General features: G+C 63.3%; 58 protein-coding genes and 1 riboswitch (2 of these 59 only partly in view). Of the genes, 28 read left to right on the forward strand and 30 right to left on the reverse strand.

The features are described 5' to 3' along the window. The 4 genes from ACYG9R_RS14465 to ACYG9R_RS14480 all read right to left on the reverse strand — a co-directional run. Positions 1-105 carry the start of a L,D-transpeptidase family protein gene (locus tag ACYG9R_RS14465; protein WP_023706316.1) on the reverse strand. Its footprint begins 1,191 nt before the window's first position, so only the first 105 of its 1,296 coding nucleotides appear in the window; the start codon lies at positions 103-105; its stop codon lies beyond the left edge, outside the window. A gap of 238 nt (positions 106-343) precedes the next feature. Continuing rightward, on the reverse strand, positions 344-1,294 hold the full coding sequence (locus tag ACYG9R_RS14470; RefSeq protein WP_023670665.1) for an acetyl-CoA carboxylase carboxyltransferase subunit alpha: 951 nt from the start codon (positions 1,292-1,294) through the stop codon (positions 344-346). Between the two features lie 88 nt (positions 1,295-1,382). Continuing rightward, on the reverse strand, positions 1,383-2,294 hold the full coding sequence (locus ACYG9R_RS14475) for a site-specific tyrosine recombinase XerD (RefSeq protein WP_286439652.1): 912 nt from the start codon (positions 2,292-2,294) through the stop codon (positions 1,383-1,385). Positions 2,295-2,314: 20 nt separating this feature from the next. Beyond that, a complete protein-coding gene (locus tag ACYG9R_RS14480; protein WP_023670666.1) occupies positions 2,315-2,467 on the reverse strand; it encodes a hypothetical protein in 153 nt (50 codons plus the stop codon). Between the two features lie 171 nt (positions 2,468-2,638). Between ACYG9R_RS14480 and ACYG9R_RS14485 the strand changes: the two genes are divergently transcribed. Genes ACYG9R_RS14485 through ACYG9R_RS14495 form a run of 3 tightly spaced genes read left to right on the forward strand, consistent with a single transcriptional unit; the run spans position 2,639 to position 5,273 of the window. Then, positions 2,639-3,250, forward strand: a complete 612-nt coding sequence (locus tag ACYG9R_RS14485) for a shikimate kinase (protein WP_023670667.1) — start codon at positions 2,639-2,641, stop codon at positions 3,248-3,250. Beyond that, positions 3,247-4,380 carry a 3-dehydroquinate synthase gene (gene aroB, locus ACYG9R_RS14490; RefSeq protein ID WP_023706317.1) on the forward strand — a complete coding sequence of 378 codons (1,134 nt, stop codon included), beginning with the start codon at positions 3,247-3,249 and terminating at the stop codon, positions 4,378-4,380. Before ACYG9R_RS14485 ends, aroB begins: the two co-directional genes overlap by 4 nt. Beyond that, positions 4,377-5,273, forward strand: a complete 897-nt coding sequence (locus ACYG9R_RS14495; protein WP_023670669.1) for an HlyC/CorC family transporter — start codon at positions 4,377-4,379, stop codon at positions 5,271-5,273. The genes aroB and ACYG9R_RS14495 overlap by 4 nt, the downstream gene beginning before the upstream one ends. A 41-nt stretch (positions 5,274-5,314) precedes the next feature. On the opposite strand, the gene ACYG9R_RS14500 is transcribed toward ACYG9R_RS14495, so the two are convergent. From ACYG9R_RS14500 to ACYG9R_RS14510, 3 genes are read right to left on the reverse strand one after another with little or no spacing between them, the layout of a single operon-like run. Next, on the reverse strand, positions 5,315-6,865 hold the full coding sequence (locus ACYG9R_RS14500; protein WP_023714987.1) for a SpoVR family protein: 1,551 nt from the start codon (positions 6,863-6,865) through the stop codon (positions 5,315-5,317). 9 nt (positions 6,866-6,874) lie between these two features. Next, complete coding sequence (locus tag ACYG9R_RS14505; protein ID WP_023686733.1) at positions 6,875-8,182, reverse strand: YeaH/YhbH family protein; 1,308 nt, start codon at positions 8,180-8,182, stop codon at positions 6,875-6,877. A 17-nt stretch (positions 8,183-8,199) separates the two neighbouring features. Further along, on the reverse strand, positions 8,200-10,149 hold the full coding sequence (locus tag ACYG9R_RS14510) for a PrkA family serine protein kinase (RefSeq protein ID WP_023714986.1): 1,950 nt from the start codon (positions 10,147-10,149) through the stop codon (positions 8,200-8,202). Positions 10,150-10,332: 183 nt separating this feature from the next. Here ACYG9R_RS14510 and ACYG9R_RS14515 point away from each other — a divergent pair, with 183 nt between their 5' ends. Together ACYG9R_RS14515 and ACYG9R_RS14520 are read left to right on the forward strand one after the other, a co-directional pair. Next, positions 10,333-10,461, forward strand: a complete 129-nt coding sequence (locus tag ACYG9R_RS14515) for a hypothetical protein (RefSeq protein WP_023670673.1) — start codon at positions 10,333-10,335, stop codon at positions 10,459-10,461. A gap of 224 nt (positions 10,462-10,685) precedes the next feature. Beyond that, positions 10,686-12,239 (forward strand): acetolactate synthase large subunit, encoded by a 1,554-nt coding sequence (locus tag ACYG9R_RS14520; RefSeq protein WP_023824978.1) that lies wholly within the window; start codon positions 10,686-10,688, stop codon positions 12,237-12,239. 11 nt (positions 12,240-12,250) lie between these two features. Here the strand turns inward: ACYG9R_RS14520 and ACYG9R_RS14525 are convergent, their stop codons facing one another. Then, on the reverse strand, positions 12,251-12,553 hold the full coding sequence (locus ACYG9R_RS14525; protein ID WP_023711704.1) for a BolA family protein: 303 nt from the start codon (positions 12,551-12,553) through the stop codon (positions 12,251-12,253). Between the two features lie 168 nt (positions 12,554-12,721). Between ACYG9R_RS14525 and ACYG9R_RS14530 the strand changes: the two genes are divergently transcribed. From ACYG9R_RS14530 to ACYG9R_RS14545, 4 genes are all read left to right on the forward strand, one after another. Then, entirely contained in the window at positions 12,722-13,351 is a 630-nt protein-coding gene (locus ACYG9R_RS14530; protein ID WP_032887126.1) for a J domain-containing protein, read from the forward strand. A 123-nt stretch (positions 13,352-13,474) separates the two neighbouring features. After that, positions 13,475-14,461: a cobaltochelatase subunit CobS gene (cobS, locus tag ACYG9R_RS14535; RefSeq protein WP_023670677.1), complete on the forward strand. Its 987-nt coding sequence runs from the start codon at positions 13,475-13,477 to the stop codon at positions 14,459-14,461. Positions 14,462-14,472: 11 nt separating this feature from the next. Then, positions 14,473-16,371: a cobaltochelatase subunit CobT gene (gene cobT / locus ACYG9R_RS14540; protein ID WP_023824977.1), complete on the forward strand. Its 1,899-nt coding sequence runs from the start codon at positions 14,473-14,475 to the stop codon at positions 16,369-16,371. Next, positions 16,368-17,393, forward strand: a complete 1,026-nt coding sequence (locus ACYG9R_RS14545; protein WP_023824976.1) for an esterase-like activity of phytase family protein — start codon at positions 16,368-16,370, stop codon at positions 17,391-17,393. The genes cobT and ACYG9R_RS14545 overlap by 4 nt, the downstream gene beginning before the upstream one ends. Positions 17,394-17,398: 5 nt before the next feature. Here ACYG9R_RS14545 and ACYG9R_RS14550 read toward each other — a convergent pair whose 3' ends face one another. The 3 genes from ACYG9R_RS14550 to rpmB all read right to left on the reverse strand — a co-directional run bounded on the left by ACYG9R_RS14550 (position 17,399) and on the right by rpmB (position 19,213). Continuing rightward, a complete protein-coding gene (locus ACYG9R_RS14550; RefSeq protein WP_023686729.1) occupies positions 17,399-18,070 on the reverse strand; it encodes a polyamine aminopropyltransferase in 672 nt (223 codons plus the stop codon). A 3-nt stretch (positions 18,071-18,073) separates the two neighbouring features. Beyond that, positions 18,074-18,754 (reverse strand): queuosine precursor transporter, encoded by a 681-nt coding sequence (locus tag ACYG9R_RS14555; RefSeq protein WP_023731082.1) that lies wholly within the window; start codon positions 18,752-18,754, stop codon positions 18,074-18,076. Between the two features lie 162 nt (positions 18,755-18,916). Further along, complete coding sequence (gene rpmB, locus ACYG9R_RS14560) at positions 18,917-19,213, reverse strand: 50S ribosomal protein L28 (RefSeq protein WP_023670682.1); 297 nt, start codon at positions 19,211-19,213, stop codon at positions 18,917-18,919. A 259-nt stretch (positions 19,214-19,472) separates the two neighbouring features. Here rpmB and ACYG9R_RS14565 point away from each other — a divergent pair, with 259 nt between their 5' ends. The 3 genes from ACYG9R_RS14565 to ACYG9R_RS14575 are packed head-to-tail and all read left to right on the forward strand — an operon-like array spanning position 19,473 to position 21,876. Then, positions 19,473-20,273, forward strand: coding sequence for a DUF3108 domain-containing protein (locus ACYG9R_RS14565; protein WP_023824975.1), 801 nt, complete (start codon positions 19,473-19,475; stop codon positions 20,271-20,273). Between the two features lie 44 nt (positions 20,274-20,317). After that, on the forward strand, positions 20,318-21,205 hold the full coding sequence (gene yddG / locus ACYG9R_RS14570; protein ID WP_023824974.1) for an aromatic amino acid exporter YddG: 888 nt from the start codon (positions 20,318-20,320) through the stop codon (positions 21,203-21,205). Beyond that, positions 21,202-21,876 carry a lysoplasmalogenase gene (locus ACYG9R_RS14575; protein ID WP_023824973.1) on the forward strand — a complete coding sequence of 225 codons (675 nt, stop codon included), beginning with the start codon at positions 21,202-21,204 and terminating at the stop codon, positions 21,874-21,876. Before yddG ends, ACYG9R_RS14575 begins: the two co-directional genes overlap by 4 nt. Here ACYG9R_RS14575 and ACYG9R_RS14580 read toward each other — a convergent pair. After that, complete coding sequence (locus tag ACYG9R_RS14580; RefSeq protein WP_023731081.1) at positions 21,873-22,304, reverse strand: cupin domain-containing protein; 432 nt, start codon at positions 22,302-22,304, stop codon at positions 21,873-21,875. The two genes, ACYG9R_RS14575 and ACYG9R_RS14580, sit on opposite strands and share 4 nt — an antisense overlap. A 20-nt stretch (positions 22,305-22,324) precedes the next feature. Next, positions 22,325-23,092: a hydroxyacylglutathione hydrolase gene (gloB, locus tag ACYG9R_RS14585; protein ID WP_023701385.1), complete on the reverse strand. Its 768-nt coding sequence runs from the start codon at positions 23,090-23,092 to the stop codon at positions 22,325-22,327. 118 nt (positions 23,093-23,210) lie between these two features. On the opposite strand from gloB, the gene ACYG9R_RS14590 reads away from it, so the two are divergent. The 3 genes from ACYG9R_RS14590 to ACYG9R_RS14600 all read left to right on the forward strand — a co-directional run bounded on the left by ACYG9R_RS14590 (position 23,211) and on the right by ACYG9R_RS14600 (position 26,804). Then, positions 23,211-23,993 carry a class I SAM-dependent methyltransferase gene (locus ACYG9R_RS14590; RefSeq protein WP_023670688.1) on the forward strand — a complete coding sequence of 261 codons (783 nt, stop codon included), beginning with the start codon at positions 23,211-23,213 and terminating at the stop codon, positions 23,991-23,993. A 137-nt stretch (positions 23,994-24,130) separates the two neighbouring features. Further along, complete coding sequence (locus ACYG9R_RS14595) at positions 24,131-25,951, forward strand: ABC transporter ATP-binding protein/permease (protein ID WP_023731080.1); 1,821 nt, start codon at positions 24,131-24,133, stop codon at positions 25,949-25,951. Positions 25,952-26,015: 64 nt separating this feature from the next. Then, the gene (locus tag ACYG9R_RS14600) at positions 26,016-26,804 is read left to right on the forward strand and encodes a DUF1194 domain-containing protein (RefSeq protein WP_023673296.1); all 789 of its coding nucleotides are present in this window, start codon (positions 26,016-26,018) and stop codon (positions 26,802-26,804) included. Positions 26,805-26,855: 51 nt separating this feature from the next. Here the strand turns inward: ACYG9R_RS14600 and ACYG9R_RS14605 are convergent, their stop codons facing one another. Then, positions 26,856-27,791, reverse strand: a complete 936-nt coding sequence (locus ACYG9R_RS14605; protein ID WP_023673297.1) for a glycosyltransferase family 2 protein — start codon at positions 27,789-27,791, stop codon at positions 26,856-26,858. A gap of 248 nt (positions 27,792-28,039) precedes the next feature. Here ACYG9R_RS14605 and ACYG9R_RS14610 point away from each other — a divergent pair, with 248 nt between their 5' ends. Then, on the forward strand, positions 28,040-28,405 hold the full coding sequence (locus tag ACYG9R_RS14610; protein WP_023824708.1) for a DUF1330 domain-containing protein: 366 nt from the start codon (positions 28,040-28,042) through the stop codon (positions 28,403-28,405). A gap of 7 nt (positions 28,406-28,412) precedes the next feature. Here the strand turns inward: ACYG9R_RS14610 and metW are convergent, their stop codons facing one another. Continuing rightward, positions 28,413-29,027, reverse strand: a complete 615-nt coding sequence (metW, locus tag ACYG9R_RS14615; RefSeq protein ID WP_023673299.1) for a methionine biosynthesis protein MetW — start codon at positions 29,025-29,027, stop codon at positions 28,413-28,415. Continuing rightward, a complete protein-coding gene (gene metX / locus ACYG9R_RS14620) occupies positions 29,024-30,193 on the reverse strand; it encodes a homoserine O-acetyltransferase MetX (RefSeq protein WP_023694040.1) in 1,170 nt (389 codons plus the stop codon). The genes metW and metX overlap by 4 nt, the downstream gene beginning before the upstream one ends. A 61-nt stretch (positions 30,194-30,254) precedes the next feature. After that, a riboswitch (SAM riboswitch) is annotated at positions 30,255-30,332 on the reverse strand. Positions 30,333-30,457: 125 nt separating this feature from the next. On the opposite strand from metX, the gene hisC reads away from it, so the two are divergent. Continuing rightward, on the forward strand, positions 30,458-31,567 hold the full coding sequence (gene hisC / locus ACYG9R_RS14625) for a histidinol-phosphate transaminase (RefSeq protein ID WP_023824707.1): 1,110 nt from the start codon (positions 30,458-30,460) through the stop codon (positions 31,565-31,567). Between the two features lie 4 nt (positions 31,568-31,571). Beyond that, entirely contained in the window at positions 31,572-32,507 is a 936-nt protein-coding gene (locus tag ACYG9R_RS14630) for a prephenate/arogenate dehydrogenase family protein (RefSeq protein WP_023731076.1), read from the forward strand. A 7-nt stretch (positions 32,508-32,514) separates the two neighbouring features. Here the strand turns inward: ACYG9R_RS14630 and ACYG9R_RS14635 are convergent, their stop codons facing one another. Together ACYG9R_RS14635 and ACYG9R_RS14640 are read right to left on the reverse strand one after the other, a co-directional pair. Then, the gene (locus ACYG9R_RS14635) at positions 32,515-33,438 is read right to left on the reverse strand and encodes a sugar kinase (protein WP_023731075.1); all 924 of its coding nucleotides are present in this window, start codon (positions 33,436-33,438) and stop codon (positions 32,515-32,517) included. Positions 33,439-33,562: 124 nt separating this feature from the next. Beyond that, positions 33,563-34,561, reverse strand: a complete 999-nt coding sequence (locus ACYG9R_RS14640; RefSeq protein WP_023824706.1) for a DUF2125 domain-containing protein — start codon at positions 34,559-34,561, stop codon at positions 33,563-33,565. A 124-nt stretch (positions 34,562-34,685) separates the two neighbouring features. Between ACYG9R_RS14640 and ACYG9R_RS14645 the strand changes: the two genes are divergently transcribed. From ACYG9R_RS14645 to ACYG9R_RS14655, 3 genes are all read left to right on the forward strand, one after another. Further along, positions 34,686-35,219: a gamma-glutamylcyclotransferase gene (locus ACYG9R_RS14645; protein WP_023673305.1), complete on the forward strand. Its 534-nt coding sequence runs from the start codon at positions 34,686-34,688 to the stop codon at positions 35,217-35,219. A gap of 164 nt (positions 35,220-35,383) precedes the next feature. After that, complete coding sequence (locus tag ACYG9R_RS14650) at positions 35,384-36,331, forward strand: aldo/keto reductase (RefSeq protein ID WP_023685347.1); 948 nt, start codon at positions 35,384-35,386, stop codon at positions 36,329-36,331. Positions 36,332-36,414: 83 nt separating this feature from the next. Further along, positions 36,415-37,041 (forward strand): LysE family translocator, encoded by a 627-nt coding sequence (locus tag ACYG9R_RS14655; RefSeq protein WP_023824705.1) that lies wholly within the window; start codon positions 36,415-36,417, stop codon positions 37,039-37,041. Positions 37,042-37,110: 69 nt separating this feature from the next. Here the strand turns inward: ACYG9R_RS14655 and ACYG9R_RS14660 are convergent, their stop codons facing one another. After that, positions 37,111-37,920 (reverse strand): lysophospholipid acyltransferase family protein, encoded by an 810-nt coding sequence (locus ACYG9R_RS14660; protein WP_023673308.1) that lies wholly within the window; start codon positions 37,918-37,920, stop codon positions 37,111-37,113. A 115-nt stretch (positions 37,921-38,035) separates the two neighbouring features. Continuing rightward, positions 38,036-38,941, reverse strand: a complete 906-nt coding sequence (locus ACYG9R_RS14665) for a LysR family transcriptional regulator (RefSeq protein ID WP_023673309.1) — start codon at positions 38,939-38,941, stop codon at positions 38,036-38,038. Positions 38,942-39,055: 114 nt separating this feature from the next. Between ACYG9R_RS14665 and ACYG9R_RS14670 the strand changes: the two genes are divergently transcribed. Then, positions 39,056-39,688: a pyridoxamine 5'-phosphate oxidase family protein gene (locus tag ACYG9R_RS14670; protein WP_023824704.1), complete on the forward strand. Its 633-nt coding sequence runs from the start codon at positions 39,056-39,058 to the stop codon at positions 39,686-39,688. A 92-nt stretch (positions 39,689-39,780) separates the two neighbouring features. Here the strand turns inward: ACYG9R_RS14670 and ACYG9R_RS14675 are convergent, their stop codons facing one another. From ACYG9R_RS14675 to ftsE, 3 genes are all read right to left on the reverse strand, one after another. Next, positions 39,781-40,500, reverse strand: a complete 720-nt coding sequence (locus ACYG9R_RS14675; protein WP_023824703.1) for a YdcF family protein — start codon at positions 40,498-40,500, stop codon at positions 39,781-39,783. A 133-nt stretch (positions 40,501-40,633) separates the two neighbouring features. Next, the gene (locus tag ACYG9R_RS14680; RefSeq protein WP_023824702.1) at positions 40,634-41,623 is read right to left on the reverse strand and encodes a cell division protein FtsX; all 990 of its coding nucleotides are present in this window, start codon (positions 41,621-41,623) and stop codon (positions 40,634-40,636) included. After that, positions 41,616-42,275 carry a cell division ATP-binding protein FtsE gene (ftsE, locus tag ACYG9R_RS14685; protein ID WP_023685344.1) on the reverse strand — a complete coding sequence of 220 codons (660 nt, stop codon included), beginning with the start codon at positions 42,273-42,275 and terminating at the stop codon, positions 41,616-41,618. Before ftsE ends, ACYG9R_RS14680 begins: the two co-directional genes overlap by 8 nt. A 174-nt stretch (positions 42,276-42,449) precedes the next feature. Between ftsE and ACYG9R_RS14690 the strand changes: the two genes are divergently transcribed. The 3 genes from ACYG9R_RS14690 to ACYG9R_RS14700 all read left to right on the forward strand — a co-directional run bounded on the left by ACYG9R_RS14690 (position 42,450) and on the right by ACYG9R_RS14700 (position 44,088). Then, positions 42,450-43,085 carry a hypothetical protein gene (locus tag ACYG9R_RS14690; RefSeq protein WP_352443949.1) on the forward strand — a complete coding sequence of 212 codons (636 nt, stop codon included), beginning with the start codon at positions 42,450-42,452 and terminating at the stop codon, positions 43,083-43,085. A gap of 24 nt (positions 43,086-43,109) precedes the next feature. Continuing rightward, positions 43,110-43,652, forward strand: coding sequence for a hypoxanthine phosphoribosyltransferase (gene hpt, locus ACYG9R_RS14695; protein WP_023673315.1), 543 nt, complete (start codon positions 43,110-43,112; stop codon positions 43,650-43,652). 64 nt (positions 43,653-43,716) lie between these two features. Continuing rightward, entirely contained in the window at positions 43,717-44,088 is a 372-nt protein-coding gene (locus ACYG9R_RS14700; protein WP_023673316.1) for a response regulator, read from the forward strand. A gap of 6 nt (positions 44,089-44,094) precedes the next feature. Here ACYG9R_RS14700 and ACYG9R_RS14705 read toward each other — a convergent pair whose 3' ends face one another. Then, the gene (locus ACYG9R_RS14705; protein WP_023824701.1) at positions 44,095-45,045 is read right to left on the reverse strand and encodes a DMT family transporter; all 951 of its coding nucleotides are present in this window, start codon (positions 45,043-45,045) and stop codon (positions 44,095-44,097) included. Positions 45,046-45,271: 226 nt separating this feature from the next. On the opposite strand from ACYG9R_RS14705, the gene ACYG9R_RS14710 reads away from it, so the two are divergent. Then, positions 45,272-46,135, forward strand: a complete 864-nt coding sequence (locus ACYG9R_RS14710; protein ID WP_023686706.1) for a LysR family transcriptional regulator — start codon at positions 45,272-45,274, stop codon at positions 46,133-46,135. Here the strand turns inward: ACYG9R_RS14710 and ACYG9R_RS14715 are convergent. From ACYG9R_RS14715 to ACYG9R_RS14725, 3 genes are all read right to left on the reverse strand, one after another. Then, complete coding sequence (locus tag ACYG9R_RS14715) at positions 46,132-46,503, reverse strand: glyoxalase superfamily protein (RefSeq protein WP_023685340.1); 372 nt, start codon at positions 46,501-46,503, stop codon at positions 46,132-46,134. The genes ACYG9R_RS14710 and ACYG9R_RS14715 overlap by 4 nt on opposite strands. A 41-nt stretch (positions 46,504-46,544) precedes the next feature. Then, positions 46,545-49,133 carry a TIGR02302 family protein gene (locus tag ACYG9R_RS14720; RefSeq protein WP_023824700.1) on the reverse strand — a complete coding sequence of 863 codons (2,589 nt, stop codon included), beginning with the start codon at positions 49,131-49,133 and terminating at the stop codon, positions 46,545-46,547. 136 nt (positions 49,134-49,269) lie between these two features. After that, on the reverse strand, positions 49,270-50,211 hold the full coding sequence (locus ACYG9R_RS14725) for a threonine/serine dehydratase (protein WP_023743994.1): 942 nt from the start codon (positions 50,209-50,211) through the stop codon (positions 49,270-49,272). A 50-nt stretch (positions 50,212-50,261) separates the two neighbouring features. Here ACYG9R_RS14725 and ACYG9R_RS14730 point away from each other — a divergent pair, with 50 nt between their 5' ends. Beyond that, entirely contained in the window at positions 50,262-50,564 is a 303-nt protein-coding gene (locus tag ACYG9R_RS14730) for an ArsR/SmtB family transcription factor (RefSeq protein ID WP_023824699.1), read from the forward strand. Between the two features lie 20 nt (positions 50,565-50,584). Here the strand turns inward: ACYG9R_RS14730 and lysA are convergent, their stop codons facing one another. The 3 genes from lysA to argH form a co-directional block, all read right to left on the reverse strand. Further along, complete coding sequence (gene lysA, locus ACYG9R_RS14735) at positions 50,585-51,853, reverse strand: diaminopimelate decarboxylase (protein WP_023824698.1); 1,269 nt, start codon at positions 51,851-51,853, stop codon at positions 50,585-50,587. Between the two features lie 80 nt (positions 51,854-51,933). Further along, on the reverse strand, positions 51,934-52,140 hold the full coding sequence (locus ACYG9R_RS14740) for a hypothetical protein (protein WP_023673325.1): 207 nt from the start codon (positions 52,138-52,140) through the stop codon (positions 51,934-51,936). A gap of 68 nt (positions 52,141-52,208) precedes the next feature. Continuing rightward, on the reverse strand, positions 52,209-53,609 hold the full coding sequence (argH, locus tag ACYG9R_RS14745; protein ID WP_023824697.1) for an argininosuccinate lyase: 1,401 nt from the start codon (positions 53,607-53,609) through the stop codon (positions 52,209-52,211). 34 nt (positions 53,610-53,643) lie between these two features. Here argH and tlpA point away from each other — a divergent pair, with 34 nt between their 5' ends. Beyond that, positions 53,644-54,070, forward strand: the 5' portion of a protein-coding gene (gene tlpA / locus ACYG9R_RS14750; RefSeq protein WP_023824696.1) for a thiol:disulfide interchange protein TlpA. The gene runs 266 nt beyond the window's last position; the window shows 427 of its 693 coding nt (coding positions 1-427); its start codon is at positions 53,644-53,646; its stop codon lies off the right edge, out of view.

Consider the following 54,070-nt stretch of genomic DNA (forward strand, 5'->3'; position numbering starts at 1 on the left):
CGGCTTGCTGGCTTCCGGCGCAAAATTCTTCATAGAGGAATCGTTGCAGCCGGCAACGCCAAGCGCGGCGATCAGAAGTGCGGTGCGGGCAAGCTTGGCAAACATGGATACGGCTATGTCTTTTTTCTCGCGTCACGGGCCGGATAGCGCCCGGTCCTGTATGCTGAACACTGACGGACACCCTAAGCCCGTTAACCTTGAAAATTCCTTACCGCAAGCGTCGGACGGCGTCCCCCACGGCAATTCGCCCGGTGTCACGGATTTTTTATTGAGCCGAATGCGGCGGCATTTTTATGGCGAAATTGCTCCTTGACGCCACATTGCGGTGCGTTGCCCGCCGAAATCAGAGGCTGCGGCCCATCGCCAGGTATTTTTCGCGGCGCTGCTCGCGAAAATCGGTATTGGCGCCGGCAAATTCCTTCATCGTCTTGGCAATGAGGTCGCCGGTGGCGGCGATCACCGTTTCGGGCGCGCGCTGGGCGCCGCCGAGCGGCTCGGCAATGATGGCGTCGATGATCTTCATTTCCAGAAGGTCCTGGGCGGTGATCTTCATGTTGGTCGCCGCATCCTTCGAGCGCGTGGTGTCGCGCCACAGGATCGAGGCAGCGCCTTCCGGCGAGATCACCGAATAGATGGCGTGTTCCAGCATGTAGACGCGGTTGGCGGTGGCGATCGCAATGGCGCCGCCCGAACCGCCTTCGCCGATGACGACCGAAATCGATGGCACTTTGAGGCCGAGGCAGGCCGAGGTTGAACGGGCGATGGCTTCAGCCTGGCCGCGTTCCTCGGCGCCAACGCCGGGGTAGGCGCCGGCGGTGTCGACCAGCGTCAGAAGTGGAATCTGGAAGCGGTCGGCAAGTTCCATCAGCCGCACGGCCTTACGGTAGCCTTCAGGGCGCACCGAGCCGAAATTGTGCTTGAGCCGGCTCGCCGTGTCGGAGCCCTTTTCCTGGCCGATGACGGCCACCGGTTCGCCGCGGAATCGGGCGAAGCCGCCGATGATCGCCTGGTCCTCGCCGAAATTGCGGTCGCCGGCGAGCGGCGTGAAATCGCTGAACAGACCCTTGATGTAGTCGAGGCAATGCGGCCTGTCGGTGTGGCGCGCGACCTGCACCTTCTGCCACGGCGTCAGCGCCTTGTAGATGTCGCGCAGCGCGTCGCGCACGCGCTTCTCGAGCCGGCTGATTTCGTCGCCGACATCGACCGCCTCGCCATTCTCGGCAAGCTTCTTCAGCTCGAGGATCTTGAGTTCAAGGTCCTGCACCGGCTTTTCGAAATCGAGGTAATTGTACATTCTTGAGCGGACCGATGCGTCGGAAGGCAAACATCGCGCAGATGTAGGCTCCGCGCGGGCACGTTGCCCTCACATAGCGATATGAGGCCTAGTCGGCAAGCGGATGATGATCGTTGACCAGCCGCACCAACCGCTCTTCCAGCACATGCGTGTAAATCTGCGTGGTCGAGATATCGGCGTGGCCGAGCAGCTGCTGCACCGCCCTGAGATCGGCGCCGTTCTGCAGGAGATGGCTGGCGAAAGCATGGCGCAGCACATGCGGCGAAATTTTCGCCGCCGATATGCCGGCCCGCGCGGCAAGGCCTTTGAGGTCGCGGGCAAAGACCTGCCGGGAGAGAAAGCCGCTGTCGCCGGCGGCCGGGAACAGAAACGGGCTGTCGGCGAAAGCCGGCACCGACGCCCGGGCCGTGAGCCATGCCCGCATCGCCATGCGGGCCTTGGCCGACAGCGGCACCATGCGCTCCTTGTCGCCCTTGCCGCGCACCATGAAGAAGCGGTCGTCGCGCTGCGCGACGGTCACCGGCAGGCCGACAAGTTCGGAGACGCGCAGGCCGGTGGCATAGAGCACCTCGACCAAAGCGTGCAGGCGCAGTGCCGCCACCCGGTCGCCATTGACGCCATCGCCTGTCTCAAGCGCCGCACGGTCGAGCAGCCGACCGGTATCGGCCTCGCTCATCGTCTTGGGCAGCGGCCGGCCCTTTTTCGGACTGTCCAGCGTGCCGGTCGGGTCGTCGCCGCGCAAGCCCTCGGCGTAGAGAAACTTGAAGAACTGGCGGATCGCCGACAGTTTGCGCGCCTGCGACGTCGACGCAAAGCCGCGCGCCGCGATATCGTCGAGATAGGCGCGGATGTCGGCTGCGGCGGCAGCGGCAAGCCCGCCGGCAATCTGCTGCGAAGCGTCTTCGAGATCACGGCGGTAGGAAGACAGCGTGTTTGCAGCGGCACCGCGTTCGGCGCTCATCATCTCGAGAAAGGCTTCGATGCGAGCCGCGCTGTTCATGTTCCAGGGGTCAGTTTGGGTCAGTTTTTCTTGGGGTTCAGCTTTTCCGGTGGGATGCGCACGGTGATTTCGGCTTTTTTCGGCTCGACGAACATCGCCAGCGCCACCATCGTACCATAGGCAATGCCGGCAAGAATCATCATCGTCACGACAAAGCGGAACAGTGTCGGCATCAATCTTCGCCCGTCTTCTTGCTCTGCGATTCCAAGCCCGTGTCCTTATGGGACGCTAATTCCGTCAATTCAAGGACGAAGGGCTCTGCGTGCGAAAGGCGCTATGCTTGACGCAAACGGGCTTTTGATGTCGATACGCCGGTAAAGACGGCTTAGAAACAGCATGGTCTCATGAACGCGTTACCAGCAAATCCTCCCGGCGATAGCCATGCCGCGCTGCTCGACAGGCTGGGCAGCCGCTCGATCGTCTTTGTCGGCCTGATGGGCGCCGGCAAGACGGCGATCGGCCGCAAGGTGGCGACGATGCTGTCGCTGCCCTTCGTCGACAGCGACCAGGAGATCGAAACCGTGTCGCGCATGACGGTGCCGGAACTGTTCGAACGTTATGGCGAGACCGAATTCCGGGCATTGGAGCAGCGCGTCATCCTGCGCGTGCTGGAGAGTGGGCCGCAGGTGCTGTCGACCGGCGGCGGCGCGTTCATGAATGCGCAGACGCGGGAAGCGATCGCCGGGCATGGCGTGTCGGTGTGGCTGAAGGCCGAGATCGACCTGTTGATGGAACGCGTGTCCAAGAAGCAGAACCGGCCGTTGCTCAAAAGCGCCGATCCGCGCGCCGTGCTCGAGCGGCTGATGGGCGAGCGCTACCCGGTCTATGCCACGTCCAACATCACGGTGCCGACACGCGACGACCGCAAGGAGGTCATTGCGACCGAGGTTGTCGACGCGCTGTGCGGGCATTTCGGCATTCCGGCTCCGACTGCGCCGGGCGAGGTGCGGCTGTGAGCGAACCGGTCACTGTCGAGGTCGGCCTTGGCGAGCGTGCCTATGACATCCTGATCGGCCCCGGCCTTTTGGCGCGCGCCGGCGCCGAGATTTCGCGCCGCCTGCCCGGCACGAGAGCGGCGGTGGTCACCGACGACAATGTCGCGGCGGCACATCTCGACGCGCTGAAGGCCGGTCTGGAAACAGGCGGCATCCAGCCTGCCGTCATCACTTTGCCGGCCGGCGAAAAGACCAAGAGCTTTGCCCATCTCGAAGAGGTGGTCGACGGCGTGCTCGCCGCCAAGCTGGAGCGCGGCGATGTCGTCATTGCGCTCGGCGGTGGCGTCATCGGCGACCTCACCGGCTTTGCCGCCGGCATCGTGCGCCGCGGCATGAATTTCGTCCAGATTCCAACCTCGCTGCTGGCGCAGGTCGATTCCTCGGTCGGCGGGAAAACCGGCATCAACAGTCCGCGCGGCAAGAATCTGGTCGGTGTCTTCCACCAGCCGAAACTGGTGCTGGCCGACACCGAAGTGCTCGACACGCTGCCGATCCGCGAATTTCGCGCCGGCTATGCCGAGCTTGCCAAATACGGGTTGATCGACCGACCGGCGTTTTTCGCCTGGCTGGAAGCGAACTGGGAAAAGGTGTTCGCTGGCGGACCGGAGCGGACCGAGGCCATTGCCGAGGCGTGCCGCGCCAAGGCCGATGTCGTCGCCCGCGACGAGTTCGAAACCGGCGACCGCGCACTGCTCAATCTTGGCCACACATTCGGCCATGCGCTGGAAGGCGCCACACAGTATGACGGCGCCCGCCTCGTCCATGGCGAAGGCGTCGCCATCGGCATGGCGCTGGCGCACCGCTTTTCCGCAAGGCTCAATCTGGCCAGCCCGGACGACGCGGCGCGGGTCGAGGCGCATCTTCGCGCCGTCGGTCTACCCTGGCGGATGGCCGACATCCCTGGTGAGTTGCCCGATGCCGAGGCGCTTCTTGGCTTCATCACCCAGGACAAGAAAGTGTCGCGCGGCGCGCTGACCTTCATCCTGACGCGCGGCGTTGGCCAGGCTTTTATTGCCAAGGATGTACCGGCGTCGGAAGTGCTTTCGTTCCTCAGCGAAAACCACCCGGGCCAGGAAGGCCGGCCGCGATGATCAACGAGCCCGGCTGGACCGTCGTCGCCGTCCTTGCCATCCTCATCCTGCTTGTCCTGGCCGTGCGCACGCGCCTGCTTGCCATGTTCGGCTATGAGTTGTCGCGCATCGAGCCGCAGCGCTCGACCCAGGACGAGTTGCGCGGCGCGGTCGACGATTTCCGCCGCGACGGCCAGATGGTGCGTGAGGACCGCGACCGTGTCGGCGGGCTGTTCGATCTCGCCGAGCTCGAAGTCTCCGACATCATGGTCCACCGCACCAATATGCGCTCGGTCAATGCCGACAATGGGCCGGAAGCCGTGGTGCGCGAGATCCTGCAGAGCCCGCACACCCGCATGCCGTTGTGGAAAGGCTCTCTCGACAACATTGTCGGCGTGCTGCACGCCAAGGACCTGCTGCGAGCGCTGAACGAGGTCGGCAACGACTTTTCCCGGATCGACGTGATGAAGATCGCGTCGAAGCCTTGGTTCGTGCCCGACACCACCACGCTGCAGGAACAGCTCAACGCCTTCCTGCGTGCCAAGGCGCATTTCGCTATCGTCGTCGACGAATATGGCGAGGTCGAAGGGCTGGTGACGCTGGAGGACATTATCGAGGAGATCGTTGGCGAGATCGCCGACGAGCACGATGTCGACATTCAGGGCGTCAAGCAGGAGGCGGACGGTTCCGTGGTCGTCGACGGCACCGTGCCGATCCGCGATCTCAACCGGGCGCTCGACTGGAACCTGCCTGACGAGGAAGCGACCACCATTGCCGGCCTGGTCATCCACGAGACGCAGTCGATCCCCGAGGAAAAGCAGGCTTTCACCTTCCACGGCAAGCGCTTCGTGGTGATGAAGCGCGACAAAAACCGGATCGCCAGAATCAGGATCAGGCCGGCGGGCGAATCTTAAAGGTACCGAGCAGGCCCGCCACATGACGCTCTTTGCCGAGCTTATGCCGCGATCTGGCTCGTAGACCGTTCGTGGATGGTCGCACCGGTTTGAGCGTCAACTGCGACCAGGCTGACCTCGTAGCCCCAGAGGCTGCGGACATGGCGCAGCGTCGCGTCACGGCTGGCCCCTTCGAGCACAACACCATCCTTTACCCTGTGTTGCAGCCGCAACTGCCGGTCGCCGAGCAGGTCGACATCAATCACCTGGATGTCCGGCCGATTCGCTCCAAGGTCGTAACTGTGGGCTAGCTGGGCGCGTATCTTGTGATAGCCACGTTCGTTGTGGATCGACGCGACTTCGAAATGCGGTTTGTCGGCTCCATCGCCAAGCACGAAGAACCGCCATTTTCGGATCAAGCTCGGGCTGAGGTACTGGCGGATAAAGGATTCGTCGCGGTGGTTGGCCCAGGCCTCAAGCAGGACCTCGCGCCAGTTGCCATGTCCTGCAATGTCCGGGAACCAGTCGCGGTCCTCCGCCGTCGGCTCGGTCGAAATGCGCTGTATGTCCTGCATCATGTCGAGGCCGAGGGCATAGGGATTGATGCCTGAAAACCGGGGATCGTCAAAGGCCGGCTGGAAGATCACGTTCGAATGGTTGCGCAGGATTTCGAGCATGGCACCTTCGCCGATCCGGCCACGATCGAATAGCATGTTCATGAGGGTATAATGCACGAAGGTGGCGCAGCCTTCATTCATGACTTGAGTCTGTCGCTGCGGGTAGAAATATTGCGCGATGACGCGGACGATCCTGATGATCTCGCGCTGCCAGGGTTCCAGGATCAGGCTGTTCTTCTCGAGGAAATAAAGGAGGTTTTCCTCGGGAAGGTTGAGCGATCTCTTGCGCTCCGCCATCCCTTGATCCTCATTGCCGGACTTGTTTTTGTTCTGCGACGGCGGCAGCGTGCGCCACAGATCGTTGTAGGAGCGCTCTTCGTATTCGAGGCGCTCGCGAAGCCCTTCGCGCTGTCGCTCCGACGAGAGCTTTGGCGGCCGGTGGTAGCGGAACACCCCTTGTTCCATCAGCGCATGGGCGGAATCGAGAATGGCCTCCACTGCTGCAAGGCCGTGCCGCTCCTCGCACCGGGCGATGTAGCCCTTGGCGAAGTCCAGATAACCCAGGATTGCCCCGGCGTCGGTCCATTGCTGAAACAGATGATTGTTCTTGAAGAAATGATTGTGGCCAAGCGCCGCGTGGGCCGTCACAAGGGCCTGCAACGCCATGGTGTTTTCCTCCATGAGGTAGACGATGCAGGGATTGGAGTTGATGACCAGTTCATAGGCCAGCCCCCGACCACCCTTACGGTAAAGAAGCTCCTGGTGAAGGAAATGTTTGCCGAACGACCAATGCCGATACATCAGTGGCATGCCGATAGATGAGTAGGCGTCGAGCATCTGCTGGGAGGAGATTATCTCCATCTGGACCGGGTAAGTATCGAGATACAACTCGTCGACCGCGATCGCCTCGATCTCTTCAAAAGCCCGCGATAATTTCTCGAAATTCCAGTCAGAACCGGAAAACAACAAATTCGTTTCGTTGGCTCGCCTGACCATCTCTCTCTCTCAAGCGCTCTTGATGGCCGCCGGCTGCCTGGCGAAGAGCCGGTGGAAGACCGGGTAAATATCCGCGGGAGCAGCGATGCGGCTCATCTGGAAGTTGGGCCATTTCAGCTCGATCGTACTGTAGGCGCGCCAAAGCGACGTCCCGTTTTCGGTAGCACCGAATATGTGGCTCTCGCGTTCGTCGATGATCTCGACATAGGCGAAATACTGGCACAGGCGCATGAGCTTGCCGTTCATGAGCTCTATGCATCGCTCGGAATCGGTGGTGAAATTGTCCCCGTCAGAGGCCTGCGCGGCGTAAATGTTCCACTCGCTGGCAGGATAGCGCTGGCCGATAATGCGGTGCATTTCGTCGAGCGCGGTGGAGACGATCGTACCGCCGCTCTGCGTGTTGTAGAAGAACGTGTCCTCATCCACTTCGTGCGCCTCATGGGTATGGCGGATGAAGACGATCTCCGTGCGTTCGTAGCGCCGTTTCAAGAACAGGTGCAGCAGCACGAAGAAGCGTTTGGCCAAGTCCTTTTCGCGTTGGCCCATCGATCCGGACACGTCCATAAGGCAGAACATGACGGCATTGGCATTCGGCACCGGCCGGGCGTCGAAGCGGTTGAATCGGATATCGACCGGATCGACAAAGGCAATTCGCCTGCGCCGTCGCTCCAGCCGGTCAAGCTCGTCGCGTAATTCCGCGATGCGCTGGCGCACCGCCGCGCCGGCCGGGGCCGACTCAAGCGTGACGATTTCCCGGAGGATCGCCTCCAGTTCCTGCTGCGTGGGGCGCCTCAGCGCAATGCGCCGGCCTAGGCTGTTGCGCATGGTGCGGCCGGCATTGATGTTGGTCGGGGAACCGGTTGCCGCGAAGCCGGCCCGGCGCGGCTTGAAGGCAAGGATTTCCTTGAGATTGAGCTTAACCAGGTCGGGCAGTTCGAGATCCTCAAAAAAGAGTTCGAGCACCTCCTCGCGTGACAGCACGAAACGAAAATCGTCTTCCGACGCCGTGTTTCCTGGCGACGACGCCGCGCCGCCCCCATGCGGCTTCGGGAGCAGGTCTCCAGGGGAAAAATGCCTGTTGCCCGGAAGGATGTGTCGGCGCCGTCCGCTGGCCCTGTCATCGTTGAAGCTCGGCTCGGCCGTTTTCCTTTCAGGCATGGGCACGGCGTGCTCGGTATCCACGTCGGCGATCCTGCCAGTGCGGATTTGATCGCGAATGCTCCGCTTCAACTCCTCGCGAGCACGCCTGAGGAAGCGCTGTCGATTGCCAAGGCTCTTGTCCTTGGGGTTCAGGCGACGGTCGATGAAGATCGGCATGGAACCATCCGGCTCTGTCAACCCGCCTTGTTCACCCGCATGTACCAGTCCACCAGCCGGCGTACCTGCCGTTCTGTGTAGCCACGCTCGATCATGCGCTGCACGAATTCGTTGTGGCGCTTTTCCGTAACGCTGTCTTGCTTGGAGCCGAAGCTGATCACCGGCAAGAGGTCCTCGACCTGTCCGAACATCCGCTTCTCGATGACCTCGCGCAGTTTTTCATAGCTGGTCCATGACGGGTTGCGGCCGTGGTTTCTTGCGCGAGCGCGCAGAGTGAACTTCACCACCTCGTTACGGAAGTCCTTGGGATTGGCGATGCCTGCCGGTTTCTCGACCTGCGAAAGTTCGTTGTCCAGGATCTCCCGGTTGAGGATCTGGCCGGTGTCGGGGTCCTTGTAGTCCTGGTCCTCAATCCAGGCATCCGCATAGGCGATGTAGCGGTCGAAGAGGTTCTGGCCGTATTCGCTATAGGACTCCAGATAGGCCTTCTGGATTTCGTGGCCGATGAACTCGGCGTAGCGCGCCGCAAGCTCCGACTTGATGAATTCAAGATAGGCCGCTTCCGTTTCCTTCGGGAACTGCTCCCGCTTGATCGCCTCCTCCAGAATGTACATCAGATGCACAGGATCGGCGGCCACCTCCTCATTATCGAAGTTGAATGTCTGCGAAAGGATCTTAAAGGCAAAGCGCGTGCTGACGCCCGTCATGCCTTCATCGACGCCGGCGGCGTCGCGATATTCTTGGACCGACTTTGCCCTGGGATCGACTTCCTTCAGATTTTCGCCGTCATAGGCGCGCATCTTGGTGTAGAGCGGCGAGTTGTCGTGCTCGGCCAAGCGCGTCGAAACTGCAAAGCGGCTGAGGATGTCCAAAACTTCAGGGGCACAGGGGCTGGCGGCCAACTCGCTCTCACGCAGCAATTTCTCATAGATCTGCCTCTCTTCGGTGATCCGCAGGCAATAGGGTACCTTGACCACCAGGATGCGATCGAGAAACGCCTCGTTGTTCTTGTTGCTCTTGAACTGTTGCCATTCCGACTCGTTGGAATGGGCGACGATGATCCCCTGGTAGGGAAAGGCGCCGAAATTTTCAGTGCCGTTGTAGCTGCCTTCCTGTGTCGCGGTCAGCAGCGGATGCAGAACCTTGATGGGTGCCTTGAACATCTCGACGAATTCAAGCAGACCTTGCGTGGTCCGGTTCAGGCCACCGCTATAGGAATAGGCATCGGGGTCGGACTGGCTAAAATTTTCCAATTGCCTGATGTCGACCTTGCCGACCAGGGCCGAGACATCCTGATTGTTCTCATCGCCAGGTTCGGTCTTGGCAATGCCGATCTGGCGCAGCCGCGAAGGCATCAGCTTGACGACGCTGAATTTGGAGATGTCGCCAGACAATTCGTCGAGGCGCTTGGCCGCCCATGGCGAAATCAATCCGTTCAGCCGGCGCCGGGCTATGCCGTATTTATCCTCCAGCAGATCACCCATGTGATCGGGATGGAACAGCCCAAGCGGCGACTCGAAAACCGGGCTGATCTGGTTGCCGACCTTCAGCGTGTAGATCGGGCGCTGCTCCATCAGTTTCTTCAGGCGCTCGGCCAGAGAGGATTTGCCGCCGCCGACCGGGCCGAGGAGATAGAGGATCTGCTTGCGTTCTTCGAGACCCTGCGAGGCATAGCGGAAATACCCGGCTATGCGCTCGATCGTATCCTCCATTCCATAGAAGTCGGAAAAATGAGGGTAGACCTTGAGGGTCCGATTCGAGAAAATGCGGCCGAGCCGCTCGTCTTTGCTGGTGTCAACCAGTTTTGGTTCGCCGATTGCGTCGACCATCCTTTCGGGAGCCGAAGCGTACATCGATTTGTCTTCCCGACAGGCAAGAAGATACTGTTGGATGCTGACCTCTTCGTCCGCCGCATTGGCATAAATTTCCGAAAAAAGATCGAAGACGTCGGATTGGGTTGCACGCATGATGTTCTGCCCTCGGAGCCGATCTGGATTCCAATCGCCTCATCACCTTCAACTGTCGGAAAGCATTGTTGGTTCCCTTCACATGAAGGAGAGTGGCTGCAATCCGGGTAGAAGGCTTGGGAGGAAACATTCGGAGTGGCTGGAATGGCGGGTTGCCCGGTGCTGCGGCGCTGATGGGCGGCGTTGTCGCCGGCCAGCTATCTCGATGGACACAAGCATCCGCCGACCTTCATCGCCTATTCGCGCGCCGAAGGCCGCGACGACCAATCGAAGGCTTTGCCAAACGCCTGCGCGCCATCGGCACTGAAGTGACGCTGTTCGACGGCAACGCCTACACGCATATGTCGATCAATCACGACTTCGGCGAGGACGGCGACGCGTTGACCGCCGCGATGCTGGCCTTCCTGAATGGACCGTCGGTTGATCCCCGATCCCCGCGAGGCGTCCTGGATCAGACCAAAAGCCCCGGCGGGACATTGCCGACCCGGCGGCTACAGGTGCAATTGTTCCTGAGTTGTCGATTGGGAAAGAAAATCATGAATGGCGCCGATCTGCTGTGCGACGTGCTCCTGGCCAATGACGTCACGGTCTGCTTCGCCAATCCTGGCACATCCGAAATGCATTTCGTTGCCGCACTGGACCGCAAACCTCAGATGCGCTGCGTGCTCGGCCTGTTCGAGGGCGTGGTGACCGGCGCCGCCGACGGCTATGCGCGCATGACCGACCGCCCGGCAGCAACGTTGCTGCATACCGGACCGGGTCTCGCCAACGGTTTGGCCAACATGCACAACGCAAGGCGTGCGCGCAGCCCGATGATCAACATTGTCGGCGACCATGCTTCCTACCATCTGCCGCTCGATGCCCCGCTGACCAGCGACATTGAAGGCCTGGCGTCGCCGATGTCGAACTGGGTTGGCCGCGTCAAGGGGCCGGCCGATATTGTGCCGGCCGCAGAGGCGGCTTTCCGCGCCTCACTCACGCCGCCTGGCGTCACGACCTTGATCCTGCCTGCGGATGCCGCCTGGGGCGAAGTTGCTGCGATTTCGCCTGGCAAGGTGAAGCTGGAGCCGCCGCCCGCCGTCGACATGGCTGTTGTGCGCACGATCGCCGAAGCAATCCGCGCCGCGCCGGGCCGTGTCGGCATGGTGGTGCGTGGGCAGGCGGCGCGCGCCGATGGACTTGAAATCGCAGGGAGAATCTCATCGGGAAGCGATGTCAGGCTGTTCAGTGAGGTTCTGATCGCCCGCATGCAGCGCGGCCGCGGGCGGTTCGCCCCGACCCGCATTCCCTATCCGGTCGATGCGGCGACGGCCACGCTCCGGGATATCGATTTGCTGGTGCTGGTCGGCGCCAAGGAGCCGGTTGCCTTCTTCGCTTATCCCGGCAAGCCCGGGCGGCTGGTTCGGGACGATTGCAAGGTGCTTTCGCTGGCGGCGCATGGCCAGGATCTGAAAGCGGCGCTGGAGGCGCTGGCCGACGAGCTCGGCATCAAGCCGACGCAGCAATTCGCCGCCGCAACCGCCTTTCCAGACGAACCGACGCTGAGCGGCAGACTGACGGACGATGCCATCGCGCTGTCGGTGGCGCGCAAACTTCCGGCCAATGCCATCGTCTGCGACGAAGCGGTCACCTCGGCGAGACGGTTCTTCACGCTATCCGCCTTTGCGGCGCCGCACGACTACATGATGGGTACGGGCGGATCGATCGGCGGCGGCATTCCCATGGCTACCGGCGCGGCGATCGCCTGCCCGGACCGCAAGGTGATCAATCTCGAAGCCGACGGCAGTGGCATGTACACGGTGCAGGGACTGTGGACCCAGGCCAGGGAAAAGCTTGACGTCGTGACCATCATCTTTTCCAACCGGACCTACGCCATCCTGCATGGCGAAATGAAGAATGTCGGGGTCAATGAGATCGGCGAGAACGCCAGGCGCATGCTCGATCTCGACCATCCGGCGCTGGACTGGGTTGCGCTGGCCAAAGGCATGGGCGTCGAGGCGGCCCGCGCCGACACGTGCGAGCGGTTCGACGCGCTGCTCGACAGTGCCCTGTCGCGTCCGGGACCGTTTCTCATTGAAGCGGTGATCTGAGGCGGAGAGACTTACCAACGGGTCTTTTCGCCGGGTGCAGCCGGTTCGATTGCCAGCGCATGGACGCCGGCTTGCAGCTCCGCTGCGAGCAATTCGTTGACGGCGCGGTGGCGGTCGATGCGGCTCATGCCGGCAAAGACGGATGAGACGATGCGGACGCGAAAATGCGTCTCGCCAGTGCCGTCATAGGCAGCGTGATGGTCGGAGCCGTGGTGGTGATGACCGGCATGGAGATGGCTTTCATTGACGATCGCCAGGCGCTCCGGCGAAAACGCCTTGTTCAGCTTGTCTTCCATCGTCGCCTGTATGGACATCGCCATCTCCCTTCACCATATCTGCAAGGCGTGATCGGGAAATCGGGATCGATCCCGCCGGGCCGCCTCAAAAATCGCCATTCGCCCTGCTTTATGCCGCGATTCAGCGGTTAGGGCGATGATCGCGAAAATGTCAATTCTTGTTTCGCACGTGCGAACAGCCCATAAATGGGTGAGATGAAACCGTACCCCAAATATTTCGAGAAAATTCGGGTCCGTCCCGACAAGGATGCGGAGCTGAAGTCGCACTCGCCGATCTGCCAGTGGGACGGCTGCAAGGAGGCCGGTACCCACCGGGCGCCGGTCGGACGCATGAAGGAAGGCGAGTATTTTCAGTTCTGCTTCGATCATGTGCGCGAATACAACAAGGGTTTCAACTACTTCTCCGGCGTGCCGGACACCGAGATAGCCCGCTTCCAGAAGGAAGCGATGACCGGCCACCGGCCGACATGGAAGATGGGCGTCGCCGGCGCCTCGACGCGCTCCTCGCCCGATTTCGCCCAGCAGCGTTCCGGTCGCGCCGGCTATTACAACCGCATGCGCGATCCTTTCGACCTGTTCAAAGGGCCGAAGGACCCGCGCGAGGCGCGCGAACGCAAGGCCAAGCCGCTTGAGGCCAAGGCGCTGGAAACGCTTGGCCTTGATACAAAGGCGACTGGCAAGGACATCAAGGCGCGCTATAAGGAACTTGTGAAGCGCCACCATCCGGATGCGAATGGCGGCGATAGAGGTTCGGAAGACCGGTTCCGCGATGTGCTGCAGGCCTATCGCGTGCTCAAGCAGGCGGGTTTGTGCTGAGCGACCTAACGGTTCGTGTCGTTTTCCAACTTTCATAAGGGTGGAAAAGGCTCTAAGACCGCCCCCGGACAAAATCGATTGCCGGCGAAATCAGGCATTTCGCCCGTGGAGACTTGGATAGAGATGAACAAGGTCGATCGCGACATCGCCAATTTGCCCGACACGACGGTGTCGGTGAAAGACAAATTCGGCTTCGAGTCCAAGATGGTGGTGCCGGCCTATTCGGTGACCTCGGAACATGTGCCGGACATCGATCCGGATTATCTGTTCGACAAGGCGACGACGCTGGCGATCCTTGCCGGCTTTGCGTACAACCGCCGCGTCATGGTGTCTGGCTATCACGGCACCGGCAAATCGACCCACATCGAACAGGTCGCCGCCCGCCTTAACTGGCCCTGCGTGCGCGTCAACCTCGACAGCCATGTCAGCCGTATCGACCTCGTCGGCAAGGACGCCATCGTCGTCAAGGATGGCCTGCAGATCACCGAATTCCGCGACGGCATCCTGCCCTGGGCCTACCAGCACAATGTCGCGCTCTGCTTTGACGAGTACGATGCCGGCCGTCCGGACGTGATGTTCGTCATCCAGCGCGTGCTGGAATCGTCGGGCCGCCTGACGCTACTCGACCAGAGCCGGGTCATCCGCCCGCATCCGGCGTTCCGCTTGTTTTCGACCGCCAACACCGTTGGCCTCGGCGACACCACCGGCCTCTATCACGGCACGCAGCAGATCAACCAGGCGCAGATGGATCGCTGGTCGATCGTCACCACGCTGAACTACCTGCCGCACGACAATGAGGTGAACATCGTGCTGGCCAAGGCCAAGCACTATCGCGACGGCAAGGGCAAGGACATCGTCAACAAGATGGTGCGCGTCGCCGACATGACGCGCTCGGCCTTCATCAATGGCGATCTGTCGACCGTGATGAGCCCGCGTACCGTCATCACCTGGGCCGAAAATGCCGAGATCTTCGGCAATATCGGCATGGCGTTCCGGCTGACCTTCCTCAACAAATGCGACGAGCTGGAGCGTTCGGTGGTGGCCGAGTTCTACCAGCGCGCCTTCGGCGAGGATTTGCCCGAGAGCGCCGCCAACGTGGTGCTGGGCTGAGCAGAGCCTCGATGGCGGGTCCGGGCGACAACACGCGCAACAAGTCGAAGACGGGGTCTGAAGCCGACAGCTTCAAGCGTGCCGTCACCGTCTGCATGCGCGCCATCGCCGGCGACAAGGAGCTCGAAGTCGGTTTCGCCAAGGACCGCCCGGCGCTCGCCGGCAGCCGCGCCCGACTGCCCGAACTGCCGAAGAAAGCGTCCAAGACAGATATCGCGATTACTCGTGGCCTGGGCGATTCCATGGCGCTGAAGCGCGCCTGCCACGATCAGCGCATCCACACCAAACTGGCGCCGGAAGGCAAGCTGGCGCGCTCGATCTATGACGCCGTGGAACAGGCCCGCGTCGAGGCGATCGGCAGCCGCGCCATGCAGGGCGTCGCCGACAATATCGGCTCGATGCTGGAGGACAAATACGCCAAGGCCAACCTTGTCGACGTCAAGGACAAGGCCGACGCGCCGATCGAGGAGGCGCTGGCGCTTATGGTGCGCGAAAAGCTGACCGGACGGCCGATCCCGAAGAGCGGCGAACGGCTGGTCGACCTCTGGCGGCCCTGGGTCGAGGAAAAAGCCAAGGCCGATCTCGACGGACTGTCGGCCAAGCTTGGCGACCAGCAGGCCTTTGCCCGCGTCGTGCGCGAGATGCTTGCGTCCATGGAGATGGCCGAGGAACTCGGCGACGACCAGGAAACCGAAGACTCCGAGGACAATGACGACAACCAGCCGCAAGGCGAGGAGCAGAGCGAGGAGGGCGGTGAAGACGATTCCGGCTCCGAGCAGTCGCAGTCCGAGGATGCCGAGGCCTCGGCCGACGACGAACAGTCGTCCGAGACTGAGGCCTCCGACGCCACTGCCGACGATCTTTCCGACGATGACGATGCGGACGCCGAAACGCCGGGCGAGGCGCGCCGTAACGACAACCCCTTCGCCAACCTGCCGAAAGAGATCGACTACAAGGTTTTCACCACCGCCTTCGACGAGACGGTCGGTGCGGAAGAGCTGTGCGAGGAAGAAGAACTCGACCGGCTGCGCGCCTTCCTCGACAAGCAGTTGGCCAATCTCTCCGGCGTCGTCGGCCGGCTCGCCAACCGGCTGCAGCGCCGCCTGATGGCGCAGCAGAACCGTTCCTGGGATTTCGACCTCGAAGAGGGTTATCTCGATCCGGCACGCCTGGTTCGTGTCGTCATCGACCCGATGCAGCCGTTGTCGTTCAAGCAGGAGCGCGACACCAAATTCCGCGACACGGTGGTGACGCTGGTGCTCGACAATTCGGGCTCGATGCGCGGTCGGCCGATCACGGTTGCCGCCACCTGTGCCGACATTCTGGCGCGCACGCTGGAGCGCTGCGGCGTCTCGGTCGAGATCCTCGGCTTCACCACGCGGGCGTGGAAGGGCGGACAGGCTCGCGAGAAGTGGCTGAAGGACGGCAAGCCGCCGAACCCCGGCCGGCTCAACGATCTGCGCCACATCATCTACAAATCCGCCGATGATCCGTGGCGCCGCGCCCGGCGCAATCTCGGCCTGATGATGCGCGAGGGCCTGCTCAAGGAAAACATCGACGGCGAGGCGTTGTTATGGGCGCACAACCGGCTGATCGCCCGGCCCGAACAGCGCAAGATCCTGATGATGATCTCGGACGGCGCGCCGGTGGACGATTCGACGCTGTCGGTCAATCCTGGCAACTATCTCGAGCGGCACCTGCGCGCCGTCATCGAGCTGATCGAGACGCGCTCGCCGGTCGAGCTGCTGGCCATCGGCATCGGCCACGACGTTACCCGCTATTACAGGCGCGCCGTCACCATCGTCGATGCCGAGGAACTGGCCGGCGCCATGACCGAGCAGCTGGCCTCGCTGTTTGCCGAGGAAAACGTGCGCGATACACGCCGCGGCGGCTACCGGCGCGCTGGATGATTTTTTTGCGCGGCGGGTTTCGGCAGATGCTCTTCGCGGTCACTGCCTTGTTCGGCATGGCGTTTGCGCCGGCCATCGCCGCCGGCCCAAGCGCGGTCGAGCCGGTCGAAGTCTCGGCGCGGCCGATCACCACCTTCAATATCGGCAGCGCCGACAAGCAGTTTGGGCTGCTGGAATTCGTCGGCGGTCTTGAGATGAACTCGACGACGCGCGATTTCGGCGCGCTGTCGGCATTTCGGTTCGTCAAACCCGGCAGCGATTTCATCGGCGTCGCCGATACGGGCTTCTGGTTCTTCGGCTCGATCACCCATGATGCCGACAAGCGGCCGTCCGGCATCCAGAATTTCCGCATGCAGCAGATGGTCGATGAAAAGGGCCGGCCGATCGACAGGAAATGGGAAGTCGATGCCGAGGGCCTTGCAGTCAAGGACGGCATCGCCACCGTCGGCTTCGAGCGCGATCACCGCGTCGCCCAGTTCAAGATTGACCCCAGCAACATGACGGCCCCGTTCAAGCAACTGAACTTTCTGGTTCCAGCCCGCGAACTGCGACAGAACCGCGGTTTCGAGACCGTCACCCACGCCAATCCCAACGGCCAGCACGAGGGCGGCCTCGTCGTGGTCTCGGAAAAGAGCTTGGACAAGGCTGGCAACATCTATGCCGCCATCATCGAAGGGCCGCACAAGGGCGTCTTCACGGTCAAGCGCAACGGTGATTTCGACATCACTGACGGCGCCTTCCTGCCGGATGGCGACCTGCTGCTTTTGGAGCGCAGTTTCTCGATGGCCGGCGGTGTCAGGATGCGGCTAAGGCGCATCTATGGCGAAAGAGTCGAGAAGGGCGCGGTTGCCGACGGGCCGGTGCTGATGGAAGCCGACATGGGCTACCAGATCGACAATATGGAAGGACTCGACGTCTGGACCCGCGATGACAGAGCGCTGATGGTGTCGCTGATCTCGGACGACAACCATTCGATCCTGCAGCGCAACCTCTATCTGGAATTCATCCTGCACCAGGATTGAGAGCCCTAAGGCTTGGTGGCGATCCAGATGACGTGGCGCGCGCCGCGCTTGCCATTGGCGCGCGTCTTCACCTCGTCCACGACAAAGCCCGCCTGCTTGAGCCTAAGTGTGAAGCCGGCATCGGGGCCTTGCGACCAAACAGCCAGCACGCCCCCGGGCCTGAGCGCTGCACGCGCCGCGCCGAGGCCGGCAGCGCCATAGAGGGCGTCGTTGCCCTTGTAGACGATGCCTTCGGGGCCATTGTCGACATCGAGCAGGATGGCGTCCCAGGCTGCCTTGTCGGATCTTATGATGTGCCCGGCGTCGGCTTCGCGAACCGTCACACGGGGATCGTCGAGACAGCCGGCGAAGACCGCCTCCATGGGGCCGCGCGCCCAGGCGATGACGGCGGGGACAAGCTCGGCAACGGTGATGCCTGCGTCGGCGCCCATTTGGGCAAGCGCAGCGCGCAGCGTAAAACCCATGCCGAGGCCGCCGATCAGGATTTTCGGTTGGGCGCGGCCGCCGATCTTTTCACAGGAGAGCTTGGCCAGCGCTTCCTCGGAGCCGCTGAGGCGGCTGTTCATCAGCTCATTGGTGCCGAGCATGATCGAGAATTCGCTGCCGCGCTGCTTGAGGCGCAGTTCCTGTCCGCCGTCAGGCGTTTTGGCCGAGCCGAGCTGGACCCAGGGAATCACGGCCTAGACAGCCACGGCCGGCTGGCTCCAGTGGGCGGCGAGCAGCCGGTAGGGGATCAGGGCCACAACAGCGATGATCAGCTTCACCGAGAGGTCGCCCAGCGCCCAGGAGACCCAGCGCATGGACTCGACCGGCAGCACGCCCATCAGCGGCGCCGTCTCCAGCGCAAAGCTGTCGTTCGGGCCGGCAAAAGCGAAGGCGGCCGAAAAGGCGATGCTGAAGAACACCAGGGTGTCGAACACCGAGCCGACCAGCGTGCCGACGATCGGCGCGCGCCACCAGCTCTGCCGGCGCAACCGGTTGAACACGGTGACGTCGAGCAATTGCGCGCAAAGGAAGGCCGCGCCGGAAGCTGTGGCGATGCGCACCAGCCGGTCGGCTGATGTCTCGAACTCGATCAGGCCGTGGCGAAACAGGAAGGGCGGGACGAGGATCGAGCAGACCACAGCGGTCATGAAGCCGACAAGGACGATGCGGCGCGCCACGGTCGGCCCGTAGCGGCGGTTGGCAAGGTCGGTGACCAGGAAGGAGAAGGGATAGGTGAAGGCGCCCCAGGTCAGGATGTCGCCCAGCGACAGACCGCCGGCCTGGCCCTGCATCGGGAACTGCACGAGGATGTTCGATGCCACGACGACAAGCGCCATGGCGGCCACAAAGGGCAGATATCGCGAGAAGGAAGTCATTTTTTTATCCTGGGTAATGGAACCAGCCAGGCGCTAGCCGAAGTTCGGGTCGCGCTGCCTTGCAAGTTTTGAGCATCGGATTGCTCCGATGCTGCTGCCTTAGAAGTTTTGAGCATCGGATTGCTCCGATGCTCAGGGCGGTCGTCCCCCGCCTTGATATCGTTAAGCGGCGGGCTGGTCGGCCAGCTTCTTGGCGATCTGCTTCTTCAACAGGCGCGCGCGCTGCGACAATTCCTTGGCGTCGGCCTTGGCCAGGAAGGCGTCGAGGCCGCCGCGATGCTCGACCGAACGCAGCGCGTTGGCCGAAATGCGCAGGCGCACATTCTGGTTCAGCGCTTCCGAAATCAGCGTCACATTGACGAGGTTCGGCAGGAAGCGGCGCTTGGTCTTGTTGTTGGCGTGGCTCACATTGTTGCCGGTCTGGACTGCCTTGGCAGTGAGTTCGCAGGTGCGGGACATGGTTCTAACCTTCAGTTCTGTCTAGCCTGCCAAACCTTGTTCGCCCGCGCCGGGTGGCGCGCGGTTTCAGTCAGGCGGCCTTATGGAAAAGTTGGCGTTCCTTAGTTGCATTTCGCCAATGCGTCAAGCTCCGGCTTGCCCACGACTGTGACGGGCGTTTCACATAAAGGCCGGAATTCAGCCTATAAGCGGTCGGACAGGGACATTTCAAGCCGGAGTCGCCCGCCTCCGGTTAAAAAAATCAAGGACCGAGCCCGCCATGCTTCGCCCGTCACATGCCGTTGTCGCCATACTTGTCGCCGCCTTGCCAACATCAACCCTTGCCGCCGCGCCCGCAGCCACCGCACAGTCCTTCAAGGGCGAATACACGGTGTCGTTCCTGGGCCTTTCCGTGGCCAAGGCGACATTTTCCAGCCACTACGAAGGCGATAGCTATTCCATAGACGGCACCATCTCCAGCGCGGGTCTCGCCACCTTGTTCGACGACACGAGCGGCACGATCTCGTCAAAGGGCAAGATCCTGGGCAAGCAGATGCAGCCGCAGGTATTTCGCGCCGATTATAAGTCCGGCAAGAAGGCTTCCATGGTCGATATCCGCTTTGCCAATGGCGCGGTGACCGCCACCCAGATCATTCCCGAGCCGAAAAAGCGCAATCCCAAAAACTGGATACCGCTGGGCAGCAACGATCTGGCATCGGTGCTCGATCCGATGGCGGCTACCGTCATCCATGCTGACAGCCTCGACCAGGTCTGTGGGCGCAAGGTGAAATTCTATGACGGCGAGATGCGCGCCGACCTGACGCTGACCTACGCCTCGAAAGGATCGATCTCGGTCAAGGGCTACAAGGGCGACACCGTTACCTGCAAGATGAGCTTCGAGCCGGTGGCAGGCTACCGCAAGGGCCGCAAGGCGCTGAATTACCTGAAGAAGAAGAGCCAGATGATGGTGACGTTTGCACCGCTCGGCCAAACCGGCATATATGCGCCGATCCACGCCACGGTCGGGACGCAGATCGGCACCTTGACTGTCAGCGCGGGGCGGTTCGAAGCTACTGAATAGACGCGCCCACCCGAATAGAATGGGGCGAGTCGCCGGAGACGGGCATGGGGCGCGCAACACTGATCGGTTTCTCGGCGGTCGCCATGTGGGCGCTGCTGGCGTTGCTCACCGATGCGTCGGGCGCCGTGCCGCCATTCTTGCTCTCGGCCATCACCTTCACCATCGGCACCGCGGTCGGGATGGCTGCCCGGCTGTTCATGCCGGCGGCCGATAAAAGCCTGAAGATCCCACGCCAGGTCTGGGTGATCGGCATTGCCGGACTGTTCGGCTACCATTTCTTCTATTTCACCGCGCTGCGCAACGCGCCGGCGGTGGAGGCAAGCCTGATCGCCTATCTGTGGCCGCTGCTGATCGTGCTGGGATCAGCGCTGATGCCGGGCGAGAAGCTGGCCTGGAACCATGTCGTCGGCGCGCTGCTCGGGCTCGCCGGGACCGTGCTGATCGTCACCAAGGGTGGCGGCCTCGCCTTCGATGCTCGCTACACCTTCGGCTATGCGATGGCGGCCGTCTGTGCGCTGCTGTGGTCGTCCTATTCGCTGCTGTCGCGGCGCTTTCCGGCGGTGCCGACCTCGATCGTCACCTGGTTCTGCGCCGCCACGGCAGCCCTGTCCCTCATCTGCCATCTTCTGCTGGAAAAGACGGTGCTGCCCGATGGCCCCGGCCAGTGGCTGTCGGTGGTTGGTTTGGGGTTGATGCCGGTGGGTGCCGCCTTCTACGCCTGGGATATCGGCGTCAAACGAGGCAACATCCAGGTGCTCGGCGCGGCAAGCTATGCGGCGCCACTGCTGTCGACATTGGTGCTGATCGCGGCGGGCGTTGCCGAGCCGTCGCTGCGTATCCTGGCGGCCTGCGTGCTGATCACCGGCGGCGCGGCGCTGGCGGCGAAATCGTTGTTCCTGCGCAAGGCGGCAACGGGTGGAGCAAGCGCATGACGATGCCGTTTGCCGGCGGCATCGACGCCAATGCCAACGCCACATTGATTTTTTCGCTGGTGGCGGCGGTGATCTACGCCCTCACCCTGGATATGCGGCCGACGCTGGCCCGCTCGGCGGCAAAGACGCTGTCCGTGGCCATGCTTGCGGCGCTGGCCTTCATGCAAGGTGGGCAGTTGTTGCTCGTCGCGGCGCTGGCGCTCAGCGCCGTCGGCGACGCCTTCCTGTCGCGTGACGGCGAAAAGGCCTTCCTCGGCGGGCTGGCCAGCTTCCTTGCGGCGCATGTCCTCTATGTGCCGCTTTTCCTGCGCGGCGGCGGCGGGCTGGATGTGCTCAGCACCGAGACATGGCGCGGCGCCATCGCGCTTGCCATGGCGGCCTTCGCAGTCGTCATGCTGGCGGCGCTCTGGCGCCGTGTCAGTCCCGGCCTGCGGGTGCCGGTCGCCGTCTATATCGCGGCCATTCTGGCGATGGGCATCTCGGCGTTGACGCTCGACAATCCGTGGGTCATCGGCGGCGCTGTTATGTTCATGGCATCGGACGGGCTGCTTGCCGCGGAGAAATTCCTGGTTCCGGCAATAGCACCCTATCGCGCCGGCATCCGTTATGCGGTCTGGGTGCTCTACTATGCCGCCCAGCTCTGCATAACTCTTGGTTTTCTTCTGGCCTAAGGCTGCCAGCCCGGCTCGGCCATTTCAAACGCGGCGAAGTCGAAGCCCGGCGCCACGGTGCAGCCGACCAACGTCCATTCGCCGAGGCTGCGCGCCGATTGCCACCAGCCGGCCGGCACGACGATCTGCGGCCGCTCGCCCGCCGCAAGTTCAATGCCGAGCACCTGCTCGATCACCTGGTTAACCTTTGGACTGCCTTCCTCCCAGATTGACAGCGCCAGCGGTGCTCCGGCATGGAAGTGCCAGACCTCGGCCGCGTCCTTGACCCGGTGCCAGGCCGAAATCTGGTCCTGTTCGAGGAGGAAATAGATCGCCGTCGAATGGCCACGCGCGCCACCGGCGCCGTCGCGAAAGGTCTCGGCATACCAGCCGCCTTCCGGATGCGGCTTGAGGCCGAGCGTGGCGATGATTTCAGCGGCGCTGGTCATGGCTGATCCCGGTACGATGCTCAGAAATTGTCCTTGCGCTTGCGGATTTCCGCGAACACTTCGGCGTCCGGGGCCGCCTCCATACCGAGATGCTTGCGGATCGCCGGGTCGTGCCAGCGCAGGAACGGATTGGTCGACAATTCCTCGCCGATCGTGGTCGGCAGCGTCGCCTTGTTGTCGGCGCGCAGGGTCTCGATTTTGGCGGCGCGTTCCCTGAGCGCCGAATTGGTCGGGTCGACGGTCAACGCAAAGCGGGCGTTCGAAAGCGTATACTCATGGCCGCAATAGATGACCGTGTCCGCCGGGAGTGCGGCGAGCTTCTTCAGCGACTCATACATCACCGGCGGCTTGCATTCGAACAGCCGGCCGCAGCCGAGCGCGAACAAAGTGTCGGCGGTGAACGCCACTTTCGAGGCCGGAAAATGATAGGAGACATGGCCCGCAGTGTGGCCGGGCGTGGCGATGACATCGATCCGCTCGCCGCCGAGATGGACGACCGAGCCTTGCCCGACGGTCTCGTCGATGCCGGGGATCTTTTCCTTTTCAGCCTCCGGTCCGACGATGCGCAGCTTGAAGCGCTCCTTCAGCGCCAGATTGGCCTCGACATGGTCGACATGGTGGTGGGTGGTCAGGATCATCGTCGGCTTCCAGCCGGTACGCTCGATCGCGGCAATGATCGGCGCTTCTTCGGGCGCGTCGATAATGGCGGTCTCGCCGCTTTTCGGGTCATGCACCAGCACGCCGAAATTGTCGCTGCGGCACATGAACTGTTCGATTTCGACGGGCATTGGCATCTCTCCATCTGTTGGCGCAGACATAGGGCGCTTGGCCGCCGATGTCACTCTAGCTTTGCAGAACGTGCCGGCTTTGTTGAACTTGGGCGGCATCGCAGCTACCGTCCCGCGCATGCATTCCGATATCGTCGATCTCCGCTCCTTCTATTCGACCACGCTCGGCCGCCTGGCTGAACGCTCGATCACCATGGCGCTGTCCTCAATATGGGCAACAGTGCCCAATGAGCGGCTGGTCGGGCTCGGCTATACCTTGCCGTGGCTGGAGCGGTTCGGCACCGATGCCGAGCGGGTGTTTGCCTTCATGCCTGCTACGCAAGGCGCCGTCGTCTGGCCGGCGAACGGGCCGACGGCTACGGCGCTGGTCTTCGACGAGGAACTGCCGCTGGTCGATTCCTGCATCGACCGCATGCTGCTCGTGCATTCGCTCGAACATGTCGAAAACCCGCGCGAGACGCTGAACGAGATCTGGCGGGTGCTGTCGCCGGCAGGGCGCGTCGTCATCGTCGTGCCCAACCGGCGCGGTGTCTGGGCGCGGTTCGAGCACACGCCGTTCGGCAATGGCCGGCCGTTCTCGCGCGGCCAGCTGACAGAATTGCTGCGCGAGGCGAATTTCACACCGGCTTCCTGGTCCGACGCGCTGTTCTTCCCGCCATCGCCGCGGCGCTTCATGATGCGGTTCCACAATGTGCTGGAGCGCGCCGGCCGGCGGTTCTGGCCGATCTTTTCCGGCGTCATCGTGGTCGAGGCGCAGAAGCGGCTCTATCAGGGCGTGCCGGTCGCGCAGCGCGCCTCGCGCCGTGTCTTCGTGCCGGTACTGTCACCGCACGGTGCGACGCGGCTTGGCCGCCGGGCGGAAGGGGTGACATCGACGACGCGTCAGGTGACACCTTCGTGATCATCATGAAAACTGGTGTTGCGTGGGTTTTTCCCACCTATCTGTCGCAGATGCATTCGCGGTCCGTTTGAGCGGCGGATGCCTTCAAGTCTCTCCATCTGGTTTCAGCAACGCTTCTGAACGCAAGGACCTCGTGCATGGCTGATCAACCGGACAAGTCCGCCACCGTTCAGCCGGTAACCGTCGAAGCCAGCAGCCTGCGCGATCAGGTAGCGACGATCAAACGGGCGCTGATAGGCTCACCGGTGCGCAAGTGGCTGGTCTGGACGTCGGTCGGCATTATGGCGGTCATCGTCGCGACGTCGATCGGCCAGGTTCTGCTCAACCGCTGGAACCAGCCTTTCTACGATGCGCTGGCGCGTCGCGACATGGCGGCCTTCCTGCATCAGCTGATGATCTTTGCCGTGATTGCCGGCACGCTGCTGCTGCTCAACATCGCTCAGACCTGGCTCAACCAGATGATCCGGCTGAAGCTGCGCGAGGCGCTGACGCTCGACCTGATCGACCAATGGATGCGGCCGGCGCGGGCCTTCCGGCTCGCCAATGCCGGCGCCATCGGCGTCAATCCCGACCAGCGCATGCAGCAGGATGCCGCGCATCTGTCCGATCTGTCGACGGACCTCGGCGTCGGCCTGCTGCAATCCTTCATCCTGCTGGTGTCGTTCGTCGGCGTGCTTTGGCAACTCTCGTCGGGCTTCGTCTTCCACATCAACGGCTGGTCGCTGGCGATACCGGGCTACATGGTCTGGGCCGCGTTCCTCTATGCCGGCATCGCCTCCTGGCTGAGCTGGCTGGTCGGGCGGCCGCTGATCCGCCTCAACAGCGACCGCTACACCCGCGAGGCCGAGCTGCGTTCCGGGATGGTGCGCGTCAACGAGAATGTAGACGCCATCGCGCTCTATCACGGCGAAGCCGATGCCAAGAGACGGCTCGAAATCGACCTTGGCACGGTGCTGGGCGCGATGCGAAACATCTACAAAGCGCAGATCAACCTTTCCTGGGTGACCGATACCTATGGCTGGATCACCGTGGTGGCGCCGATCCTGGTTGCATCGCCGGTCTATTTTTCAGGCGACATCAGCTTTGGCGGGTTGATGATGGCGGTCGGCGCCTTCAACCAGGTGCACTCGTCGCTGCGCTGGTTCATCAACAATATCGGCGGCATCGCCGACTGGCGCGCCACGCTGATGCGCGTTGCCGACTTCCGCATTGCGCTCGATGAAACCGATGTGTTGCACGACAAGGAAAAGCGCATCGAATTCGGCGATAACGCCAATGGCAGCCTGACCTTCGAGAAGCTCCAAGTGGCCTCGCCGGAGGGCTGCACCAAACTTTCAGGCAGCCATGTCGAGATCCATCCCGGTGAGCGCGTCATGATCACCGGCGACCCAGGCGCCGGCAAGACATTGTTCTTCCGCGCCATTGCCGGCCTTTGGCCCTGGGGCAGCGGGCGGATCGGCTTGCCGGCCGGAGAAACGCCGATTTTCGTGCCGCGTGTTCCGTATTTTCCTGCCGGCACGTTACGCGAAGTGCTGCATCCAAATGGCTCGGCGCCGGCTGGCGATGCTGATTTTGGGGCGGTGCTGGCCGAGGTCGGCCTCGAGCGGCTGTCATCCTCGCTCGACCGTTCCGCACGCTGGGAGCGTGAACTCAACGATGACGAACAGCGGTCGCTGGCCTTCGCCAGGCTGGCCTTGCGGCAGCCGAAATGGGTGATCATCGACGAAGCGATGGACGCGTTCGATGGTCCTTCGCTGCGAAGGGTACTGTCCATGCTGGAGAAACGCCTGCCGGAAACCGCGATCCTCAACATCGGGCGCGGACTGCACAATGGTCATTTCTTTCCACGCGCATTGAACATCGTGAAGGATACGGGTGCTGCGCCACTGAAACCCGCCCGAGTCAGGACCGGCGCCATCGACCCGCCGCCGAAAGCGGCCGTGCGGCGAAAGAAGTAGAAGGGGCTTTATTTCGCCGCGATCGCGGCGAAGATTCACGGGTCGAAACATCCGTGGTGCGGCCATGCTCGATGCGCTCAGCCTGCTTGCCTGCCTTGCCTGCACCACGCCCGTGGCTGCCCCGGCCGTTGCCGTGGATGTCGAACTGGTGCTGGCCGTCGACATCTCACAGTCGATGGACGAGAGGGAGTTCGCGCTGCAGCGCGCTGGCTATGTCGAGGCGCTCAGGCATCCCGATTTCATCAAGGCCGTGCGCTCGGGAACCACCGGGCGCATCGCGCTTGCCTATTTCGAATGGGCGGGCGTCGTGCGCGAGGATGGCGTCATCGCCTGGCAGGTGATCGACAGCGCAGAGAGCGCCAACGCCTTCGCCGACAGAATAGAAGCGCGGCCGTTCCGCAGCTTTCGCGGCACCTCGATTTCCGGTGCGCTTGCCTTCGGCGCCGGGCTGTTCGAGGGCACGGGGTTCGATGCGCCACGCAGCGTCATCGACATTTCCGGCGACGGTCCCAACAACACCGGGCTGCCCGTCGCCACGACACGCGATGCGGCGGTGGCCAAGGGCATCGTCATCAACGGCCTGCCGATCCTGATCAGCCCGTCGCCGACCTTCAGCCATCTCGACCAGTATTATGACGACTGCGTCACCGGTGGGCCCGGCTCCTTCGTTTTGCCGATCTATGTGGCCTCGGAATTCGCCACCGCCATACGCCGCAAGTTGATCCTGGAGGTGAGCGGCATCGCCGATGCGACCGTGGTCCCGATCGATGCCGCCGCACCCATGGACTGCCTGCAGGGCGAACGCGACCGGCGGCTATATTCCGACCCATATCTGCCGGAACTCGACAAATGAGGTTTGAGGCAGTTCGGAGGGGAAAGCCGCTGCTCGGCTTGTCGGCAAACTTCAGGCCGGCCGTGCACCGTATTTGTCGCGAAATTCGGCATAGAGATCGCGGCGCCAGCGCCGGCCGCCGACATAGCCACGCAACAGCTGCGGCAGCGAATAGCCAAGCGCCTTCGACGACCGGTTGGCCATATAGCCGGAGAACGCCTGCGAAACCCTGCCCTTGAGTGCATCGGCGATGAGCTGCCGGGCGATCATGTAAGGCGGAATGTAGGGGTAGCGGTCGGCGATATAGGGGTGCTTGTCGATCAAGCTCGCATAGGCTTCGACATAGCCGTCCCGGCGACCGGAGATCGAATTCTCCGAGTTGTACTTTTTCCAGTCGATCACTTCGGACAGCTGCGCGCCGCTGCGACGGGCAAAGCGCAGCAACAATTCGCGATCCTGCATGCGCGTGACGTCACTGTCGTAGCCGCCGATGGCCAGCAGCGACTCGCGCCGGGCGGTGATTGCCGACCCGGCAATGAAGATGGTCTGCGCGACAAGGGCCCGCTCCAGCGAGTCGCGGCTCAGCAGCGCCTCGCGGTTGACGCAGTTGGTGCGGCGATTGCCCTTCAGCGACACGAAGGAACTGATCAGCACTTCGAGCGAGGGATTGTTGTCGAACTGCTCCAGCGTCCGCGCCAGGCGATCCGGCAAATAGACGTCGTCGGAATCGAGGAATGTCACCACCGGCGCCTGCGCCCGCTCGATGCCGGCATTGCGGGCGGCATTGGCGCCGCGCCATTTCGAGCCAACATAGATCAGCCGTGGATCGCGGATTTCGGCAAGTGCGGCTGCCGTACCGTCGGTCGAGCCGTCATCGACGACAATGTGTTCGAACCGGGGAAAATTCTGCGCCAGCACGCTCTCCACGGCGCGCACCACCTTGCTGCGGCGATTGTGCGTCGGTGTGATCACCGAGATCAGCGGAGCGAGGTCGGTTGCCTTGGACATGTTGCTTCGATTGTGCCCCCAAATGCCTGGAGGCCGGAGGTTTTGATGGTCGCCGTCCAAGCCTTACCCGGGATGGCATTCGATTTCGACGCTACAAAAAACCAGCGGCAATGTCATCACAAACTGTTGAGCCAGGACGCCGGTAAGCCGGCCGATTACTCCAGACGTAATCGACCGATGGCCATCATGTCTGCAGATTGCGCCAACGAAGCCGGTCGTCGGGCTTCGATCTCACAGGGAGTTCAGCCATGGCCGCCTACGCCGTCGCCCATATGCGTCAAGTCACAATGGGCCCGCAGATTGTCGAGTGTCTGCAGAGGATCGATGCCACATTGGGCCCGCAGATTGTCGAGTGTCTGCAGAGGATCGACGCCACATTGGAGCCGTTCGGCGGCCGCTTCCTTGTCCACGGCGGCGACATGGACGTGGTCGAAAACGAATGGCCCGGGCATCTGATCGTCATCGAGTTTCCGGACAGGGCGCATGCGTGGGGCTGGTACGATTCATCAGCCTATCGCGAGATTCTGGCCTTGCGCACCGACAACTCCCACGCCGATGTGATCATCGCCGATGGCGTTCAGCAACCGCACAAGGCGACGGACGTGCTGGAATAGGGGCAAACTACCGCTTCAGCAAGAACACCGCTTGCTGGCCGAAGAAATTCCAGAACCACCATGGCATCGACAGGCCGATCTTCTGGCCGTTGCCGTCGAGCGCGGTGGCTTTCTCGACCGAAGCGCCGAGTTCCTCGACCAGATTGACGAAGTCGCGGATGGTGCAGAAATGGATGTTGGGCGTGTCGTACCAGGAATAGGGCAGGTCCGCGGTCACCGGCATCCGGCCATTGACGAACAGCGACAGCCGCACCCGCCAGTGGCCGAAATTGGGGAAGGAGACGATGGCGCGGTTGCCGATTCGCAGCAGTTCGTCGAGCACCAGCTTCGGGTTGCGGGTCGCCTGCAGCGTCTGTGACAGGACGACGAAGTCAAAACCCTTGTCCGGATAGAATTCGAGGTCGGTATCGGCATCGCCCTGGATGACCGAGAGACCGCGCGCCACGCATTCATTGACGCCGCGCTGTGACAGCTCCAGCCCGCGGCCGTCGACCTGCTTGGTCTCCTGCAGGAGTTCGAGCAGCAGGCCGTCGCCGGAGCCGACATCGAGCACCCGCGACTGCGGCGGTATCAGGTTGGCCACGACTTCGAGGTCGACGCGCTGGCTGCCATTGACGCTCATGAGGCGAGCCCCCTTGCGCGGGCCGCCGAGCCGATGAAGCCCTTGATGGCGGCAAACAGTTCGGGTTCATCGAGCAGGAAGGCATCATGGCCGCGGTCGGTGTCGATCTCGACGAAGGAGACGGAGGCGCCGGCGGCGTTGAGCGCATGCACGATCGAGCGGCTCTCCTCGGTCGGGAACAGCCAGTCCGAGGTGAAGGACACCAGGCAGAAGCGGGTCTTGGTCCCGGCAAAGGCATCTGCCAACCGGCCGCCATGGTCGGCGGCGAGGTCGAAATAATCCATCGAACGGGTCATGTAGAGGTAGGAGTTGGCGTCGAAGCGGTCGACGAATGTCATGCCCTGGTGGCGCAGATAGCTTTCGATCTGGAAATCTGCGTCGAAACCGAAGGTCAGCGCTTCGCGGTCCTGCAGATTGCGGCCGAATTTCCGATGCAGGGCGGCTTCCGACAGATAGGTGATGTGGGCGGCCATGCGCGCCACGGCGAGCCCCTTTTCCGGGCGCTTGCCGTGCTCGAAATATTTGCCGCCATGCCAGTCCGGATCAGCCATGACAGCCTGGCGGCCGACCTCGTGGAAGGCGATGTTCTGCGAGGAATGGCGTGCGCCTGTGGCGATCGGCAGGGCCGAGAAGACGCGCTCGGAATAGCATGACGCCCATTCCAGCACCTGCATGCCGCCCATCGAGCCGCCGAGCACGCAAAACAGCTTTTCGATGCCGAAATGGTCGACCAGCATCAGTTGCGCCCGCACCATGTCGCGGATGGTGATGATTGGCAGGTCGAGGCCGTAGGGCTTGCCGGTGGCGGGATTGGTCGAGGCCGGACCGGTGGAGCCGAGGCAGCCGCCGATGACGTTGGAGCAAATGACGAAGAAGCGGTTGGTGTCGATGATCTTGCCGGGACCGATCAGCACTTCCCACCAGCCGGGCTTGCCGGTCACCGGATTGGTGCTGGCGACATGCTGGTCGCCGGTCAGCGCGTGGCAGACCAGGATGGCGTTGGTGCGGGCATCGTTGAGGGCGCCATATGTCTGGTAGGCGATCTGGAACGGCGACAAAAGCGTGCCGGCGTCGAGCTTCAGCGGCTTGTCAGGGCCAAAACGCAACACCGGGCTCGACGGGCTGTCGGCCTCGTTGTTGGTTTTTGTAGCGCGGAGCGCGGCCATGTGACTCTCCTTGCCCGCCGTCAGGCAATAAAAAAACCGGCAATGCGATCGCAAAGCCGGTTACGTCACGCAAACGGCCCTTTAGCGAGTTGTTTAACGTGGCTGCAAGCCGACCGGCCAAATCACCACGGAACTGTTGCGTTCTTCTAGAACTCGTGCGGCCCGGCGTCAACGGCCAGCTATGCCCGCCTCTCGACATTCGCGGCTACGGCTTGTATTTCCGCTGCGGCCTCCGGACGGAGGCATTCTGGATGGATTTGCGACATGGACAAGACAGCGGGCAAGGCACGGCCGACGCCCCGCGCGGGCATCATGGACATCGACGCCTATGTACCAGGCAAGAGCACGGCACCTGCCGGCGTCGCCAAGGTCCATAAATTGTCGTCGAACGAGAACCCGCTCGGCCCGTCGCCGAAGGCGATCGAGGCCGCGCGCGAAGTGGCCAGCAAGCTTGATGTCTATCCCGACGGCACCGCCCGCCGGCTGCGCGAGGCGATCGCCGAGGTGCACGGCCTCAACCCGGCAAACATCATCTGCTCCAACGGTTCCGACGAGATACTTGGCCTGCTGGCGCAGACCTATCTTGCGCCAGGCGATGAGGCGATTTTTACCGAACATGCCTTCATGGTCTACAAGATCTACATTCAGTCGGCGGGGGCCAAGCCGGTTGCTGTGAGGGAAACCGAGGAGCGCGCCGACGTCGACGCGATCCTGGCCGCGGTGACGCCGCGGACCAAAATCATCTTCCTCGCCAATCCCAACAACCCGACCGGCACCTATCTGCCGTTCCAGGAGGTCCGCCGCCTGCATTCCGCGCTCCCGGGCAACGTGCTTCTGGTGCTGGACGCGGCCTATGCCGAGTACGTCAGGCGCAATGACTATGAGGCAGGTATCGAGCTGGCGGGCAGCGCGCAGAATGTGGTCATGACCCGCACCTTCTCCAAGCTCGGCCTTGGCGGCGCGCGCATCGGCTGGATGTATGGCCCACTGCACATCGTCGATGCCATCAACCGTGTTCGCGGCCCTTTCAACGTTAACGCAACAGCGATCGAGGCCGGCATTGCCGCCATCCGCGACCGCGCCCATGTCGAGCGCAGTTCGTTGCACAACGAGACCTGGCTTACCTGGTTGAATGAAGAACTGACGAAGCTTGGGCTGCGCGTGACGCCCAGCGTCGGCAATTTCGTCCTCATCCACTTTCCCGACGACAAGAAGCATTCGGCTGAGGCGGCGGACGACTACCTCACCCAGCGCGGCTATATATTGCGGCGCGTTACCGGCTATGGCTTTCCCAATGCGCTGCGCATGAGCGTCGGCACCGAAGAAGCCAATCGCGGCGTCATCGATGCCCTCACGACATTCCTGAAAAGCTGAAACAATGACTTCACCGATGTTTGAAAAGATCGCGCTGGTCGGCATCGGCCTGATTGGCTCGTCGCTGGCCCGCATCATCCGCCGCGAGGGCCTGGCCCGCCATGTCGCCATCGCGACGCGCAGCCCGACCACGCTGGCACGGGCGAAGGAGCTCGGTCTTGGCGAGAGCTACACCACCGACGCCAGGGAAGCGGTCCGCAATGCCGACCTGATCATCGTCTCGGTGCCAGTGGGATCGTCGGGCGAGGTGGCGCAAGAGATCGCGCCGGCGCTGAAAAAGGGCGCCATCCTCACCGATGTCGGTTCGACCAAGGCCTCGGTCATTGCGCAAATGCAGCCCTATGTACCGGACGGCGTGCACTTTATTCCGGGGCACCCGCTGGCAGGTACGGAGAAATCGGGCCCGGATGCGGGTTTCGCCGAGCTGTTCGAAAACCGCTGGTGCATCTTCACGCCGCTGCCGGGAACCGATCCGGCCGCGCTGGAAAAGCTGTCGGAATTCTGGCGGCGCTGCGGCTCCAACATCGACACGATGGACCCGCAGCATCATGACATGACGCTGGCCATCGTTTCGCATCTTCCGCACATCATTGCCTACAACATCGTCGGCACGGCCGACGATCTGGAATCGGTGACCAAGTCGGAAGTGATCAAATATTCGGCTTCCGGTTTCCGCGACTTCACCCGTCTGGCCGCCTCCGACCCGACCATGTGGCGCGACGTGTGCCTGCACAACAAGGATGCCATCCTGGAAATGCTGGCGCGCTTTTCGGAGGACCTCGCCTCGCTGCAGCGGGCGATCCGCTGGGGCGACGGCGACAAGCTGTTCGACCTGTTCACCCGCACCCGGGCCGTTCGCCGTTCGATCATCGAGGCCGGCCAGGATATCGACGTGCCGGATTTCGGCCGGCAGGCGGTCGAGCACCCGGTGAAAAGTTAAATCTGTTTCAGACGGGCCAGGTCGCCGCGACCATGGCCATTGCCTCGTCCCTGTTTGGCGCCCCCAGCCGGCCGCCGAAGCGCTGGCATTTGAGCGCGGCCGCCGCGCTGGCAAAGCGCAACGCCTGCTCGATCGGCATGGTTTCCGCCAACGCGACAGCAAAGGCGCCGTGGAAAACGTCGCCGGCGGCCAGCGTGTCGACCGCCTTGATCTTCGGCGCCGCGATGTGGCGCACGCATCCGGCGGACCGGTCATGCCACCAGCTTCCCGCGGCGCCGCCGGTCACCGCGACAAAGGCGTCTGTGCGGCTGGCGAGGTCGGCGCAGGCGGTTTCGGGATCCAGCGCGTGGTCGCAGATAATGCGTGCAGCCGTCTCCGAAGCGACGATGTGCGAAGCCAGCGGCAACAGACGCTCCAGCACCTCCAGCGGCGCCGTGTCGGCGTCGAGGATTGCCGGGCAACCGGCGTCGCGCGCGGCGGTCAAGGCAAGAGCGGCGGCGCCCGGCCAGCGCACATCGACCAGCACGGCATCGAAGCCGGAAAGATCGGCGACAGGCACCGCCTCGGGGTCGGCCTGCGCCTTTGGGTCGTAGAAGGGCACGATGATGCGCTCGCCATGAGCGTCGACCAGGATCGCGGCCAGCGCCGAGCGGGCGCCTTCGACGCGGCGGACAAAGCGGCAATCGACGCCCTCGGCCTCGATGCCGGCCAGCAATTGGTCGCCGACGGCATCGTCACCTGCACTTGCCCACAGGAACACCTCGGCGCCGAGACGGCGGGCGGCGCAGGCAGCACTTGTCGCCATGCCCGAGGCGATCTGGATGCCGTCCGAGGCGATGAACTTGCCCTGATGCGTGGGCAGGGTTTCGACGCGCAGGATGGTATCCAGCGTCAGCGCGCCAACGCTCAGCAGTTTCACCGGTCGGTTCATGCGTCGGCTTGCTCGAGCATGATCTCTCCCCAAAAGCCGTTCCCGCTCTTTGCGATCATGCTCTATCTCTTTGTTTTAACGCAATTCCGGACGGAAAACCGCTCACACTTTTCCTGGAATTGCTCTAATCGAGCGGCTTGATCTTGCCCAGCGGAATGAAGCCGAGCGAGACCTTGCCCTTCACCACCTTGAGCGGCATCGACGGTTCGTTGCCGAGCAGCGCCAGACCGGCAAAGCCTTGCTCGATCTGGCTCTTCTGCTCGGGGATTGCGGTGGCGAGAATTGCCGCCACGGCTTTGGGATCCTGCAGCTTGATCGTCAGGTCGGCATTGACCTGGCCGTTGGCGTCGACCGACACCGGGCCGGAGACGGTGATGCGCGCGGTTCGCGACGACAGATCGAGCTTGTGGATGTCGACCGCCTGGCCGCGCAGGCTCCTGGCCTGCGTCTTCATCAGCGCGACGCCGTTCTTCAGCGTCGCGTCGCCGCTGCCGTCGAGCGGCGGCAGCACGCGCCCGCCGATCGCGTCGGCGTCGATCTCAAGATCGGTGAAGCTGCCGACGTAGCCGATGTCCTGGCCGTCGGGTCGCAACTCGCCCGCCGCGGTTCCGGCGCTGAACAGTGAAACCGGATCAGTGTCGTCGGCCGGATCCGTCTGGCCGGACAAGCTCTCCGCCTGCAGCGAAATGCTCCGGGGCAGGGGCCAGGAGAGCTTGGCATTGGCCTGCAGATTGTCCCAGTCGATCCATAGCGGCGCCATCCCCAGCACCGAGGTGCGCAGCGGCCCACGCAACTCGGCGGCAGGCGACAAAGGCCGGATGAGCTCTGCAACGAAGTTGAAGCTGCCTGCCGAGGCGGCAACGTTCCTGGCGTCGTCCTCGTAAGCCAGATTGTCACAGGAGATGGCAAAACTCAGGGGGTAGCCGCTGACGGTGAGGTTGGCGCAGCCGGCCTCGATGCCTTTGTCCTTGAGCGAGGCCACCGCCTTGTCGGCTTCGCTGCTGACGCGACCGGCGACATAGAACCAGACCGCGCTGTAGACGCCGAACAGCATAACGACCAAGGCAGCGAGCCACATCAGCCGGCGGCGAAACTTCGACGGACGCTCGTCACTTGACGTCATGCTGCGGCTTTCATTAACGCGGGCGTGTTGCGGTTGGACTGTGGCTTACGCAACAAGCAAGAAGAACAGAAGAGCACCGATTCCGATGCGGCGGCGTCACTCTCGTGCAATCAGGCTTGGCGATATGGGCGATTTTTGGGTTTTTGGCTACGGCTCGCTGATCTGGCGACCGGGATTCGCCCATGTCGAGACACGGCGCGCGCGGCTTTACGGCTACCGCCGGTCGCTGTGCGTCTATTCCTTCGTGCATCGCGGCACGCGCCAGCGGCCGGGCCTGGTGCTAGGCCTCGACCGTGGCGGCTCCTGCATCGGGCTGGCCTTTCGCGTGCCCGGCGAGCTGCGCGATGAGGTGCTGACCTATCTGCGCGAGCGCGAACTGGTGACCAGCGTCTACCTCGAGCGTGTGCTCGATATCAGCCTCGACGGGAATGGGGCGGCCGCGGGAGAGAGAGTGAAAGCGGTCGCCTATATCGTCGACCGCCAGCATGAGCAGTATGCCGGCGGGCTCGACCCTGCGCATGCGGCAGGTGTTATCCGGGGCGCCGTCGGCCAGTCCGGAAACAACGAGGACTATGTGCTCAACACGCTGCAGCATCTCGCGGCGCTGGGTATCAGCGACCACTGGCTGGAAGAGGTGGCGAAGCGGATCGCCTCGTGAGCCAGTAGACCACGGCGAGCCTGCAGGCGAAGCGCTCGCGCCTTTGTGAAGCGCTGGCCCGCTGGAAAAATTGGCTGAGGCCTTTGACCTCGGCGCGGCGAGACCTAGCTTAGCTGCGGCCCGAAGCATTCGGGTCGCCCGCCGCCAGCCCACGGAGCCCCGTCTTGCAAAAACGCCGTCTCGGTCAAACCGACCTTTCCATCGCGCCGCTGGTCCTGGGCGGCAATGTCTTCGGCTGGACCGCGGACGAGAAGACCTCCTTCGACCTGCTCGACCGGTTCGGCGGCGCCGGCCTCAACGCTATCGATACGGCCGATGCCTATTCGCGCTGGGTGCCCGGCCACGCGGGCGGCGAGTCCGAGACCATCATCGGCAAATGGATGAAAAGCCGCGGCAACCGTGACAAGATCATCGTCATCACCAAAGTCGGCTCGGATATGGGACAAGGCAAGAAGGATCTGTCCGCTGCCCATATCGAAAGGGCAGTCGAGGCGTCGCTCAAGCGACTGCAGACCGACGTGATCGACCTTTATCTCTCGCATTGGCCGGACCCGACAACCCCTTATGAGGAGACGCTCGGCGCCTACCAGAAGCTGCTCGCTGCCGGCAAGGTCCGCCATATCGGCGCCTCGAATCTTGACGCCGGCCAGCTGCGCGCCGCGCTCGATGTTGCCAGCCTGCGCGGGCTGCCGCGCTACAGCGTGCTGCAGCCGGAATACAATCTCTACGACCGCTCATCCTTCGACGGGCCGCTGCATGATGTGTGCGTGGCCGAGGATATCGGCGTCATCACCTATTTCAGTCTCGCCAAGGGGTTTTTGAGCGGCAAATACCGTAGCGAGGCCGATCTCGGCAAAAGTGAACGCGGCGGCGGCGTGAAGGCTTATCTCAATGCGCGCGGCATGCGCATTCTGGCCGCACTCGACACTGTGGCGGCGCGCCATTCGGCCAAGCAGGCGGAAGTAGCACTCGCCTGGGTGATGGCGCAGCCCGGCATCACCGCGCCGATCGCCAGCGCCACGACGCTGGACCAGGTCGACAGCCTGGTGCGCGCCGCATCGCTGAAGCTCAGCGCGGAGGATCTCGTGGCGCTGGACAAGGCCAGCGCCTAGCCGCGCAGGTTCGGCACGATCGTTCAAGACGACGGCTGTCCGCCTTGCCACACTGTTCTCCATTATTGTGGAGAAGAGGCAGCATGGCCGCAGACATTCTTTCGCAGGCGCAGCCCTGGCAGCAATTGCTGGCGCTGGTGCTGGCGGCAACCGTTGTCATGGGCAGTCCTGGCCCGGCGACGATCAGCGTCACGGCGATAGGGGCCGCCTTCGGCCTGCGCAATTCGCTTCACTACACATCGGGGATCATTTTAGGCACGGTCGCGGTGCTGCTGGTCGTGGCCACCGGCATCAAGGCTATCCTCACCTCGATGCCGGGCGTAGCGCCAGTGCTGGCGGTCGCTTCCGCCGCCTATATTCTCTACCTCGCCTACAGAATAGCGACAGCGCCGCCGCTGGCCGCGCGTGACAGCAGCGCGGTTCTGCCGACCTTCCTCGGCGGCTTCCTGCTCGCCGTTGCCAACCCGAAAGCCTATGTGGCGATTGCTGCGGTCCTTGCTGGCTCCGCGACCGCAGCCGGCGCCGATGCTCTCGGCATCCCGGCCAGGCTGGCGGTTCTCACCCTGATGATCGTAGCCATCCATGTGCTGTGGCTGCTGGCCGGCGCGGCCTTCGCCCGCACCCTGCGCCAGCCGCTGACGTCGCGGATCATCAATCTGGCCTTCGCGGCGACGCTGGTGCTGACCACGGAGCTGGCGGCGTGGCCTTGAGCCGGCCCGCAGAAGAGATCAAGCTTTGGTCTTTTTTGTTTTGGCGCGATTCAGGACGGAAAAAACCGCTCACACTTTTCCTGGAATTGCTTTGGCGGCCGCGGCGAGTTCGGCCAGCCGCTTGACCGCCGTCGGCGGCATTTGCGGCGGGTTAGGAGCCTGCGATGCCTCGATCAGCAGCTGGTCGCAGGCGGCTTCCGTATCGCCGATCAGCCGGTCCATGAATTCGTCCTTGCCGAGCCCGGGCGGGATCGGCGGCAGGAAGCGGGCCTTGATGGTGCCGGGAAAGCGCAAAAATTTGCGGCGAGGCCAATAGAGGCCGGCGACATGGGCGACCGGTACCACCGGGACGCCAAGCTGCGTATAGAGCTCGACAATGCCGTATTTGTAAGCCGGCTCGTCGCCTGGCGCTCGGCGCGTGCCTTCGGGGTAGATAATCAGCTGGCGCGGATTGCGCCCCATCTCCTGCTTTGTCGATGCAACGACCTGCTTCAACGCCTTGGAGCGGCTGCCGCGGTGAACCGGGATCATCCGCATCTTCAGGATGTACCAGCCGAAGAAGGGGATCCAGGTCAGCTCGCGCTTCAGGATATAAAGCGGATCGTGGAGGAAGGGAAAGAAAGCGATCGCGTCCCAAAACGACTGGTGTTTCGGCGCCAGGATGAAAGAGCCCTCCGGCAGGTTCTCGACGCCGGTGATGTCGCTCCTGGTGCCGGCGATCTTGTCGTAGAGCCACAGGCTGGTGCGCGACCAGAATTTCGGCACGAACCAGGCGCGATGGCGTGGCGAGAGGAAGTAGTAAGGGGTCCAGAGGACCATCTGGACGATCAGATTGACATAGAAGACGAAGTTGAACGCCAGCGAGCGGATATAGAGCATGCGGGGAAGGGCCCGTTGAGGAGGTGTGCGTTGGTTACACCAAGCGCGGGCAAAAAGGAAACGCCGCAATGGCCTGACATAGGCCGGCTCGCCACTGACTCAAGCCAGTCTCAACTCACCACGTCGCCTGCAATAACCGCTGCTTCAGCCGCGGAGCGGCGAAATCGAGGAACGCCCTTAGTTTCACCGCCAGCAGGCCTTGGCCGGCATGGACGAGGCTCACCGGCCACGGCTGCGGCTCGAAGGGTCGCAAGACCGGGACGAGCACGCCGGAACGTACTGCGTCCGCGATCTGGTAGGAGAGCACCCGCGTCATCCCGGCGCCTGCAATCGCGGCATCGATTGCAGCTTCCGCCGTGTTGACGCGCAGCCGTGAGTGGATCGGCACGATCAGTTCGCCCTTGTCGCCGGCAAAGCTCCAGCTGGCGAGCGCTGCAGGCCCTTCGAAACTGATGCATTCATGCGCGGCCAGATCGTCCGGCGTCCGCGGCATGCCATGCGCGGCGATATAGGCGGGGCTGGCGCACACGACGCGACGGATCGCGCCGACGCGGATGGCAATGAGGCTCGAAGGCGCAAGCTCGCCGATGCGGATGGCAAGGTCGAGATGTTCCTCCGCCAGTTGGGTTATCCGGTCAGCCAGCGCCAGGCGAATGTTGACTTGAGGATAAGCCGCCAGGAATTCGGTGACGACAGGCAGCACGTGTAGGCGACCAAAGACGACCGGCGCGGTGATGAACAGGTCGCCGGTCGGCGTGCTGTATTCGCCGGCAGCGGTGCGTTCGGCTTCGCCGACCTCGCCGAGGATGCGGCGGCAGGCGGCGAGATAGGCCTGGCCGGCATCGGTCAGCGTGAGCTGCCGGGTCGAACGGTTCAGCAGGCGCGCCTGAAGGTGCTTTTCGAGGTCGGAAACCTTGCGGCTGACCGTTGCCAGTGGAATGCCGAAATGGCGGCCGGCAGCGGAAAGGCTGCCCGCTTCCACCGCGGCGACGAACAGCGACATGGCTTCGAGACGATCCATACTTTCTTCCGGAAATTGGAAGGATAGCTTGCAACTATGCCATCTACATCCAAAACATGGAAGGATCTACCTCTTCGCGTACAATGGCCCTGTTTCGGCCTCGCGGAGGCTTCCATGAATGCTCATACTTTCACCAGCGATGTCGCCTTCACGCCGACGGTCAAGGCGATCCAGACCCGCAAAGGTTCGCGCAAGGGCTATGTCAGCGCCGAGGAGCGCGGCGGATGGCGCGCCCATATGACGCCCGACCTCGCCGACTTCATCGCGGCGCAGACCAGCGTCTTCCTGTCGACGGCAAATGGCGAGGGTCAGCCCTACATCCAGCATCGCGGCGGGCCAGCCGGCTTCCTCAAGGTGCTGGACGAGAAGACCATCGGCTTTGCCGATTTCTCCGGGAACAGGCAGTTCATCACGCAGGGGAATCTCGCCGACAACAACCAGGCATTCCTGTTCCTGATCGACTATGCGCATCGCCAGCGCGTCAAGATCTGGGGCACGGCGCGCGTCGTCGAGGACGATGCCGAGCTTCTGGCAAGGCTGATGCCGCAGGACTACAAGGCGCGCCCCGAGCAGGTCATCTTGTTCACCGTCTCGGCCTGGGATGCCAATTGCCCGCAACACATTCCGCAGCGATTCGAGGCCGCCGATGTCGCGGCCGCACTCGCCGAACGCGACAAGCGGATTGAAAGCCTCGAACAGGAGATTGCGCGGCTGCGTGGCGCGGAAGACGGCACGGCCAAGGGGTAATCGAGCGCCGTCAGAGTCGTCTGTCCAATTCCCAAGGGAAAGCGTACGTGCTTTTCCCGGGAAAACCGCTACACACTTTTCCTGGAATTGCTTTAGTCCTTGGCGGTCGAAACCTCGGCCAGTGCGACGCTGTCGGCAGTCTGGCGGACCGGGACGACGCCGCGCGCAAGCGCCAGCAGGTATTTGCTGTATTCGGTCAGAAGCACGCGTAGCGCTTCCGGCTTGGTCAGCCAGTCGCCATTGTCCAGATTGGTGTTGACCACCGGATAGGGTTCAAGCCTGGCGCCATGCAGCAGGCGGCCCATCTCGAGCAGGCTGCGCGGCATGTGGTAATTGTTGGTGACGAGGATGATGCTGCCATAGGCGTGGCTCTCCACCCATTTAGCGCTTTCCTCGGCATTGCCGATCGTGTCGAGCGCGGCGCGGTCGATGTCGACACAGCAGGAAAACAGCGCCTTGTCGCCGCCGGTAGCAGCCTGCAATTGGCGGCGGCTGGCAGAGGGATGCACGCCTGAGATCAGCAGCCGCTCGCCCTTGCCGGAGGCAAGCAGATCGAGTGCTGCGTCGAGGCGGGCCTGACCGCCGGTCAAGACGATGATCGCATCGGCCTTGGCCGGGTTGGTCGGGGTCGTCATGTGGCTGACCTTGCTGGCGAACCAGCCGAAGCCACCGGCAAACAGGGCCACCAGCAGCAGTAGACAGAGGGAGGCGAGACGCAGGGCGGTGCGCAAACGGCCCAGCCCGGTACGCACACGCAAACGCACCACTGGCATCTGTCCAGCCGTTCCGGTCGACTCCCGCGCGTTCATCATCCTATGGTTAATCCTGAAATGCCTTTTTGGTAAGGAAAAAAGCGCACATTGCGTTACGTCGGTTTTCGATCCGTGATCGTCCCTTCCATTCCTGTCCTTGCCCCCGAACTGTTTTCGCTTCTGCCCTCACGGGTCACCCCGCATCCGGCTGGCGGACATCGATGTCGCTGAGATAGGCGACGACGGTGGCGTGCGAGGTCGCCGCCGTCAGTCCGCCGATCACCAGCACCATCAGGCCGACGCCGAGATAGCCTGCCGATCCGATGGCGAAATTGCCGAACAAAGCGGTGGCCTGGTCGGCCTGCGGCGTTGCCATGTTGCGCGACGACCACCAGGAAAAGACGATGAAAACCAGGATCGCGGCTGCGCCGCCGGCGGCCGCGCCCTTCATCCCGGTGACCAGGAAATGCCAGCGGAATTCGCGCGCGATGAAGCGCGCCTCGGCGCCGACGAAATGCAGCACTTCGATGATATGGCCGTTACCCGCCATGGCGCCGCGCGTCGCAAACACTACGGTCAGCACCGTCGCCGACAGCATCAGGACCAGCACGGCGATGCCGATGGTGACCGTGGTGCGGGCCATGGCGACCAGCCGGTCGACCCATGTACGGTGATCGTCGAGCGAAGCACTCGGCAGCTTGGGCGTGAGCGCCGCACGGATGGCGCTGAAGTCGGGCGGGCTGGTCTCGTCGATGGTGACGATGATCAGGCGCGGCACCGGCAATTCGTCGATATTCAGGCCCGAGCCCAGCCATGGCTCCAAAAGGCGCGCGGTGGCGTCGCGATCGATGATCCGGGTTTCCTTCACGCCGGGGAATTCGCCGACGATCTGCGAGGCCTGGGCAAGGGCTGCCTCCATGTCGAGGCCGTCGACCGGCTTGATCTGAATCGTGGCCTCGCGCGAGATCTGGTTTTCCCAGACCGAGGCAGTGTCGCGCACCAGCGTGACGGCGCCGAAAGTTAGGCAGGACAGGAAGGTCATGATGGCGATGACCAGCACCAAGGCGCGGCCGGCGATATTCTGCGCCGGCACGATCGGCGCCATGCGGCGCTGGACGCGCTGCGTCGTCGTCGCGAGATCGGCGGCGTCTCCATGCAACTGTTCGGCCGATAGTTCAGTCATAAATATCCAGCCTTCCGCCGGCCAGGATCATGCGGCGCGCGTCGACCTGCTCCATCAGGCCGAGATCGTGAGTGGCGATCACCACAGCGGTGCCGAGCCGGTTGAGCTCGATGAACAGCCTGAGCAACCGGCGCGCCAGCGGCGGGTCGACATTGCCGGTCGGCTCGTCGGCAAGCAGGATTTCGGGCTGTTCGATCAAGGCCCGGGCGATTGCCGCGCGCTGCTTTTCGCCGCCCGAAAGGACGGGCGGCAGCACATGCATGCGCTCGCCCAGGCCAACCCATTTCAAAAGTTCGGTGACGTCGGTGCGGTAGCTCGCTTCCTCGCGGCCGCGCACGCGCAGCGGCAGAGCGACATTCTCATAAGTGGTCATGTGGTCGAGCAAACGGAAATCCTGGAACACCACGCCGATGCGGCGCCTGAGATGCGGCAGTTCAGCGCGCGAGATGCGCGAGCGGTCCTTGCCGAAGATGGTGATCAGCCCGCGCGTCGGCTTCAGCGACATGAACAAAAGGCGCAGCAGCGTCGTCTTGCCGGCGCCGGAGGGCCCGCTCAGGAACTGGAAGGAGCTCTCCGGAATGTGCAGGGAGATGTCGCGGAGGATTTCCGGACCCATGCCATAGCGGAGGCCGACATTTTCGAAGCGGATCACGTGCGACGACCTGAGGGCGGCGGCGTGCCAGCCCTTTCTGTCCAACGACCATCGGCCGCCATGGTTAACCGTCGGTTAATTTTCGCTGGTTTTGAGTGCGTCACAAGGGTTCCGGTGGGGAAGCGTTAACCATTTCCATTTACGCAAAAGAAACGAAGAGGCAACAGCGGGGCCATGATGGCTGAGCAACGAACCGCGCGCCCGGTTTCCGGCGAAATCATGACCGGGACAAGTGTCGCACCGGAATCGCGTCCTGTGGCGACCGACATCGTCGATGCGGATTATGAGGTGCTGCCGCAGCCGATCCCAAGGGTAGAAGCCATGCCGACGCCGGCGCGAGACATCGCGACGCCGTCGATCGAAGGCATGGAGATGCTGCGCAAATCAGATGCGTCAGCCGGGCGGCCGGCATCGCGTGGCGGGCCGATCTTCTGGATTGCCGGCATCGGTGCGGCGCTTGCCGCCTTCTGGGTCTCGGGTGGTCACGCGCTGGTGCGCCAGACGCCGTTCTGGTCAGTCGAACAGCCGGAGGGCGCCGTACTCAGCATTGCCGGCGTCACCACGCGTGTCGACGCGTCAGGACCCACCCCGGTGCTGTTCGTGGATGGCGAGGCCGTCAATGACGGTTTGAAGGCGGGACAATTGCCGCCGCTGGAGATACGTGTCACCGGCAATGACACCCGCATCACCCGCTATACTCTGGGGACATCCAACCGTTCTCTGGCGCCCGGCGAAAGATTCGGCTTTTCCAGCCGCCTCGATGTGCCTAGAAACGGCGTCAAGGCCGTGGCGGTCACCTTCGCCGGCTAGTCGGTTTCTCTGGAAAGGTTGTTGATGCCAGTTGTGCGCGGCAAGGACATCGAGGTCCTCTTTTCGGCGTCCGCGATCGCGCGGCGCAATCTCGAACTCGCCAAGGAGATCGCCGAGCACGACTATCACGACCTGCTGGTGATTTCGGTGCTGAAGGGCTCGTTCATCTTCGCCGCCGATTTGATCCGCGCCATGCACGATGTCGGGCTGTCGCCCGAGGTCGAGTTCATCTTCATTTCCAGCTATGGCGCCGGCACCACCAGCGGCGAGGTGAGGGTGCTACGCGACATCGACAATGAGGTCGCCGGCCGCGACGTGCTGCTGATCGACGATATCCTGGAATCGGGCAAGACGCTGTCCTTCACCCGCAACCTGATGCTGTCGCGCGGCGCCAAAAGCTGCGCCATCGCGGTGCTGTTGGACAAGCGCATGCGCCGCCAGACGGAGCTGAACGCCGACTATGTCGGGTTCGACTGTCCCGATTACTTCGTTGTCGGCTACGGCATGGACGTCGCCCACGCTTTTCGCGAACTGCCGTTTGTCGGTGTCGTCAAAGGCGATGCCTGAGAAAAGGCCCCCGACGCTTCAAATTTTCAGAAAAAGTCAACTTTTGCCCGCCAAATTCCGGCCCATGGCAAAGCTTCTGATCGTCGAGGACGATGAGTCCGTCCGCACCCTCGCCGCCCGCGCGCTCGAACGCGCCGGGCACTCGATCGATATCGCCGCCGACGGCGCGCAGGGGCTGGCGATGGTCAGTGCTGCAGGCGGCGGTTACGACCTCGTCGTCTCCGATATCCGCATGCCGGAAATGGATGGCATCGAGATGGCGATCGCCGCAGCCAGGCTTTTCCCTGACATGAAGATCCTGCTGATGACCGGCTATGCCGACCAGCGCGAGCGCGCCGAGGAATTGAACGGCATCATTATCGACGTCGTGCAAAAGCCTTTCACGCTGGCCGAAATCCGCTCGCGGGTCGACCAGGCGCTCGCCTGCTTCGCCTGACACGCTTCAGGCGACATCCTGAGACGCGGCGAGGACAGGCGCAGCGCTCCGGCGCCGTTCGGTGTTGAGCGCCAGCAGACCGGCGCCGATGATCAGCGCCCCACCGATGGCAGTAGTCGAGCGCGGCACCTCGTCGAAGAACAGGAAGCCCCACAGCGGCGACCAGATGATGCCGGTGTATTCGAAGGTGGCGACGCGGTTGGCGGGCGCCAGCCTGTAGGCCTGCGACAGCAGGATCATGCCGGCCGAAGCGACGAAGCCGCAGGCCGCCATCTTGAGGAAATCCGGTGTCGTCGGCCAGACCCACGGCCGCACCAGGAATTCGAGGCTGGGGTGGACAGCATGGGTTATGCCGGCAAGCCAAAATGTGCCGGCAACCGCAGCGGCGCCGACCAGGTAGGCGCCGTTCTGGTAGAAGGCCATGACGGTGGAGGATTCGGTGTCGCCGATCTTGCGCGCCATCAGCTGTGAAAAGCCGTAGAGCAAAGCCGAGCCCAACGAAAGCAGCGCCGCCCAGTCGAACAGGCCGGCGCCCGGGCGCAGCATCACGACCACACCCAGCATGCCGATCAGCACGGTGGCGAGAGCCTGCCAGGAGACGCGCTCGCCGAGATAGGGCCCGGCCATCGCCATGATGAACAGCGGCGCCATGAAATAGAGCGCCACCGCGTCGGCGAGCGGCAAGGCAGCGATGGCCAGATAGTAGACCGTATAGGAGGAGAACTGGATGAAGGCGCGTATCGTCAGCAGGCCGAACCGCTTCGAGGCGATGGCCCGCAGGCCGACGTCGGCGCGAACGAGAAAGATCAGGATCGGCAAAGCGATGATCGAGCGGATCCACATCACCTCGGTCACGGGATAGCCGGCCGACACCGCCTTGACCAGCGGGTCCTGGAGCGAGAACACCAGCACGCCAAGGCACAGGCTGATGATGCCGAGAACGATCCGGTTGCGCATGTTGTTCTGCCGGCCCTTGCCTTGACTGCCCGCAGCCGCCCGGCCATGGGGTAAAAAGAACCCGCCACCGTTTCGGGCAGCGGGTATGAGTGAGGACTCTTTGATTGGTCCGCAGCCGGTTTCGCGGCGGCATATCCAATGGGCGAGCGGACTATGCTGCGGCGTTTGACATGTTGCAAACGAATTGGAATGATACCAGCGATCAAATTTGCTTATGACGGATTCAATGCGGCCACCCCTCGACAGCGATCTCCTGCGCACCTTCGTCGCCATTGCCGAAGCGGGCAATTTCACCCGGGCGGCGGAGCAGGCCGGGCGCACCCAGTCGGCGGTGTCGATGCAGATGAAGAAGCTCGAGGAGCTGGTCGGCGACAGCCTGTTCGAACGCGGCTCGCGCGGCGTGGCGCTGACGCGCCGTGGCGGCGAGCTGATCGTCAATGCCCGCCGCATCGTCTCTCTGCTCGACGAGACGGCGGCATCGATGGCGGCGGCACCGCTTGGCGGGCCTGTGCGCATCGGCATTCCCGAGGAATATGGTCACGCCATCCTGTCGCGCGCGCTCGGCGCCTTCTCGAAGCGTCACACCAAGGTCGAGGTCACCGTGCGCTATGCACATTCGGGCGCCCAGCTGGCAGCGTTGGCGGCCGGTGAACTCGACCTCGCCGTGGTGTTCGAATGGCAGGATCCTTCCGGCGGCGAGGTGCTGATGCACGATCCGACCGTGTGGGTGACATCGAGCCTGCATCACATGCATGAGGAGCGGCCGGTGCCGATCGCGCTCTACAACCGGGCCGGCTGGTGCAAGGACTTCGCCATCAAATCGCTGGAGCAGCGTGGGCTGGCCTACCGTGTCGCCTATACCAGCGACACCACCGGCGGCCTGAAGCTCGCCGTCACCTCCGGCCTGGCGATCGCGCCGATCTCGCACAGCAACATTCCCGATGGCTGCCGCGAGCTCACCGCCGCGGACGGGTTCGGCCACATCGATTCCTCGAATGTGGTGATGCATCGCAACCCCAATGCCTCAGGCGAGGCGATCGACGGCATGCAGGAAGCAATACGCGAGGCGTTCGTCAACAGGCCGGCTTAGTCTGTTGCATCCTCGTAGAAATGCAGCCGATTGCCGAAGGGGTCGCCGACCGACACTTCACGGGTCTGCCACGACGTGGTTTCGAGGCCCGGCCGGGCGTAGCGGTATCTCTTGCCGATCAGTTCGCGGTGCAATGCCGCGATGTCCTCGACCTTGATGCGCATGGCTATACCCGGCGCGCCGTCGCCATGATGTTCGCTCAGATGCAGGACACAGCCGTCGCGGATTACACCCATGTAGAGCGGCGCATTGTCGTCGAAGCGGTGCTCGAACTCGACCTTGAAGCCGAGAAAGTCGACATAGAATTCGCGTGCCTTGGCGATGTCGAAGATGCGCAGGATGGGCGTGACGGCACCGAGTTTCGGCATGGCGCTGATACCATTCAGTTCGACGGATGTTGCCTTGGAGGCTACTTCAGCTCCAGCAGCCGCTCGAGGTAGCTGCGCTCGATGTCGGGGCTGAGCGCGTTGCCGAGCCGCTTGCGAATCGCCTCGAGAATCTGGCGGGCGCGCTGCACGTCGATCTCGTCGGGCACCTTCACCGAATCGCCGAAATCGGGTCCGCGGCTGGCGCGCGGCCGGCCCAGCGGATCGCGGCCGGCGTCCTGTTGGCGGCCGCCTTCCTGGCTGCCGCCCTGGTCGCCTTGCATCGCCTGCAGCTGCTTCATCATCTCCTTGGCGCCCTTGCGCAGCGCTTCCAGCGCGCGACCCTGGTGGCCGACCGCCTGGTCGCCTTCCCCTTCGCCAAGCGACTTTTCGGCATTGCCCATGGATTTGCCAGCGTCGCCAAACCCCTCATTGGGCTGCATGCCCATGCCTTCCAGGCCCTTCTTCAGCTTGTCGAGTTCGCTCTGCAACTGGCCCTGGCCTTCCTGCAGCTGCTTCATCGCATCGGCGAATTCCTGCGGTGTCATCGACTTCGGCCGGGCGAGAGGATCGCGATCCTTGCCGACGCCCGGCTGGTCCGGGTCGTCGCCATTGCCTTCGCCGGGCTGCTGATTATCTCCGCGCTGCATCTGGTCCATGCGGTAGGTGTCGTTCATCATCTCCTGCTGGCGGCGCATGATCTCGCCCAGCTTGTCCATCTGCTGGCGCATCTCGCTGTCCTGCTCGCCGCCCTGCTGCTGACGGCCGGCCTGCAGGTTGTTCATCATGTTTTCCAGCTGCGACAGCAGCTCCTGCGCCTTGTCGCGGTCGCCCGACTTCGCCAGGTTCTCGATCTGGTCCATCATGCGGTCGATATCACTCTGACGCAGCTCGCGACCATTCTGCTGCATCTGCGGCGCGTTCGGGTTCTGCTTGGCGCGCTCGGCGAATTCCTGCAGGAATTCGTTCATCGCCTCGCGCAGTTCCTTCATCGCCTTTTCGATCTCTTCGTCGCTGGCGCCGCGCTTGATGGCGTCCTGCAGCGCCTGCTGGGCCTGGCGGAGCCGCTTTTCGGCGGACGAGAGATTGCCTTCCTCAATGCCGAGCGCGATTTCCCAGAGATAGGCAACCTCGTTGCGCAACTGATCGTCGCTGTCCGACATCTTCAGCCGGCTGCGGGCGCTCATGATGGCGAGGTAATGCGACATGTTGTCGAACGTGTCCTCGGGCCGCAGGGTGATGGCGTCCATCAGGTCGAGCACGCGCGGCTTGGCATTGGCGTCGAGCGCCAGCAGGCGGCGCTGCTCGACCACCGCCCGCGCCAGCGGGTTGGCGAAGGGCCGCTCCGGCATCACAATAGTCTTGGTTTCGCTGGTTGCGGTGTGTCCGGCATCGTCGGTGGCGACAAGCGACAGCTTGATGCTGGCGCCGGCCCAGACGTGCTCGGTGAGGTCCTTGGTGGTCTTGGCGGCGTTCGCCTTGCCGCCGCGGCGCGGCAGCGCCAGCGGCAGGTCAGGCGGACCGTAGAGCGGATGCGCATCGGGCGCCGCCGGATCGGCCAGCGCGAAAACCGCCTTGGCGGTGGCCGCGCCATAGTCGTCGTCAATCTGGTAGTTGAGCTCGAAGGCGCCGTTGACGGCGCTCTTGGGCTCGCCGACGAAGCGGATCGTCGGCGGCTTGTCGGGGATCACCGCGAAGGCCCAAAGACCGAGATCGGCTTCACCCGACTTCAGCGTCAGCGTGCCGTCGGCGGTCAGCTTGCCGGTGAACTGGCGCAGCTTGGGGGTCGCCGGGTTGACCGCCGCTGCCTTGACGGCCGCCACCTGTGGTCCCGACGGGTCGATGGCGCGAGCATTGCCGCCCTTGTCGGCAAAGCTTAGGGTTTCCTCGCCGGAGCCGCCGGTCACGCGCAGCGAGACGTCGCTGCCTTGCGGCACGGTGAAGGTGGCAACCGCCTGCTTGGCGTTGCCATCGATGACTGGCGCGGTCAAGAAGATGGGCGGCTTGCCGGTATAGGCCGGCGGGGTCACCCAGGCATCGATGCGCGGCGGTACGATGTCGCGCGCCGCATGGGCACTGAAACCATCGGACAGCCTGCCGCCGGACGGTCCGAAGGAAAAGGCAAAAGCGGTGACCAACAGCAGCGCCGCCACGGCACGCAATGCCCACGGATCGCGCTCCGGCACGCGGGTACGCGGCAGGTCGGCGCCAAGGCTGCCGAGCTTGTCGGCCATGCGCTTTTGGTGTTCGCGCCACAACGCCTGGGAAAAGATGCTTTCCTTGCCGCTGGGACGGTCGGTCTGCACCAGCACCGGGCTGTGCTGCAGCTGGTTGGCGGCCTCGATACGGCGGTCGATTTCAGCGGCGGATGGAAGCTTGAAGAAACGCAGCGGATAGAGCGCCGCCAGCGTGGCAATACCGAACGCAGTGACCAGGATAATGCGCGCAATGTCAGGCAGCCGGGGGAAAAGGCCGAGCCAGGAGAGGCTGAGAAACAGGCTGGCGATGATGAGCAGCGGCAGAAGCAGCGGCCAGCCGCGCTCGACCGTCATCGAGACCCGTGTCGCCAGCCGGCTCAGGGCAAGCCGCCCGGCCAGGCTGCGATCGCCACTGGAAATGGGGCGTTCCGTCATCGGCCCTTCCTGCCCGGGCGGGATAGCCCGGACTCAACAAGCAGAAGTTTACCAGCAAACACGGCAAAGGCGAGGCGGTTCCGGAAAACTTGAAAAGCTTTGACGGGTTTGCGTCCCACTTCAGTCGAAGCAAGGTTTAGAATTTCGCCGGATCGGTATTCGAGCCGCAGACAAGGACGGCGATCCGCTCGCCCGGCGCCGGCGTGTAGCGGCCGGACAGCAGCGCTGCGAAGGCCGCTGCGCCGCCCGGCTCGGCGATGATACGCACCCGCTCCCACAGCGCCTTCTGCGCGGCAATGATGGCGTCGTCGGTGACCAGGATGGAGCGTTCGACGAAGGCCTCGGCGATCGGGAACATCATCTCGCCGACGCGTTTGGGCGCCAGCGAATCGGCGGCGACGCCTTCGGCCGGCGCATCGACGGGGTGGCCGGCCTCGAAGGCGCGATGCAGCGTCGGCGCGCCTTCGGGCTCGATGGCGATGATCCTGATGCGGCCGGCAAACCAGGCGGCGATGCCGCCGATCAGGCCGCCGCCGCCGACAGCGACCAGCAGCGTGTCGATGTCTGGCAGATCGGTTTCGATTTCGAGGCCGAGCGTGCCCTGGCCGACCAATGTTTCCTCCTGGTTGAAGGCATGGATCTGCAGCGCGCCGGTCTTTTCGGCAAAAGCCTCGCTGGCGGCCAGCGCCTCGGCATAGCGGGCGCCGCCGACCATCAGTTCGGCGCCGTAGCCGCGGATGCGCTGCAGCTTGGCCGGTGGGCTGACTTCGGGAACGAAGATCGTCGCCTTGTGGCCAAGCCGCATGGCGGCATAGGCGACCGCGGCGCCATGATTGCCGCCCGAAGCCGCAACCACGCCGGCCGCAGGCACCGGCCGTTCGAGCAGATTGGTGAAGGCGCCGCGCGCTTTGAACGAACCGGAATGCTGCAGGCATTCGAGCTTGAGGTCGACCGCCAGCGGCGGCCGGTCGAAATCGGCCATGTCGACGCGCAGCACCGGCGTGTGCCTGATATAGCGGCGGATGCGCGGTTCCATCGCGGCAATGCGTTCGCGCGTGACGGTGTTGCCGTTCGTCATGACCATCTCCTTGGGATTGACAGCAATTAGTAACTTGGCAAAATGGCTAAATGCAAGAGGTTGATGTCTTCAAGGCGATCGCCAATGAACGCAGGCTGCAGATCCTCGACTGGCTGAAGGATCCGCAGGCGCATTTCCCGGCCCAGGCAGACGGCGATCTGGTCGAGGATGGCGTTTGCGCGCTGCTGATCGCGGAGAAGCTCGGCATTACGCAGGCGACGCTCTCCGAACATATGCGCGTGCTTACCCAGGCCGGCCTGCTGCGGCCCAAGCGCATCAAGCAATGGACGTTCTACCGCCGCGACGAGGACAGGATCGCCGACGCAAGGTTGCTCATCCAGAACCGGCTGTAGCGCAGCCGGCGCTGCGGCTCCTATGCAAGCCAGTCGGGCACCGAATCCAGGCCGATCAGCTCGTCATAGGTCTGGCGCCGGCGCACGACGTGGAAACGGTCGCCGTCGACCAGAACCTCAGGCACAAGTAGGCGGGTGTTGTAGGTGCCGGATTGCACCGCGCCATAGGCGCCGGCGGTGGTGACGGCAATGAGGTCGCCAGACTTGAGCCGGGGCAGGTCACGGTCGAGGCCGAGATAGTCGCCGGTCTCGCAGACCGGGCCGACGACGTCGACCGCCATGCGCGGCGTGTCGGCCGGCGGCTGCACCACCGGCTTGATGTCGTGGAAGGCATCGTAGAGCGTCGGCCGGATCAGATCGTTCATGGCGGCGTCGACGACGAGGAAGTTCTTGGCGTCGCCTTCCTTCACGAATATCACTTCCGAGACCAGGATGCCGGCATTGCCGACGATCAGCCGGCCCGGCTCGAACATCACCTTCACCCCAAGCTTTGTCAGATGCTTCCTGACGATATCGGCATAGGCATCGGGCTGAGGCGGCGGGCTGTTGTCGGTGCGGTAGGGGATGCCGAGGCCGCCGCCGAGATCGACATGCTCGACGGCGTGGCCATCGGCGCGCAGCGCGCCGACCAGTTCCGCCAGAAGCGCGAAAGCATCGTCAAAGGGCTGCAACTCGGTGATCTGGCTGCCGATATGGGTATCGATGCCGATGGGCTTGGTGCCCGGCAAACCGGCCGCGCGGGCATAGACCTGGCGCGCCCTTTGCCATGGAATGCCGAACTTGTTCTCGGCCTTGCCGGTGGAGATCTTCCTGTGCGTCCTGGCGTCGACATCCGGGTTGATGCGCAGCGAGACCGGCGCCACCTTGCCGAGCGCGGTGGCGCGGGCCGACAGCAACTCCAGCTCCGGCTCGGATTCGACATTGAAGCAGAGAATGCCGGCCTCGAGCGCAAAATCCATTTCGCGCGCGGTCTTGCCGACGCCCGAGAATACGATCTTGCTGGCCGGGATGCCGGCGGCGAGCGCGCGGCGCATTTCGCCTTCCGAGACGGTATCGGCGCCGGCGCCGAGCTTTGCCAGCGTCCGCAGCACCGCCTGGTTGGAATTCGCCTTCAAGGCGTAACAGACCAGCGTGTCGAGACCGGCAAAAGCCCCGGCGAACACCCGGTAGTGCCTGGTCAAGGTTGCCGTCGAATAACAATAGAACGGTGTGCCGACGCTTGCGGCGATGTCTGGTATCGCCACGTCCTCGGCATGGAGCACGCCGTCGCGGTAGTCGAAATGGTTCACGAGAGTGTTTCCGGAAGTTGGAGCACGAGACCTGGTTAGCACGAGACCTGGCCAGAAAGACCAAGCCGGTCTCATCGGCTCTAGATCAGCGGGTCGAGGATGAACTTCTTGTCCACGACCGGTTTTTCCGGCTCCGGCGGCACCGGCTGTTTGGCGCGCTCGGCGTCCTTGCGGGCCTGGACGGCCGCTTCATAGGGCGTGTCGAGACCAGCCTTACGGCCGCAAGCGGTCACGGCAGCCATCGCCGTCAGCAGCGTCAGCGTCACCAAAATCCTGCTCGCGGTCATCGATCCATCCGTCCGAAACTTTATGTGCTGCGCTTTTAACCGAGTTTTAGGCGCATTGCACCCCAGCATCATGCCTTGGCGATGCGCTTTTTCCAGCTGCGGATCTGCTTCCTGACCTCCGACGGCGCGGTGCCGCCGAAACTGGTGCGGCTCTTCACCGAATTCTGCACCGCCAGAACCGAGAAGATGTCTGCCGTGATGCCGGGGTTGATCGACTGCAGATCCTCCAGCGACAGCTTTTCAAGGCTCACCTTCTTCTCTTCGGCCAACGCCACCGCGCCGCCGGTGACATGGTGTGCCTCACGGAAGGGCAGGCCCAGCGTGCGCACCAGCCAGTCGGCGAGGTCGGTCGCGGTCGCGTGGCCCGAGCCGGCGGCCTTTTTCATGGCGGCGGCATTGACCGTCATGTCGCGCACCATGCCGGTCATCGCCGCCAGCATCAGATCGAGCGTCTCGGCGGCGTCGAAGACCGATTCCTTGTCTTCCTGCATGTCCTTGCCATAGGTCAGCGGCATGCCCTTCATCACCGTCAGCAGCCCGACGAGATGGCCGGTGACGCGGCCGGTCTTGCCGCGCACCAGTTCGGCGGCGTCCGGGTTCTTCTTCTGCGGCATGATTGAGGAGCCGGTGGAGAAACTGTCCGACAGTCTGACAAAGCCGAATTGCGGCGTCGACCAGATGATGATTTCTTCGGCGAGCCGCGACAGATGCGTGGCGGAGATCGCCACCAGGCTCAAAAACTCCAGCGCGAAATCGCGGTCGGAGACGCTGTCCAACGAATTGCGCATCGGCTCGCGGAAGCCGAGCGCCTTGGCGGTCTTGTGGCGATCGATCGGAAAACTGGTGCCGGCAAGCGCTGCCGCGCCGAGCGGGCTTTCATCCATCCGCTCGATGGCGTCGCGGACGCGCGACAGGTCGCGCGAAAACATCTCGACATAGGCCATGCAATGGTGGCCGAAGGTCACCGGCTGCGCCGCCTGCATGTGGGTGAAGCCGGGCATCACGGTCGCCGCATGCTCCTCGGCGCGATCGAGCAAGGCTGAGATCAGCCCCTTCAGCGCCTCGGCGACGCGAAAGCACTCGTCCTTGACCCAGAGCCGGAGATCCACCGCCACCTGGTCGTTGCGTGACCGCGCCGTGTGCAGGCGGCCGGCGGCCGGGCCGATCAGATCGGCAAGGCGGGCCTCGATGTTCATGTGAATGTCTTCCAGCCGGGTCGAGAACTCGAACGTGCCGGCCTCGATCTCTTTCAGGATCGTGTTCAGCCCGTGAGCGATTTTTTCTTGATCGGCCGCCGAAATAATGCCCGTTTCAGCCAACATCTCGCTGTGGGCGATCGAACCTCTTATGTCTTGGGCATAGAGTTTGCGGTCGAACGAAATCGACGCGTTGATCGCTTCCATGATCGCGGCCGGACCCGAGGCAAAACGTCCGCCCCACATCTGGTTGCTGGCCTTCTTGTCGCTCATGGCTATAACCCGTGTTCCGGAGCAGTCTTAGAAAATGGCAGACGGTAACAGATACTTCCCGGCCCCGCGCCTGATCCTCGCCGCTTTGCTGGCGGGCGTGCTGGCCGGCGCGGTCGCGGTATATGTCAGCGAGAGCGGGTCTGGCAACAACGCAGCCACCGGCAGCGCACCTGCGGCCGGCGCGGGCAACAGCAAGGACGATGTCGCCTGCGCCGCCAAGAGCGACCGCGCCAAAAAGGTTGCCGCCGCGGCCACCGGCCAGGTGGCGGCATTGCTGCCCGCCGATCCGCCGCAATCGCTGAAAAGCCTCGCCTTCAACGGCCCAGACGGCAAGCCGATGACGATCGCCGATCATGTCGGCAAGACCGTGCTGCTCAACCTGTGGGCGACGTGGTGCGCGCCCTGCCGCGCCGAAATGCCGGCGCTCGATACGCTGCAGAAGGAAAAGGGCAGCGATGCCT

The sequence above is a fragment of the Mesorhizobium sp. RSR565B genome, assembly GCF_054719465.1.

Coding starts and splice junctions, on each gene's coding strand:
- ACYG9R_RS14470 (WP_023670665.1), bottom strand. CDS start 1,294: ATGTACAATTACCTCGATTTCGAAAAGCCGGTGCAGGACCTTGAACTC.
- ACYG9R_RS14475 (WP_286439652.1), bottom strand. CDS start 2,294: ATGAACAGCGCGGCTCGCATCGAAGCCTTTCTCGAGATGATGAGCGCC.
- ACYG9R_RS14480 (WP_023670666.1), bottom strand. CDS start 2,467: ATGCCGACACTGTTCCGCTTTGTCGTGACGATGATGATTCTTGCCGGC.
- ACYG9R_RS14485 (WP_023670667.1), top strand. CDS start 2,639: ATGAACGCGTTACCAGCAAATCCTCCCGGCGATAGCCATGCCGCGCTG.
- ACYG9R_RS14495 (WP_023670669.1), top strand. CDS start 4,377: ATGATCAACGAGCCCGGCTGGACCGTCGTCGCCGTCCTTGCCATCCTC.
- ACYG9R_RS14500 (WP_023714987.1), bottom strand. CDS start 6,865: ATGGTCAGGCGAGCCAACGAAACGAATTTGTTGTTTTCCGGTTCTGAC.
- ACYG9R_RS14505 (WP_023686733.1), bottom strand. CDS start 8,182: ATGCCGATCTTCATCGACCGTCGCCTGAACCCCAAGGACAAGAGCCTT.
- ACYG9R_RS14510 (WP_023714986.1), bottom strand. CDS start 10,149: ATGCGTGCAACCCAATCCGACGTCTTCGATCTTTTTTCGGAAATTTAT.
- ACYG9R_RS14520 (WP_023824978.1), top strand. CDS start 10,686: ATGAATGGCGCCGATCTGCTGTGCGACGTGCTCCTGGCCAATGACGTC.
- ACYG9R_RS14525 (WP_023711704.1), bottom strand. CDS start 12,553: ATGTCCATACAGGCGACGATGGAAGACAAGCTGAACAAGGCGTTTTCG.
- ACYG9R_RS14530 (WP_032887126.1), top strand. CDS start 12,722: ATGGGTGAGATGAAACCGTACCCCAAATATTTCGAGAAAATTCGGGTC.
- cobS (WP_023670677.1), top strand. CDS start 13,475: ATGAACAAGGTCGATCGCGACATCGCCAATTTGCCCGACACGACGGTG.
- cobT (WP_023824977.1), top strand. CDS start 14,473: ATGGCGGGTCCGGGCGACAACACGCGCAACAAGTCGAAGACGGGGTCT.
- ACYG9R_RS14545 (WP_023824976.1), top strand. CDS start 16,368: ATGATTTTTTTGCGCGGCGGGTTTCGGCAGATGCTCTTCGCGGTCACT.
- ACYG9R_RS14555 (WP_023731082.1), bottom strand. CDS start 18,754: ATGACTTCCTTCTCGCGATATCTGCCCTTTGTGGCCGCCATGGCGCTT.
- rpmB (WP_023670682.1), bottom strand. CDS start 19,213: ATGTCCCGCACCTGCGAACTCACTGCCAAGGCAGTCCAGACCGGCAAC.
- ACYG9R_RS14565 (WP_023824975.1), top strand. CDS start 19,473: ATGCTTCGCCCGTCACATGCCGTTGTCGCCATACTTGTCGCCGCCTTG.
- yddG (WP_023824974.1), top strand. CDS start 20,318: ATGGGGCGCGCAACACTGATCGGTTTCTCGGCGGTCGCCATGTGGGCG.
- ACYG9R_RS14575 (WP_023824973.1), top strand. CDS start 21,202: ATGACGATGCCGTTTGCCGGCGGCATCGACGCCAATGCCAACGCCACA.
- ACYG9R_RS14580 (WP_023731081.1), bottom strand. CDS start 22,304: ATGACCAGCGCCGCTGAAATCATCGCCACGCTCGGCCTCAAGCCGCAT.
- gloB (WP_023701385.1), bottom strand. CDS start 23,092: ATGCCCGTCGAAATCGAACAGTTCATGTGCCGCAGCGACAATTTCGGC.
- ACYG9R_RS14590 (WP_023670688.1), top strand. CDS start 23,211: ATGCATTCCGATATCGTCGATCTCCGCTCCTTCTATTCGACCACGCTC.
- ACYG9R_RS14595 (WP_023731080.1), top strand. CDS start 24,131: ATGGCTGATCAACCGGACAAGTCCGCCACCGTTCAGCCGGTAACCGTC.
- ACYG9R_RS14600 (WP_023673296.1), top strand. CDS start 26,016: ATGCTCGATGCGCTCAGCCTGCTTGCCTGCCTTGCCTGCACCACGCCC.
- ACYG9R_RS14605 (WP_023673297.1), bottom strand. CDS start 27,791: ATGTCCAAGGCAACCGACCTCGCTCCGCTGATCTCGGTGATCACACCG.
- ACYG9R_RS14610 (WP_023824708.1), top strand. CDS start 28,040: ATGGCCGCCTACGCCGTCGCCCATATGCGTCAAGTCACAATGGGCCCG.
- metW (WP_023673299.1), bottom strand. CDS start 29,027: ATGAGCGTCAATGGCAGCCAGCGCGTCGACCTCGAAGTCGTGGCCAAC.
- metX (WP_023694040.1), bottom strand. CDS start 30,193: ATGGCCGCGCTCCGCGCTACAAAAACCAACAACGAGGCCGACAGCCCG.
- hisC (WP_023824707.1), top strand. CDS start 30,458: ATGGACAAGACAGCGGGCAAGGCACGGCCGACGCCCCGCGCGGGCATC.
- ACYG9R_RS14630 (WP_023731076.1), top strand. CDS start 31,572: ATGACTTCACCGATGTTTGAAAAGATCGCGCTGGTCGGCATCGGCCTG.
- ACYG9R_RS14635 (WP_023731075.1), bottom strand. CDS start 33,438: ATGAACCGACCGGTGAAACTGCTGAGCGTTGGCGCGCTGACGCTGGAT.
- ACYG9R_RS14640 (WP_023824706.1), bottom strand. CDS start 34,561: ATGACGTCAAGTGACGAGCGTCCGTCGAAGTTTCGCCGCCGGCTGATG.
- ACYG9R_RS14645 (WP_023673305.1), top strand. CDS start 34,686: ATGGGCGATTTTTGGGTTTTTGGCTACGGCTCGCTGATCTGGCGACCG.
- ACYG9R_RS14655 (WP_023824705.1), top strand. CDS start 36,415: ATGGCCGCAGACATTCTTTCGCAGGCGCAGCCCTGGCAGCAATTGCTG.
- ACYG9R_RS14660 (WP_023673308.1), bottom strand. CDS start 37,920: ATGCTCTATATCCGCTCGCTGGCGTTCAACTTCGTCTTCTATGTCAAT.
- ACYG9R_RS14665 (WP_023673309.1), bottom strand. CDS start 38,941: ATGGATCGTCTCGAAGCCATGTCGCTGTTCGTCGCCGCGGTGGAAGCG.
- ACYG9R_RS14670 (WP_023824704.1), top strand. CDS start 39,056: ATGAATGCTCATACTTTCACCAGCGATGTCGCCTTCACGCCGACGGTC.
- ACYG9R_RS14675 (WP_023824703.1), bottom strand. CDS start 40,500: ATGATGAACGCGCGGGAGTCGACCGGAACGGCTGGACAGATGCCAGTG.
- ACYG9R_RS14680 (WP_023824702.1), bottom strand. CDS start 41,623: ATGACTGAACTATCGGCCGAACAGTTGCATGGAGACGCCGCCGATCTC.
- ACYG9R_RS14690 (WP_352443949.1), top strand. CDS start 42,450: ATGATGGCTGAGCAACGAACCGCGCGCCCGGTTTCCGGCGAAATCATG.
- hpt (WP_023673315.1), top strand. CDS start 43,110: ATGCCAGTTGTGCGCGGCAAGGACATCGAGGTCCTCTTTTCGGCGTCC.
- ACYG9R_RS14700 (WP_023673316.1), top strand. CDS start 43,717: ATGGCAAAGCTTCTGATCGTCGAGGACGATGAGTCCGTCCGCACCCTC.
- ACYG9R_RS14705 (WP_023824701.1), bottom strand. CDS start 45,045: ATGCGCAACCGGATCGTTCTCGGCATCATCAGCCTGTGCCTTGGCGTG.
- ACYG9R_RS14710 (WP_023686706.1), top strand. CDS start 45,272: ATGCGGCCACCCCTCGACAGCGATCTCCTGCGCACCTTCGTCGCCATT.
- ACYG9R_RS14715 (WP_023685340.1), bottom strand. CDS start 46,503: ATGCCGAAACTCGGTGCCGTCACGCCCATCCTGCGCATCTTCGACATC.
- ACYG9R_RS14720 (WP_023824700.1), bottom strand. CDS start 49,133: ATGACGGAACGCCCCATTTCCAGTGGCGATCGCAGCCTGGCCGGGCGG.
- ACYG9R_RS14725 (WP_023743994.1), bottom strand. CDS start 50,211: ATGACGAACGGCAACACCGTCACGCGCGAACGCATTGCCGCGATGGAA.
- ACYG9R_RS14730 (WP_023824699.1), top strand. CDS start 50,262: ATGCAAGAGGTTGATGTCTTCAAGGCGATCGCCAATGAACGCAGGCTG.
- ACYG9R_RS14740 (WP_023673325.1), bottom strand. CDS start 52,140: ATGACCGCGAGCAGGATTTTGGTGACGCTGACGCTGCTGACGGCGATG.
- argH (WP_023824697.1), bottom strand. CDS start 53,609: ATGAGCGACAAGAAGGCCAGCAACCAGATGTGGGGCGGACGTTTTGCC.